Here is a 55130-nt window from a genome sequence, read left to right on the forward strand (position 1 = left end):
TTCAAGGCATACACCATACGTGTCATGACATGGACAACAGCTTGATTGATGCCGCACCTGGCATGGTTGGGTGTGGGCTCCCGTGACATTTGCTCCGCAAATGCACTGACGCCCACCAAAACCATCGCCGCGTCGCGGCAATGGTTTTTACTCGGTTTGGTGGTCATAGCGTGAGCAAAACACCCGGATCCATTCCGAACCCGGCCGTTAAGTGCCACCGCGCCAATGGTACTGCGTCTCAAGACGTGGGAGAGTAGGTCGCCGCCAAACCTAGTAAAAACCAAATCACTCTATGCAAAAAGTCAAAATCGACCATTGGTGCACCAACCAATGTCGCCCAAAATACCGGAAGACAAACCCGGAATTGGCGCGGGGTGGAGCAGCCCGGTAGCTCGTCAGGCTCATAACCTGAAGGTCGTAGGTTCAAATCCTACCCCCGCAACCAAAATACCAAAAAGCCCGCCCATAAGGCGGGCTTTCGGCGTTTCCGGTAACTCACCGACGCGAAACGATAAGATCGCTCCAATTTCCCCGAAAAGTTCAATCTCATGGCCGTTTGGTGCATCCGCGTCGGGGTGCAGAACAATCCTGTCGACAAGCGTCCGCAGGAGTTTCGCTGCCTCCGACCGAGTGTCTGGTGCGTTGAGTGTCGCTGCGAGGTTTGCCACCTTCCGGGCATAAATATCCGAAAGCCCCGGGTGCAGCGCCACAGGTTCTGGCGCCGGAGTGGCAGAAAGCCTAGCCTCCAATTCAGCTCGCTCCGCCTCCAGAGTATCCATCTTCGCCTTCATGCTCTGATGGAACAGTCCTTCGGTGATCGCTGTTACGATCCTGTCGATCTCCTTCACCACCTTTGCAAGGCGACGTTCCTCCTCGGTCCGGGGGGCCAGTGTGGCCAAACATTCCTTCTGTATCTCGTCTTGGAAGGTCCGAATGAACTCGGAAACAAGCTCGGCCTGCATCAGATGATGCTGAAGCCCGTTAAGCACGCGTGCCTCGACGATCGTCCGTGCGATGCTGCGCCGATTATCGCAGGTTCCGCGGTTCCGAGCCGCAGAACATCCGTAACGCGACGCACTGATCATGATGTAGCCTGCACCACAGTGCCCGCAGTTCAACAGCCCTGAAAGCAGGTCACGCGGCCGACGGCCACGTTCTGTCGCCCGTGAACCCGGTTCTTCGGAACGCGCCTCCAGGATCTCGTCCCGGATCGCGCCTTGCCGACGCTTCACCCGAAACCAGAGATCGTCTTCGATGATCCTCATGTTTGGAACATCTTCGATCACCCACACCTCCGGCGGGTTCGGACGGGCCTGTCCCTTGCCGGTGTCAGGGTCCTTCACGAAACGCTGACGGATTCAGACGAGCCGACCGACGTGAACCGTCCCGGATCTACCGGAGAGTAAAGTGCTCGAAGGATACCCGTGATGAGCAAGAGACCCCACACGAGCCTCGACGGGCTCACCCCGTGGGAGTATCATCAACGGTCGGTAGAGGGCCAAACCCTGAACAGAGCGAACTCATAAACGCGGACTCAATGGGGACCGGGTCAGTCATGTCGGCAAGCCAGATCGGCTGGCGTGGATTTCAGGGTAATATAATGAAATTAAATTGAAAAGTGGAGGCGATTTGGCGTGGCGCGTCCCTCTTCACGTTTGCATCTGACGGTTTTGCCCTGACATCGGCCGCCGGGGTCCGAGACCGTGCTAGCGCGGAAATCTTTCAGCGACTTCCTGCTGAAATCCGGCGGTGTCCGAATTTCAATGTGGCACTCGCCTCTCAACGCTTTAGCCAGAGCAAAAACGGGGCGAGGCGACTCGCTACCGAAAAACGAGCAGGAGCAGAGCATCATCGTGTCGTCACGTCACGCCAATGAACGGCCCACGCGCGCGCGGGCAGTCGTCAAACCATTCCAGATCCGCGGCCGTTTCCTGACTGCGCTCGCGCTCCGGCTCGAAGGCGGCCCACCCGATGTCGCGTTTTACGAAGCGCTAGACGAGCAGTTGCAGCAGACGCCGCAGTTCTTTTCCGCGGCGCCGGTGGTGCTCGATTTCGCCAGGGCTCCCGGCATCGCCACACCAGAGAAGATTCGCGACCTTGCGCATGAGCTTCGCGAACGGAACCTTTTGGTCTTCGGCGTTCAGAACGCGGGTCCCATCGATCAATCGGCCCTGCAGTCCATGGGGCTCATCCCACTCGGTCCCGGGCGGGACGAGCCGGGCCCGGATGACGCGGCACGCCGCAAACGCGGCGTCGAAAAACTGTTGCCGCCCGATAACAAGATCGTCACCGCGCCGGTTCGTTCGGGGCAGATCGTGGTTGCAGAACGCGGCGATCTGACCGTGGTCGGCTCTGTGGCGTCGGGCGCAGAAGTGGTCGCCAGTGGCAACATCCATATCTACGGCACCCTGCGAGGCCGGGCCGTGGCAGGCGTACATGGCAACGTGAACGCGCGTATCTTCTGCCGGAAACTTGACGCTGAACTCGTGGCCATCGCCGGACTTTACAAGACCAGTGATACGCTCGACCCCGCGGCACGCGACCGGTGCGCGCAGATCTTCCTCGAAAAAGAAAAACTATGCATGGAGGCGATCGCATGACGACGCAAATGAAAGCAGAACCGCCCCTCGGTCGGGTCATCGTGATCACATCCGGCAAGGGCGGCGTTGGCAAGACCACCTCGGCTGCTGCCATCTCTGCCGGCCTTGCCAAGCTGGGCCATAAGACGGTGGTCATCGATTTCGATGTAGGTCTCCGCAACCTCGACATGACGATGGGCTGCGAGCGGCGCGTGGTGTTCGACTTCATCAATGTCATTCAAGGGGATGCACGGCTCAAACAGGCGCTAATTCGTGACAAGCGGCTGGAGACGCTCTCGATCCTGCCAACGTCGCAGACGCGCGACAAGGATGCTCTGACAAAGGAGGGCGTCGAGGCAGTGTTGGACGAATTGAAGAGGGAGTTCGACTACATCATTTGCGACAGCCCCGCCGGGATCGAGCGCGGTGCGCATCTTGCGATGTATTTCGCTGACGAGGCCGTTGTCGTGACCAATCCCGAGGTCTCTTCCGTGCGCGACAGCGACCGAGTGCTGGGACTGCTCAGCAGCCAGACACAGCGCGCGGAAACCGAGGGTGCCGAACCTGTCAAGGCCCAAGTCCTGCTGACGCGCCACGATCGCGCCCGGGTCGACAGGGGCGAGATGATGACGGTCGAGGACGTGCTGGAAATCCTGGCGGTGCCTTTGCTGGGGATCATTCCGGAAAGCCAGGCGGTGTTGCGGGCATCAAACGTCGGCACGCCGGTTGTGCTGGACGAACCCTCCGCCGCCTCCAGAGCCTATGAGGACGCGGTCGCTCGGCTGACCGGCCAGGAAGTGGAGATGCGGGTTACAGGCGAGCGCCGCCCGGGGCTGTTCCATCGGCTTTTCGGACGGTCGGCATGAGCCTGTTCGGTCTGTCTCTCAGGTCGCGCCGCGCGAAATCGGCGCAGACGGCGAAAGATCGCCTGCAGATCCTGCTGGCGCATGAACGCGGTCGGGGTTCGGGTGCGCCGGACTACCTGCCGGCTCTTCAGCGTGACATCGTGCAGGCGGTTCGGAAATACGTGGATATCGAGATGGACGATGTCGACGTCCGGATGGACCGGAGCAAGGACGTTTCGAGCCTCGAGATCAATGTCGAGATTCCCGCGGCCAAAACGGCTCGATTGCGCTCAAAGGACTGATGGGCGCGATGGTGGTGACGTTCACCAAATTGTACGTCCGGCTGCTGGATCGGACATGCCGCTGTTCTTCGGTCCGAGTGAAGTATCGCTTTTGGGGGACAGGGGCGGGCAGGGCTCGCTTGGGCGTCACCTCAACAGGTGTTTCGCCACAGTCCAGCCGCTGCGCCTGTCGGGCAGGACGAAATCCCACCAGATCGCTCCTACGCTCTCGCAAGGGGACACCATTTTGACGGCGCGCGCGCGGCATCGGGGCTACGCCGAAACTTGGGCCAAAGACGGTATCACTGCTACCTCTCCTCACCCTGAATGGTTGCGGTGGCGGGGCCCGGTCAGGCTCGCCGCCTCTGTCATGAAGGCGCGTCTTTCGGCGTCCAGCCGGTCTGCCTGTTCGGCGGCCTGTCCCGGGTAGGCCTCGGCGCGCACGGCCCCCAGGATGCGCAGTCCGTCAGGCTATGGCCGCAGGTGCAGGGGACATCGGGGGCCAACCCGCCCAGACATCGCGCAACTGGCCGATGTTCAAGACGTTTTCGCCTTGCGACAAAAGAATGCTGAGGTTCGTCGTTCGCGAACGGCCGGAGCCCGAGATCATCAGGCCAATTGCTCTGTCGCGCATCGTCTGCCTCGCTCCGGTCAATGCGGGGATTTAGTGCCACCTGCCTCGATCATTTTGAAGACCATTCAACCCTTTTCAAGCCTACCTGCGTCAGTTGCGCGCCCCCCTCGCGAACAGGTCGAACAGGCTCCGGCGGCCCGCTGCAAGGCGGGCAATCTCTGCCTGCAGGGCCTCGATCCGGTCGGGGTCGGTGACGCAGACGTCCGAAACCCTGCTCAGGCCGCGGATGCGCTGCTCCGCCTCTTCTGGCGATAGGGCGGGCTGGCCGATTTCGGGAAAGCGGACACCGAACGTCTGGTCCAGCCAGTCGAGGTCCTGTGCCCGGGCCTCGATCGCCTCTTTCAGACCGTCGCGCAAACGCGGCCGCGAAAAGCCGGGGCAATTGCCGTCGGCCTCCTGCACAAGCGCCTTCATCCGTTGCGTGCGTTTGGCGTGATAGCGGGTCGGGGCGTCGATCTCGCCGCGCAGGTAGCGCTGCATGATTTCCATCGCCTCGGGGCTGAGGCTCGTGTTGTCCTCGGTGGCCGAGTGTTTTGCGCCGGCAGGATCGATCCCGGCGAAGCGCTGGCAGAAATCCGTCACCACGTCCTGGCTGGCCAGTTCGGACCGGGCAAAGCGCACGCAGGTCAGGGGGCCGGGGCCATGAAGGCGCCAGGGGTCCAGCGTGTCACGGAAATAGCTGCGCGAGGGAATCGCGAAATCGGGACGTTTCTTCAGGTCTTGCTGGGCGGAGGACAGGAAATGCGAAGCCGGGTCGCGCAGGTAGGCACAGACGTCGATGTGGCTGAAAAGGGGGCGCAGTTCTTCGGTCAGACGCTGAAGCGCTGCAGCGGGAAAGGGGCGGAACTGGTTTTCGCAGGACAGGATCACGAGCCGTGGGTTGGTCTTGCGGATGGTGTCGCGGGCATCTTTCCAGAACGCCTCGCCCAGGGCCCGTTTGCGGTTGTCGGCACGGGCGCCACTCAGCCGGGGATCGTGCTGTTTCACGTCGTCGGTGAGATAGGAAAAGATGTCCTGGTGATTGGTGTGCTTGCCGGTCTCGGGGAACAGCACACCCGCGTCGCGCAGCATCTCGGGATTGGCGCGCAGGAAGTTCTGGATAGAGGTCGAGCCGGTCTTTCCCTGGCCGATGTGGATCAGAAGATTGGGCATCTTGGACACGCTTGGCTACAGAGGAAATGCGCAGGATGGGCAGAGTGCCGCCCTCAGCACCTGATACACGCCTGCGTGATCACCTGCAAACCGCGCTTTTGCCGCCTGCGCCCCCGTCCTCGGTGTTTCCTCCCGGGAACTGTCATGTACGCGCGCCGCCTATCCCCACTTGTCCAGCGAGGCCCGCAGCTCTGGATGCTGCTGCGCCTTGTCCTGCAGCGACAGGCCTTCGGCGGCGGCCTCCCAGGCTTGCCGGATCGCCTGAACGCCTGCGGCGGCGCCCATCGGGTGCCCGTGAATGCCGCCACCGCCCAGGTACATCAGGTCCAGTGTCCGGCCCGTGCGGTTGTAGGTCTCGACCGCCTGTCCGCCCCACTGGCCCGAACAGACGACCGGCAGGGGCCTGTCGTCCTCGGAAAAGATGGGGGTCATCACGTCATGGAAGCTTTTGACAAAGCTCTCGTCCGGTTCCCAGTACTTGGCCGCGATGCCATTGATCTGGAACTGGTCGGCGCCCAGCAGGCGCCAGAGCTTTTGGTAGGCGCGGAATTCCATCCCCAGCGCCGGATGGCGGGTCAGGATGTCCCAGCCGTTGCGATGCGCGTGCAGACACAGCTGCGAGCGTTTGCGCAGGAAGCTCATGCCGCCCGGTCCGATCGAGTTGATGTTGATGACCGCCGCGTTGCCGCCGCGTTTCACGACATGGTCGTGCCCGCGCATCATCTGGTCGGGATCGGCCGACGAAATGCCAAAGGCATACATCACCCGCTTGCCGGTCTTCTGCGCATGGGCGTCGATCACCGGCATGATGGCATCGACCCGCGCCTCTAGCGAGGCGTAGCCGGGGTTCATCATCTTTTCGTCGTCCTTGATGAAATCGACCCCGGCGGCGCAAAGCTCGGCCACCACTTCGGCGGTGTCCTCGGGTGTCAGCCCCAGCGAGGGCTTGATGATCGAGGCGATGATCGGCCCTTCTTCGACGCCGGTCAGGCGCCGGGACCCCCTGATGCCGAATTGCGGTCCGGGATGGCAGGACCAGGCATCTGGCAGGTCGAAGTCCATCACCCGCACCCCGGTCAGCCCACGTGCGGCATAGACGCCGCCGACCGTCACCGTCATCAGCGCCGCGATGTCGGTGCCGATCGCTTCCAGCGGATAGGCGATCACTGCGTCGCCACGGTTGTAGGGGCCGGGGGTGTCGGTCGGAAAGCCGGGCCGGTCCACAGGGGGCAGGGCGGTCACGCTTTCCACCCGGGCCGCGCAGCGTTTGCGCACCGCGTCGGTTTCGCCAGGCAATTCCGTGAAGGTCCCGGTGGATTGGTCCGAGGCGATCTTTGCCGCCATCGCCTCGACGCTGCCGGGGCATTCGATGCGATAGGTCACACGGATGAAATCGTCGATCATGAGGTCTCCTGTCAGGGGGGGACTGTAGTACTCATCATACCTGTTGACAATCATGTAATCATATCACAGGTTAACCGTGATCAGGGAGGTAGGACCCGTAACGGGCCGACTGATCTTTGGAGGAATGATTCATGAGCATTACACGTCGTCTCTTTGTATCCGGTCTGGCCATTACGGCGGTTCTGCCGACTGTCCGCGCGGCCCAGGCACAAGGCAAAGGCCTGATCGCGATCATCACCCCGAGCCACGACAACCCCTTCTTCAAGGCCGAAGCCGTGGGCGCCGAGGCGCGGGCACTGGAACTGGGCTATGAGACCCTTGTCCTGGTGCATGACGACGATCCCAACAAGCAGTCCGAGATGTTCGACACGGCCATCGCACGCGGCGCGGTCGCGATCATCTGTGACAATGCCGGGGCCGATGCCTCTGTCGCGCCGGTCCAGCGGGCCAAGGACGCGGGCATCCCGTCCTTCCTGATCGACCGCGAGATCAAGACCAGCGGCATCGCCATCAGCCAGATTGTGTCGAACAACTACCAGGGCGCGCAGCTGGGGGCCGAGGAATTCGTCGCGCTCATGGGCGAAAAGGGCCCCTACGTCGAACTGCTGGGCCGCGAGGCAGATACCAACGCGGGCATCCGCTCGGCCGGGTATCACGACATCATCGACCAGTACCCGGATCTTCAGATGGTCGCGCAGCAGTCCGCCAACTGGTCGCAGACCGAAGGCTACGAGAAGATGGAAACCATCCTGCAGGCCAATCCGGGGATCAAGGGCGTGATCTGCGGCAACGACACGATGGCGATGGGCGCCTGGGCCGCACTCGAGGCGGCGGGCCGCACCGACGTGATCGTGGTGGGCTTTGACGGTTCCAACGACGTGCGGGATTCGATCCTGGCCGGCGGGATCAAGGCGACCGTGCTGCAACCGGCCTATCGCCAGGCACAGCTGGCGGTCGAGCAGGCGGACGAATACCTGCGCACGGGGTCGACCGGTCAGCCGGAGAAACAGCTGATGGACTGCGTGCTGATCACGCCGGACAACGCCGGGCGGCTGGAAACCTTCGCCCTTGCCGACGCAAGCTGATTGACCCCGGCGGCCCGGCTCTGAAGCCGGGCCGCCCCATCCTCGAACAACACCGGAAGTCCCATGCGCCAAGCGATCCTGTCGGGTGCGCTGGTCTGTCTGTTGCTGCCTGCGGCGGCCTGCAAGATCGTGCCCAATCCCGATCCCAACGACCAATCCGAAGCCCTGGCAAGCCGGACCGACGAGGCCCGCATGGCGGCCTATGTCGACGCGAACTGGGAGTCGCAGGTATTGCCGGTCATCGCCGAACATGAGGTGGCGTACGACACCTGGCGTCAGGCGCTGGCACAAGGGCTGGACGCGGCCGGCGAAGCGCACGGCCTGCGCCCGGACGGTGAGGCCAACCCCTGGAATTTCGTCGTCTCGGGCACCGGGACCGTAACAGAGGCCAAGCTCGACAGCCGTGCCGCCAAGATGCAGGTGGACATGGACAGTGACGGCGCCGCCGACGTGGTGCTGCAGCTGGGGCCGATCATTCGCGGCACCGCCATGCGCGACGCCATGCCATTTGTCGTTTTCACCGATTTCCGCGACCAGATCGAATTTGCCAAGCTGGCCCGTGCGATGAACGAACGTGCCAGTGCCGGGCTGACCCGGCCCGAAGGCGACGTGATCGGCCAGACGGTCAGTTTCACCGGTGTCTTCACCCTGCGCGCCGCAGGTGACACGCCGGAAATCGTGCCGGTCGAAATCGAGATGGGGGCCACTCCATGACCCTCGATCCCGACCCCGGCAGCGCCCACCCGATCGGCCTGTCGATCCGTGGCGGCACCAAGGTCTATCCCGGCACCATCGCCCTCAAGGAGGTTGATTTCGACCTGCGCATGGGGGCGGTCAACGTGCTGGTGGGCGAGAACGGTGCAGGAAAATCCACCATGATGAAGGTCATCGCCGGGGTCGAACAGCTGACCTCGGGCACGGTGACAATGAACGGCGAAGAGGTGAATTTCACCTCCACCGACGATGCCGAACGGAATGGCATCGGCATCGTCTTCCAGGAACTCAACCTGTTCCCGAACCTGACCGTGGCCGACAATATCTTCATGGCGCATGAAAAGACCCGCGGCGGCATCGATATCGACATGTCGGCGCAGCGCGAGGCCACGCGCGCCCTGATGCAACGTCTGGAACATGACATCGACCCGGACACGCTGGTCGGTGATCTGAAGGTCGGGCAACAGCAGATCGTCGAGATCGCCAAGAGCCTGTCGCGCGACGCCCGCATTCTGATCCTGGACGAGCCGACCTCGGCCCTGTCGAACGCAGAGGTCGAGATCCTGTTTCGCGTGATCGAGGAACTGAAGGCCGAAGGCGTCGGCATCGTCTACATCTCGCACCGGCTGGAGGAACTGATCCGCGTCGGAGACTACATCACCGTCCTGCGCGACGGGACGATCACCGGGGCGCAGTCGATGGAAGGCGTCGATATTCCCTGGATCGTGCGCAACATGATTGGCGACAGCTCCAAGGATTTCGCCAAGGAGATCGAACATCCCTTTGGCGACGAGGCCCTGCGGGTCGAGAACATGCGCCTGGCGGATACCAGTGGCGGCTTTGCGGTGGACGGCGTGTCCCTGTCGCTGCGCGCGGGTGAGATCCTTGGGATCTACGGGCTGATGGGCGCCGGACGGACCGAACTGCTGGAGACGATCATCGGCCGGCATTCCCATGCCGTAGGCGATGTCTGGGTGCAGGGCGACAAGATGGGCCGGCCCTCGGTCCCCGACCGGATCGCCAAAGGACTGGCCCTGATCCCGGAGGACCGCAAGCATGACGGGCTGGTCCAGATCCTGTCGATCCGCGAGAACATGACGCTGTCCTCTGTCGGCAGCTTCACCCGGGGCGTGCACATGGACCTGGGCAAAGAACGCTCGCGCGTGGCGGATTTCGTGCGCCGCATGGTGATCAAGATCGCCTCGCCGGAACATCCGGTGTCCGCGCTCTCGGGCGGCAACCAGCAGAAGGTGGTGATTTCCAAGGCGCTGATGACCGGGCCCAAGGTGCTGTTGATGGACGAACCCTCGCGCGGGATCGACATCGGCGCCAAGGCCGAGGTCTTTCGCGTCATGCGCCAGCTGGCCGCCGAGGGGCTGGGCATCGTCTTTGTCACATCCGACCTCGAAGAGGTCATGAGCCTGTCGGACCGCATCATCGTGATGTCGGACGGGCGGATCACCGGAGAATTCAGCAGGGAGGAGGTCACGGAAACGGCGCTGGTCAGCGCATCCGCCGTCGGCCACGCGCCCCTGTCAGAACAGGACGCGGAAAGGGAGACCGCACAATGACCGACATGACCGCAAGTGCCGCCGGGGCCTCCAGCCCCAACGCGACGCTGTTATTGATCCTGAAGGCGCGAACCTTCATCGCGCTGATCCTCGTCTTCGTGTTCTTTTCGATCTTCGCGCCGAACTTCCTGTCGGCGGCGAACATGGTCATCATGTCGAAACACGTGGCGCTGAACGCCTTTCTGGCCATCGGGATGACCTTTGTCATCGTCTCGGGCGGGATCGATCTGTCGGTGGGCTCCATCGTCGGGCTTTGCGGGATGGTGGCGGGCTACCTGCTGCTGAACGGGATCGACATCGGGCTTGGCTGGTCGATCCAGTTCAACACGCTGGAAATCTGCCTGATGGTCGCGCTGGTGGGGATCGCCATCGGGGCGCTGAACGGGTTCCTGATCACCAGGCTGAACGTGGCGCCCTTTATCGCCACGCTCGGGACGCTTTACATCGCGCGCGGGGCGGCAATGCTGTCCAGCGACGGCAAGACTTTTCCGAACCTCTCGGGCAACGCGGAGTATGGCTCGCAGAGCTACCGCATGATCGGATCGGGCGATTTCCTGGGCGTGCCGATCTCGATCTGGATGCTGATCGCGGTGGGTGTCCTGGCGGCCTATATCGCGCGCCGCACGCCCCTGGGCCGGTTCATCTATGCCGTCGGCGGCAACGAACGTGCGGCGGGCCTGTCGGGGGTCAAGGTCACCCAGGTCAAGTATTTCGTCTACATGTTCTCGGGCTTCTGCGCCGCGCTGGTGGGGATCATCATCTCTTCGCAGCTGGTTGCGGCCCATCCGGCCACCGGCGACACTTTCGAGCTGAACGCCATCGCGGCGGCGGTTCTGGGCGGGACCTCCATGTCCGGCGGGCGCGGGCGCATCGGCGGGACGATCGTCGGCGCCTTCGTGATCGGTGTGCTGTCGGACGGGTTGGTGATGATGGGGGTGTCAGCCTTCTGGCAGACCGTTATCAAGGGGCTTGTCATCATCGCGGCCGTGGTCATCGACCAGGCGCAGCAAAAGGTCCAGGCCAAGGTCGCGCTGCAGGCCCAGGCCGCGCTGGGCAAGTAAGAGGAGGGATGGCATGAAGGGCGCACTTATCGGCTGCGGTTTCTTTGCCCGCAATCAACTGCACGGCTGGGCGGATGTGACGGGGGCCGAGATCGTCGCGATCTGCGACCGGGACGAGACCCGCCTGGCCGAGGCGGGCGAGGCTTTCGGCATCGACCGCCGCTACGCCGATGCGGCGGAGATGTTTGCGGCAGGCGGGTTCGATTTCGTCGATATCGCGACCACCGTCCCCTCGCATCGCCCGCTGGTCGAAATGGCGGCAGCGGCCGGTGTGCATGTCATCTGCCAAAAACCCTTTGCTCTGAACATGGACGACGCCCGCGCCATGATCGCGGCGGTCGAGGCCACGGGCAAGACGCTGATGGTGCATGAGAACTTTCGCTGGCAATCGGCGGTGCGCGCGGCCATCGAGGCCCTGCGCGGCGGAGCCATCGGAACGCCCTTCTTTGGCCGGGTGAGTTTCCGGTCCGGCTATGACGTCTTTTCCGGGCAGCCCTACCTTGCCGAAGGCGAGCGTTTCATCATCGAGGACCTGGGCATCCATATCCTCGACATTGCCCGTGCCCTGTTCGGGGACGTGGACCGGATCAGCGCCACCACCAGGCGGATCAACCCGAACATCCGTGGCGAGGACGTGGCCACCATGCTGCTGTCCCACGGTGGCGGAGTGACCTCCATGGTGGATTGTTCCTATGCCACGCGGCGGATGCCCGAAACCTTTCCCGAAACCCTTCTGGAAATCGACGGCACCGAGGGCTTCTTGCGGCTGGACGCGGGCTATCGCCTGACGATCCAGCGCGACGGGCAGGAGGAGGTACGCGATGTCTCGCCGCCTGTGCTGCCCTGGGCGGAACGGCCCTGGCACAACATCCAGGAAAGCGTGGCGTTGATCCAGCAGCATTTCGTCGATTGCCTCGCGGCGGGCCGCACGCCCGAGACCTCGGGCGCGGACAACCTGCGGACCTTTGCGCTGGTCGAGGCGGCTTACCTGTCGGCGGCGGAGGGGCGCAACGTCGCGTTGTCAGAGCTATGAGCCTGGCGCTTTATGGCACCGATCAGCCGCCCGCTGTTTCCGAGGAGATCCGGCATGGCGAGGTGACACTGCACCTGCAGGACGGCGCGCTGCGCCACATCCGCTTGGGTGGTGTCGAAATCATCCGCTCCGTCGCTTTCCTGGCACGGGATCGCGACTGGGGCACCATCGCGCCGACCCTTGGGACGCTGACCCGCGACAACCGGGACGGTGCGCTGCACCTCTCCTTGCCGATGTGCTTCGACACCGGGACGGCGCGGCTGGATGTCGACCTGATGATCTCCCTCGGGGCAGGGCGGCTGACGGTCCATGCCCGGGGCAAGGCCTCCGGGGATTTCGAAACAAACCGCGCCGGCTTTACCCTGTTGCATCCGATCGAGGGTGTCGCGGGCTGTCCGGCGCGTGTGACCCATGCGGACGGGCAGGTCGAGGACAGCCACTTTCCCGAGTTGATCGACCCCTGGCAGCCCTTCATGGACATTGCCGCGCTGGAGCATCGGGCCAACGGGTTGCGCGTGCGCTGCGCCTTACTGGGCGATACCTTCGAGATGGAGGATCAGCGCCAGTGGGGCGATGCCTCCTACAAGACCTACAACCGCCCGCTGGCCTTGCCCTGGCCCTATGTCATCCCGGATGGCGGGGCGCTGGAGCAATCCGTCGAGATCACCTGGGAAGCGTGCCAGACGGCGCCTATCGCCACCTGTCCCGCGCCGGAGGAGGCGCGCTTTCCGGAAATGGCGCTGGTGCTGGATGCGACGGACGCAGGACGGCTGGCGGACAATCCCGGCGATCTGGACCCGGTGTGTCCGCAGCGCCTGTTGTGCCACGTGGACGCGGCCAAAGGGCCTGTCGCGCCGCAGATCGCGCCCTTTGCGCGGGCACAGGCGGCACGGCCCGACGTGGCCTATGACCTGGAACTGGTCTGCCGGTTCGACGGCACGCAGACGCCGGAGGCCGAATTGCAGGCCCATGCCGACGCCGTCGCGGCCAGCGGTTTTGCCCCGGCCTCTGTGCTGGTCGTGCCCTCTGTAGATCGGCAATCGACGCCGCCGGGGTCCGAATGGCCTGCCTGTCCGCCGCTGGCAGAGATCCACGCCGCCGCCGCGCGGGCCTTTCCCGGCCTCGTCCGGGGCGGCGGGATGGCAAGCCTGTTCACGGAACTCAACCGCAAACGCCCGCCACTGGCGACGCTGGATTTCGTCAGCCACGGGCTTTGCCCCATCGTCCATGCCGCCGATGACCTGTCGGTGATGGAAACGCTGGAGGCCGTGCCCCATATCGCAAGATCCGCCCGCGCGCTCATCGGGGACCGCGCGTATCGCATCGGACCGGCGACCATCGCCATGCGCCAGAACCCTTATGGCTCTCGCACCATTCCCAACCCGGACGCCGGGCGCGTCTGCATGACCGATGATGATCCGCGCCACCGTGGAGCCTTTGGCGCGGCCTATGCCCTGGGCCTGGCAGCGGCTCTGGCGCCGTTCGACATTGCCGTCTGGACGCCAGCGGCGCTCTATGGTCCGCGCGGAGTGGTGGGCAATCCGGGACCCTTGCCGCAGGTCCTGCGGGCCCTGTCCGGGATCGCGGGGCAACACGTGCAAGAGGCCGCTGTCCGCGACGGGCTGGCGGTGCTGGACGCCGGGACCACGCGGCTGCGCGCCAACCTGACCCCGCAGGACGGACATGGGCTGATGCCCTATGGCTGGTCCGGCGGTATGGATTGAGCCGCGCAGTTGAAACGGCTACTTATCATGTTACCTGACGAGTCCGCGCCGGAGCCCATGAAATGGACAGCCCCATGAAACCTGCCCCCGACAAGATTGTCCGCCGCAAATTGTCGGAACAGGTGCTGGAGCGTCTGCACGAGATGATCCGCACGCGCGAGCTGAAGCCCGGCGACTACATGCCCTCTGAGCGCGCCTTGATGGAACGGTTCGGCGTGGGTCGCCCGGCGGTGCGCGAAGCGCTGCAATCGCTGCACAACAGCGGGTTGATCACCATCAGCCACGGCGAACGGTCTCGGGTGAACGAACTCAATGCGGCCAGCGTGCTGACCCAGTCGGACGAACTGGCACGGCTGGTACTGGATTCAGCGCCCGCCAACCTCGACCATCTCAAACACGCCCGCCAGATGTTCGAACTGGGCATGGTGCGCGTCGCCGCCGAGAATGCGACGCCGGACGACGTGGCGGAACTGCGCGCCCTGATCGACCTGCAGCGCAGCCAGTTGGGCGATGCCAATGCCTTCATCACCACCGACATGGCCTTTCACCGCAAGCTGGCCTCGCTGGCGGGCAACCCGATCATCCAGTCGGTGTCGGATGCCATGCTGGGCTGGTTGTTCGAATATCATGTCAGCCTGTTGCACCGTTCCGGCAGTGAGGACGTGACCCTGGCCGAACATGCCAAGATCGTCGATCACATCGAGGCGCATGACGCCGAGGGCGCGGTCGAGGAGATGCGCCGCCACCTGGAACGCTCACGCGTGTCCTTCGGGCCGCACGGTTAACGCGGCCCGCCGCCGTCGCGGATCCAGCCAAAGTAATCCTCGCTGCCCATCTGGCCGCCCTTGAGCGCGATTTGCAGCCCGTCATGGGCACTGCCGCCAAAGCCCTGGCAAAGCGCCGCGCCGGGGATGGTGGGGGCCAGTGCCTGCAGTGCGTCCAGCCCCAGCGCGCGCATCCCGTGGCCCGAGGTGTCACCGCCCGAGATGACGGCGCGGCGCAAGCCGGTTTGCTGAAGCACGCGGTCCAGGATGCGGCCCAGGGACAGGCCGATCCGGGCATTGGCGGTTTCCGCCGACACGCCGCTGGTGGCCAGGGCGGTGCGGAACGCCGCGACGCGCGGATCGTCGGGACCCTGGGCCGAGGTGACAAGCGGGCTGGCCCCGGTCTGCGCCGCATCGGTCGCGGCACCTGCGCAACGGTCGATCTCACCCGCCAGCGTACCGGGATCGCCCAGCACGGATACGGTATCGAAGGGGATCACCGCAAAGCCATTTGCGGCGGACCAGTCCAGCTGCCGCGCCGTGCTGGGCGAGACGGAGCCGGAGACGGCGGCGATCTGCGCCACCTTGCCGGCGCCCTGCACCGGCGGGCGCGGTGGCAGCTCGCCGGTCTGTTGCCAGTGACGCACCAGCGCATATTCCAGTCCCTGAGAACCGACCGCCACGCGCAGGCGATTGCGGTTCTCCCAGATCAGCTTGCCGACGGCAGTTTCACTGAGCGGCTCCATGCTGTCGCAGGACAGGATGCGTGCACCGTTGTCCAGGGCGTGATCCAGTGCCGCCTGGGCCTCGCCGGACCAGAGCGTTTCCAGGTCCAGCAGGGCAGAGGGCAGGTCGGTCTGCGCCGAGAGGTGGCGCAAGAGGTCGGACTCGGTCATCGGGGTGACCGGGTGGCGGGACATCACCGGGTGGCGGTCCAGCCGAAAGACACCGTCGAAGGTGCCCGCAAACAGGTGCCCGAACGCCTGGTAGCGCCGCATTTGCGGGGCAGCGGTGACCAGCGGCACACCAGCCGAGGCGCGCTGGGCCAGGCACAATTCGATGGCGGTGCCGATGTTGCCGCTGTGCCGTGCGGAATCGAAGGTGGAACAGACCTTGTAATGCAGGATCGGTGCGCCCGTCGCGTCCAGCCAGGCGAGGGGGGCAGGCAGGTTGGCCCGCATGGCGTCGGGGCTGTCGGTGCGCGCGGTGGTGGCGATGCCGACCGCCTCGACATCGGCGAAACGGGCGGCCAGCGCCTCGGACGGAGGGCCGGAAAACAGCACCGTCCGCAGGCCCGCAAAGGCCAGCACCTCCATCACGGCGGCCGATCCGGTGAAATCGTCGCCCAGCCAGGCCAATCTTGGCGTCATGAAATGTGGTCCTTCCCGTGGCAAGAGGCCTGTCGCCTGTTGACATTGTTCGTATGATATTATCTGATCATACCAGTTAAGCAAGCCTTACCGGAGGATTCCATAATGACCAAAGTCGCGCTTTTCGGAGCTGGCGGCAAAATGGGGGTCCGTCTTTCGCTGAACCTCGCGAAGACGGATTTCGACGTCAGCCATATCGAGATCAGCGACCCCGGAAAGGCGCGCCTGAAGACCGAGGTCGGTGTCGAGGCCGTCGATGCCGAAACCGGGTTGCAGGGGGCAGAAGTTGTCATCCTTGCGGTGCCGGACACCGTGATCGGCAAGGTTGCGGCGAACGTCGTGCCGACGCTGGCACCGGGCACGATGGTGGTCATCCTGGATGCGGCCGCGCCCTATGCCGGGCACCTGCCGGAACGGGAGGACATCACCTATTTCGTGACCCATCCCTGCCATCCGCCGATCTTCAACGACGAATCCACCGAGGCCGGTCGCAAGGACCATTTCGGCGGCGTCGCGGCGCAACAGGGCGTGGTCAACTCGCTGATGCAGGGGCCGGAAGAGCATTACGCGCTGGGCGATGCCATCGCCCGCGCGATCTATGCCCCGGTCGCCCGCACCTATCGGGTCACCGTCGAACAGATGGCCCTGCTGGAGCCGGGCCTGTCGGAAACCGTCTGTGCCTCGCTGCTGGTGGTGATGCGCGAGGCGATGGACGAGGTCGTCAAACGCGGTGTCAGCTATGACTGCGCGCGGGATTTCCTGCTGGGGCACATGAACATCCTCGGCGCAGTGATCTTCGACGAGGTCGAGGGCCAGTTCTCGGACGCTTGCAACAAGGCCATCGAGTTCGGCAAGCCCGCCCTCATGCGCGACGACTGGAAAAACGTCTTTGAAATGGACGAGATCGCCGCCAGCATCCGGCGCATCACGTGACTTGAATGGGCCGCCCCTGTTCGGGGCGGCCTACTTGGCTTGACGCGGTCACGCCTGCATCTGGCGCGCCAGTGCAATCAGCGCCCGGTCACTGCCACGCGGACCGACCAGCGACAGACCGACAGGCAGCCCGGCGCGGGTGCGCATCGGCAGGCTGACCTGCGGCAGCCCGGCGTGACCCGCCAAGGACAGCAGCGTCAGTGCGCGGTTGCGGTAGTCTTCCATTTCTTCGCCCTTGACGGACAGCAGCGGGGCAGGACCCGGTACCGTGGGCAGGACGATCACGTTCCGCTCTCCAAGACTGGCGACCAGGTGGTCCTCGATCCGGGCGCGGTCCTTGCGCGCCTGCGCGATCTCTTCGACCGTCAGGGCAAGCGCGCCTTCGAACCGCTGTTGGATGCCGGGGCCGAAGGCCGGCGCGGTCTCTGCGATCCAGTCGCGGAAATTCGCGGCCACCTCTGCTCCCTGGCAGATCCGGAAGGTCGGCAGCAGCAGGGTGCGCAGGCAATCGGAAAACAGCGGGGGACCAAGATCCTGGCCGGGGGGCAGCAGCGCCTCGGCAGTCTCCGGCTCTGCCAAGTGCCAGAGGTCTTCGGGATACAGGAACGCGCCGTCCAGGGGGGCGGCCGCCGGTGCGAACTGCTCCGCCACCAAGGCAAGCGTTTCCGCGTCCCGCGTCAAGAAGCCCGGCACGTCATAGCTCTGCGCCAGCGGCACAAGGCCCTCTGCCGGCAACAGGCCGTGGGTCGGGCGCCAGCCATGGACACCGCAAAAGGCCGAAGGCAGGCGCACGGACCCGCCGGTATCCGTCCCCAGCCCAATTTCGACGGCACCGGAGCCCACCGCCACGGCGGAACCGGACGAGGAACCGCCGGGCATCCGGTCCGGCGTGATCGGGTTCACGGGGGTGCCGTAGCGCGCGTTCTGTCCCATCAGGGAATAGGCCAGTTCGTCCATCTGGGTCTTTCCGATGGCCTCGGCCCCGAGGTCCAGCAGCCGAGCGACAAGGGGGGCGGTCGTTTCGGCCACCTCATGCGTCGCGGCCCATTCGGGGTTGCCACAGCCGGTGACATGCCCGGTGACGTCGAAATTGTCCTTCACGGCAAGGCGCAGACCCGTCAGTGGCCCCTTGCCCGCGGACAGCGGCGGATCGAAGATCGAGACGAAGGGAGGGGCGCTGAAATGCATCACGATCCGTCCTGCATCAGCGAGACATGGGCCGCGACCACGCGCCAGCCGTCTTCGGTGCGAACCCAGGTCTGGCTCTGGCGGCCAATGCGGGTCGAGCCGACGCGCTGGAACTGCAGGTTGCAGATGCCGACATCCGGGCCAAGTGTCGTGATCTCGCGCCGGATGACCTCACGTTGGGGCGATCCGCCGGTGCGGCCCTTGCGGAAGGCGCGGATTTCCTCGATCCCGTAGAGGTTTTCGCCCACGCCGTATCGCAGCGTGTTTGGATTGTCCCAGAACAACCCGTCCAGGACCTCCAGATCATTGTCCATCAGCGCCGTCTCGTAGAGATCGCATGCGGCGGTCAGCTCTGCCAGCGCCTCGGGCTGGTTCAACGTCACGGTCATGCGCCGTCTCCGATCGCTTTCAGGATGTCCTTGCTGTCTCCGACAAAGCCGAAACACTGTCGCACGTTGTAAAGCGTCGCATCCATGCAATATCCGGGCGAGGTCGTGCCCGAGCAGTCCTCGAGCATGATGACGTCGTAGCCGAGGAAATTGGCGTCCTGCAGCGTGCACAGCACGCATTGATCGGCGTTGACGCCCGCGAACAGCACGGTGGTGATGCTGAGGTTGCGCAGGATGCTGTCCAGTTCGGTGTCCTGGAACCCGGACATCCGGTATTTCGACACGGCGATGTCGCCCGGTTCCGGCGCCAACTCATCGACCACGGCGGCGGCCCAGCTGCCTTCCTCCAGCACATGCGACCCGTTCGAGGGCAGCGGCTTGCCGATGCCGGTCGACCGACCGTCGGGATCGTAGACATGCAGCACCGAGGGCGGCAGGTTCATGCGGTCGGGCCGGTTGCCCCAGTTGAGCCAGATGACCGGCACGCCCTGTGCCCTGAGTTCAGGCAGCAGCGCCTGCAGCGGGGCGATCTGCGCCCGCGCGGGGGATACGTCGACGCCAAGGTGAGCCAGCCAGCCGTCGCCGTGGCAAAAGTCGTTCTGCATGTCGATCACGATGATCGCTGTGCGCGACAAGTCGATGGTGACGGTGCGGTCGCGGTCGCGCAGGGTGACGGGACGTACCGGCGGCTGGCTGCGGGTCATGTCGACGCTGGATTTGCTGACATGCCATGCGTTGCGCGGCGTGGCACCAAGGGGCAGGGGGGTGTCGGGGGAAAGATCCGTCATTTCAGGCCTCTGTCAGGACGCGCAGGTCTTCGTCGTCCAGCTCTACCCGCTCTCCCGACCGGATCAGCTCGGAGAAATCCTGGTTCGGGGTCATGACCGTCAGGGTATAGAGCTTGCCCGCGCCGGTGTTCTCGACGACGTGGACGGAACCGGGGTTCAACAGCAGCGCGTCGCCTTTCGCGATGGGCAGGCGGTCGCCATCGGACGAGGCATAGCCCTCGCCCTCGATGACGTAAAAGAACTCATGCGCCTTGGAATGGCTGTTCGGCGGGGTCGCGCCGCCCTTGGTGAAGATCTCGACGACGTAGATGTTGTCGGTGGGCGCATTGGCGGGGTCGAAGAGCATCACGAAATAATTGCTGTCCGAGGGTGCGATCTTCCAGGCTTCGGCCTTGGCGACCTGTTCATGTGAGAAGGATTTGATCATCTGGGGAACCTCTTGTCAGTACGCAGTCTTGCGGGATGGTGATGAGGGGGCGGACGTGCCATGAATGGCATCGAAAACCCGAGTTTCGATGACGGATTGGCAACGGAGAAACGGATGCACGCGAGGGTTCTGACCTATGTGGACGAGGTGGCGCGACAGGGGTCGATCCGGGCGGCGGCGGACAAGCTGAACGTCGCGGCCTCGGCGATCTCGCGGCAGATCAAGTCGCTGGAGGATGACCTGGGCACGCCGATCTTCAACCGGGCGCCCCGGTCGCTGACGCTGACGGCGGCAGGGGAAATCCTGCTGGTCCACATCCGTGAGACCCTGCGCGAGATGGACCGGAACCTGGCCCTGATCGAGGACCTCAAGGGGCTGCGCCGGGGCGAGGTTTCGGTCGTGCTGATGAGCGGGCTTGCCTCGAACATCGTGCCGCGTGTGGTGATGCAGTTCCGCAAGGCCAACCCCAAGGTCGCGGTGCGTCTGCAGCTGATGACCGACCCGGACGAGATGATCGCCGCCGTGGCCGAGGGGCATTCGGACCTTGCCATCGGCTTCGACTTTCCACCGCGTCCCAACGTCCGGCAACTGGCGGTCGCGATGGTCAACCTGGGCGTCGTCGTGCCGCCGGACCATCCCTTTGCGGGCCGTTCCAGCGTCCGGCTGGACGAATGCGCCGACTACACGATGGTGGTCGCGGATACGAGCATGGTGATCCGCCCGCACCTGGAAAAGCTCTTTGCCCGTTCCGGTGGACGACCCAGCGACCTGATCGAGACGAACTCGATCGAGATGATGCGCCACCTGACACGGCTGGGGGGCTGCATCACCTTCCTGACGCCCTTCGACATCGAGACGGAGGTGGCCGCAGGTCAGCTTGCCTTTGTTCCGGTCGAGGAATTCGCCCGCGAGACGCAGCGGCTCATCCTGCTGGGGCCGGACCGGAACCCGTCCGCGCTGGGCAGTGTCCTGGCAGAGCATTTCCGCGCCGCCCTGGGCTGAGAGACGTTCCATCGGCGTCACCTCGAATAGAGCCGGTCGAGGCGCACGAACTTGCCCAGCAGCGCCAGCGCCACCGTGGTGACGACGATCAGCAGGGCAGAGATCGCATGCGCCGTTGGTTCCAGCGCAAAGGTTGCCTCGGAATAGATCCGGACCGGCAGTGTCGTCAGGCGGGCGGTGGTCAGGAAGCTGGTCACCGTGACCTCGCCAAAGCTCATCAGGAAGCCGACCAGCGCCGCCGCGAAGATCCCCGGCGCCATGCCGGGCAGCGTCACCAGCAGGAAACAACGCATCTTGTTCGCACCCAGGCTGGCGGCGGCCTCTTCCAGCGAGCGGTCGAGGGACATGGCAGAGGTGGTGAGCAGGGTGATGATGAAGGGCAGGATCACGACGACGTGGATCGAGACCAACCCGGCAAAGGGCGGGATGATCAGGTAGACCTGCAGCAGCTTCAGCATGCCGACGGCGATGGCTACGCCGGGCAGCGACAGGGGCAGCATCCAGAAGGCCAGCAGAACGGGCCGCATCCGGAAGGGATAGCGCGCCAGGGCAAAGGCCGCCGGCATGGCCAGCGCGACCGCGATGGCCACGGCGACCAGGGCCAGCTTGACCGACACCACGAAGTTGGAGGTGTAGTCCCCCTCGATCAGGACGCGGCGATACCATTCCAGGGTAAAACCCTTGAACCCGGCCGCGGTGGCCAGCGGCACGTCGTTGAAGCTCTGGACCATGACCAGCACCAGCGGCAGTATCAGCAGCCCGATCGAGCAGAACAGCAGCAGGTAGCGCAGCGGCGCCCCGACGGTGTCGACCAGGGTCGCCACCCAGGCGGGGATCGTCCACGGCGAGGACGGCACGCCCTGGCGCCAGCGCATGAAGCGGTTGAGCCAGAGGGTCGCCAGCGCGATGAAGCCCAGACCGACCGTCGTCATGACCAGCGACAGGGCCGAGGCCATCGTTGCGTTGAGGTTGCTGATCGCCTCGTTCAGGACCAGCATCCCCATCGTCCAGACCTTGCCACCGCCCAGCAGCGTGGCAGAGACGTAAGAGGTGGTTGCCATCAGGAAGACCACGATCACACCCGACCGCAACCCGGGCAGCGACATCGGGAAATCGACGGTCAGAAAGCGCATCCCCGGCGAGGCGCCCAGGCTTTCGGCGGCCTCGTGGATGCGTGGAGAGGTGTTCTGCAAGTTGTCATAGAGCGCCAGCACCATGAAGGGCATGAAGACCTGCGCCAGCGCGATGATGACCGCCCCGTGGTTGAACAGCATGGTTTCCACCGGCGGAATGCCGAACCATCCCGTGAAGGTGTTGATCAATCCCTGCGGCGACAGCAGCAACATGATCCCCAGCGACCGGACAACCACGTTGGTCAGCAGGGGAATGAGGATCACCGCGAAGGACAGCGCACGCCATTTCGATGGCATGCGCGCCAGCCAGTAGGCCAGGGGGTATCCGAGAAGAGCCGAAATGGCGGTCACGGCCAGGCCGAGCAGCACCGTTTCGGCAATCACCGAAAGATAGAATGGATCGGTCAGGATCTTGACGAATTGTACCAGGGACGGGCTCTGGATCACCGGGCCGAAAGGACTGGGGTATTCGTGCAGCGACAGCAGCACGACCACGATCATCGGCGCCGCGAAGGCCAGAAGCAGCCATGCGGTTACGGGAAAGGACAGAACCGGACCGATCCAACGTTTCATCCAGCGATCTCCCGGTCGTATTTCGCCTGCCACTCGGAGCGGTGGGCGTTGATGTAATCCCAGTCGAAATCGACAAGGCTGTCGACATTGCCGGCGGTGATGACCTTGCCCTGCAGCTCGGGCGGGATCTCGACGTTGTTGACCGTGGGCGAGTAGTAGATCTCGTTCGCGTAGGCGAGCATGGTCTCGGGGCTGAGGTGGAGGTTCACCCATTCCTCGGCCAGCTTCTGGTTGCGCGTGCCCTCGGTGATGCAGGCCACGTTCATCGTCACGGCCTGGCCCTCGATCGGCTCTGCGATGGCGCAGTTCGGGTTGCGGCTTTCGGCGTACATGCGGGTGAAGGAGGCGAACTCGACCGACAGGTCGGCGACGTTCTGGTCCAGCATGTCGAACAGTTGTGCCTGGCTGCCCTGGATGCCGGCAAAGGGTTTCAGCTCCTTGACCTTCTCGACCACCTTGTCGAACTCGTCGATGCCGTAGCCCCAGGCCTTGGCGGTCATCATCAGGGCCGAGATGCCCTCGGCGCCCAGGCCGTTCGGCCAGGCGATCCGGCCTTTCCATTCCGGGTTCCACATGTCCTTCCACGAGGTGATCGGCGCCGAGGCGGCGGTCTTGTCGTAGACGATGGTGCAGGGGTTGAAGGCCACGCCGTAACCGCCGTTGCGGGCCAGCGGGTAGAGGTATTCGTAGTTCGGCACCGCGGGGCTTGCGGGCTGGGTGACGCCATCGGCAACGGCCTGGCGGCTTTCGTAGATGTTCAGGTACAGCACGTCAAAGCTGGGCCGGCCACGTTCCGCATAGGCGCGCGCGCGGCGTTCGCCGGTGCCGCCAAGGACGTAGGACACCTTGCAGCCGTATTTCTCGACCAGCTTGGGTTCGATGTGCTTCTTGACGATCTTTTCCTGCGCGCCGCCCCAGATGCCGACGACCAGTTCGTCGCCGGGTTTGGGCTGGGCGTAGGCCGGGCGGATGATCGACGCCGGGGCGGCGAGGCCCGCGGCCATCAGGCCGGTAAACTGTCTGCGGTTCATAGCCATGTTAGTCACTCCTGTTGGTTGGTGGTTGGGTCGTTCAGATGAAGGTCACGGCGCCGGGCAGGGCCTCGACAGAGGCGGTCGCGCCCGCGGGCGGGGCGGTCAGGTCCGAGGGAATGGTCAGCCGGACCGGTCCGCTGGCCGAGGCAAGGTCGATCTCGAAGGTCTCGCCCAGGTAGTTGACCGAGGTGACGGTGCCCGACAGGGACAGCGGCCCGGTCGGGGCGTCGCCAAGGCGCAGGCGCGAGGCGCGGAGCACCATCTTGGTCGCGCCGTCCGGCGCGCCTTCGCAGCGCACGCCCTTGGTCTGGAACACGCCGTTGTCGACGCTGCCGTTCAGCACCGTGCGCGCGCCCAGGAACTTGGCCGTGAAGGCCGACGTCGGCGCATCGCACAGCTGTTCCGGGGTGCCCAGTTCCGAGATCAGCCCGCCGTCCATGACGGCGATGCGATCGGACATCGACAGCGCCTCTTGCTGGTCGTGGGTGACGAAGATGGTGGTGATGCCGAGGCGCTGTTGCAGGGCGCGGATCTCGTCGCGCATTTCCGAACGCAGGTTGGCGTCGAGGTTTGACAGCGGTTCGTCCAGCAGCAGGACCTCGGGTTCGATCACCAGCGCGCGGGCCAGGGCGACGCGCTGTTGCTGGCCGCCGGAGAGATTGCCGGGCAGGCGGTCGGCAAAGGCCCCGAGGCCCACGGTGTCCAACGCCGCACGGGCGCGTTCCTGTCGCTGGGCCTTGGGGATGTTGCGCATCCGCAGGCCGAAGCCCACGTTTTCCAGTGCCGAGAGGTGCGGGAACAGAGCATAGGCCTGGAAGACCACGCCGATGTTGCGCTTGTGCGGGGGCAGGCGCGTGATGTCCTGCCCGTTCACCATGATGTGCCCGGAGGAGGGCTGGATGAAACCGGCGATCATGCGCAGCGTCGTGGTCTTGCCGCAGCCCGAGGGGCCAAGCAGGGACAAAAGCTCGCCGCGTGCGATTTCCAGCGTCAGCTGGTCGACCGCGACAGTGTCTCCGTACATGGCGGTAATCGCGTCAAGAATGAGATAGTTGCGGTCACGCATGGGGTGTTTCCTGATCTGCGGTAAAGACGAGTAGCCGGCTGGCGTCGTGGTGGATGGCGATGGTCGTGGCACGCACGCCTGGATCGGCCAGCGTGGTGGCCGGATAGGGCTGGAAGTCGGGCAGGGGGGCGGCCTGCAGGGACAGGCGCAGGGACTGTCCGGGGTGCAGGCTGTGAAAGAGGCCTTCGAACACCAGGCGCAGCGTCCCGCCTTTCAGGCGCACGACGGTCGTGGCCAGTGCCGTGGCGGTGCCTTGCCGGTCGACGACCGCCAGCGTGGCCGCCAGCCCGGGATGGGGGCCATCGACGTCCAGAGCGATCTCGGCCTCGACCCGGTCGCGCAACTGCACGCATGCGGTCATGGGGGCGGTAGTATAGCAGGCCACGTCGGACCGGTCGTGCAGAGGGCCAAGATCGACCGGACCGGTGAAGGCGCCCCCACAGAGCGGCGCCTGCCGGGTGGGGTCGAGGACCAGCATGTCTGTCCCCGGCGTCGCGGGGGCTGTCGTCAGGCGGCCATCCGTCACCATCTGCGCGGCAAGGCCGTCTGACGCAAGGTGATAGACCTTTGCGCCGGACCCTTCGAGCGTGTCGGTGTTATGCCAGCTGTCCTTGCCCGCATCATAGGCGGTGATGGCGGCGGGCCGTGGGCCGTGGTCCTTGAGGTAGTGATCGAAAAAGGCGAGCTGCGCCCGGTCGACAGAGAATTCCGCCCCAGGGGCCAGCCGCGCCGCGCCGGCGGAGCGGTTCCAGCCGATGTGTCCCCAGGGACCAAGGACAAGATGCGTGGTGTCAGGTGAGACCGCGCGAAAGGCCCTGTCGGCGGCCAGCGTGCCCCGAAGGAAGAAATCGGCGGTCCCGGCGGTCTGGATCAGGGGCACGGCGGGGGGCGGGGCCAGGTCGGCAGCGGGGTCTGCCCCCGGCTGGCCCTTGGCCCAGCGGGAAAGATGCGACAGGTCCGGGCGTGACATGAGAAAGTCGAAATGCGCCTGCCAACCCCGCTCCGGCGCCAAGGCCGCCAGCGCGACTGGATCACCCATCCGGCGGGCCTTCAACCGGGCCATCTGCGCCGCCCAGGAGGCCGACATGCGGCAGCGGAACAATCCGCCCTCGGAGAGCCAGTCGGTCAAGGGCGACCACGATGCCATCGAGACGGCCATTGCGTCGGGCCGCGCGCCGTCGGCCAGCATCTGGAACTGCGTGGTGCCCTGGTAGGAGAATCCGTATGTACCGACCTTGCCGTTCGACCCCGGCAGGTCGCGCGCCCAGTCGAGGGTCTCGGCGCCGTCCGCCGCCTCGTTGACCAGGGCATCGAAATCGCCCTCGGAGTCGCCGGTGCCGCGCACGTCCTGGACGGCGACGATATAGCCGCGCGCCGCGTACCATGCGGGATGGGCCAGTGTGACGGTCGAGGCGATGGCGCGGCCATAGGGCTGGCGCATCAGCAGGACCGGCAGGGTGTCCTGCGTGTCCGGTCGCCACGTGTCGGCGACCAGCCGGGTTCCGTCCTTCAGGCGCAGCTCCTGCCGGACAGGGGCCTGCACCGGCAGGAGGGACCGTCGAGGGCTGTCCACCATGTCACGCATCGTTGAACATGGTTTTCTGCGTCACGCGTTCGATTGGGAAATCCCGGACCTCCTTCAACAGCGCGACGAACCGGTCGGCGGCACGGTCCAGCGCGATCCGGCCGCGTTTCGCATCGGCGGCGGCTGCATTGCCGCATGCACCGGAAGGATGCAGGTCCTGCGTCTGCCAGCCGAAACCGATGCGGCCTTCGGGGGTCAGAATACCGCCCGCCTTTTCCATCTCGACGGAGTGCGGTTCGAAATCCTCGGCCAGGTCCATGTCCACCAGCTCGGGGTGAAGTTCCAGCAGCAGCGAGGTTTCGAATTCGCCGCCGTGAATGCCGTGCTTCATCTCTTGTCCGTCGAAGAGGTCCGAGACATCGAGGTCCGCCGAGGCATTGGCGCTGACCGCGAACATGCCCAGCTTGACCCGCAACTCGCGGCAGACGATTTCCATCACCTGGGGTTGGCCGCCGTGCCAGTTAGCAAAGACCAGCTTGCGGCAGCCGGTGCGCGCGACGCTTTCGCCGATCTCGAACCAGACCCGGGCGAGGGTCTCGTAGCTGTGCGTCAGGGTGCCGGGGAATTCCAGGTGTTCGACCGATTTGCCCACCGCCTGCATCGGCAGGATCAGGGCGTGCAGGTCGTCCGGGATGCGCTGGGCGACGCGCTCCATGATGCCGGCATTGATGGCGCTGTCGACGCGGACGGGCAGGTGGGGGCCGTGCTGTTCCACCGCGGCCGTGGGCAAAACGGCGACGACCTTGCTCATGTCCAGTTCGGAAAAATCCTTGGTGGAGAGGTCCCACCACCAGTTCGATTTGAGCTTCATCTGCGCCGTCTCCGTCAGGTGTTCGAGTGATTCACCTGACTGTTGTCGCGGTTTTTGATGCAGTAAAAGCGGCGAAATTAGAGGTTTGCGTTGCCAAAATGGCAACGGTTGGCGGAGGTGGCCCCATGGATGTCGAGGTTAAACGGCGTCCGGGTGACAGTGCCTCGGCAGCCTAGCCGGCCTTGGCCGGGGATGCATCCCGGCTGTCCTGATCGCAATATTCGCATGTTTTGCAAGGGACTGCGGACCTCGGACAGGGGGCGGACCGTCCGTGTCAGGCTGGCCCCTCTCCGGTCGAGGCGCAGGCGTGGATTGCGCCGTTCAGCAACCGGGTGCTGCGGGTTCAGTCCGGTTATCGCGCAGGAGGGGCGCCGCAGGGGGAATGCTGCGGTGCCGAATAGATGGGCGCAAACAGCGGAATTGCATAAAATCAAGGCGCGACCGGGGCGTGTCCCGATGACCGCGGCGGGATGACAAGCGCAGTTTGCAGATAGGGCGCGCGGAGGCGAAACGCGCTCATCGGACTGTGCCGCAGAGTTGGGCGAACCTTGCCACTTTTCGGAAAACCAAAGTCCCCGGCCCGAACCTTTTTGACTCTCCCGTAGGCTGTGCCAAAGTGTCGGCAGTGAACGATCGTCAAAAAAACTGTTCGACAACAAGGGAGAAACTCATGAAACGATTTATCACAACGGCACTTGTGACGTCGACCGCGCTGGCCCCGCTGAGCCTGGCGGCACAGGAATGCACCAACGACACATGGAAAAAGATCATGGAGAGCGGCACGCTCACCGTGGGGGTCAAGGCCGATTACAAGCCCTGGGGCTACCGCGGCACCGACGGGTCCATCATCGGCATGGAGCCGGACATGGCCCAGATGATCGCCGACACGATGGGCGTCGATCTTGAACTGGTGGCCGTTGTCAGCTCGAACCGGATGCAGTTTCTTGAACAGGGGCAGATCGACCTGATGATCGCCACCATGACCGACCGCCCCGACCGGCGCGAACTGGTGGGCATCGTCGGCCCCAACTACTACACCTCGGGCACTAACGTCATGGCGCCCAAGCAACTGGGCTTTACCGAGTGGAGCGACCTGACCGGCAAACCGGTCTGCGGCATCCAGGGCGCCTTCTACAACCAGATCGTCGAGGACCGCTATGACGTCGAGGTCGTGGCCTTCTCCGGCACTGCCGAGGCCAAGCAGGCGCTGCGCGACAAGAAATGCGTGGCCTTCGTCTACGACGACAGCTCGATTGGGTCGGATATCGCCAGCGGAAACTGGGACGATTTCGAAATGCCGCTGCCCTCTGAGGATGACAGCCCCTGGGCGCTGGCCGTGCCCAAGTCCGAGGAAAATTGCGTCTTCGGGGCCTTCATGAAAGGCATGCAATACCAATGGCACCTCGACGGTACTCTGGTCGAGCTGGAAGAAAAGTGGGGTATCAAGCCCACCGCCTTCCTGGCCAAGCAGCAGGAGCTGATCCAGCAGACGACGCCGATGCCGGAATAACATGAACGGATTCGAGGAGTTCTTTCGCGAACTCGCCGCCGAGCATGCGCGGTGGAACTTCATCTGGCTCTATGACGAGAAACAGGCCGGGCGGATTCTGTCCGGCCTGTGGATGACCATTCAGCTAAGCATTGCCTGCGTGCTGCTCTCGGTCATCATTGGCGTTTTCGGCGCCTGGGCGCAGGGCGCCCAGAACCGCGTGCTGCGCGGCGTGGTGCAGGGCTATATCCAGTTCTTCCGCAACACGCCGCCGCTGGTGCAGCTCTTGTTCTTCTACTTTGCGCTGGGCCAGTTCACGCCGTCCTACAGCCCGGACGGCTGGCTGGAGGTGCCGATCATCTCCAATGTCGGCTGGGCGATCATCTCGCTGTCCTTTTTCGCGGGCGCCTTCAACGTGGAAATCTTCCGCGCAGGCATCGAGGCGGTGCCTGACTCCACTGTCGAGGCGGCGGAGAGCCTGGGCATGACGCGCACGCAGACCTACCGCGAGGTGGTCTTTCCGCTGGCACTGAGGGTGTCGATCCCGTCGCTGAACAACAATCTGGTGAACCTGGTCAAGACGACGACGCAGGCCTATGCCATCGCCGTGCCGGAACTGCTGTATGAAAGCGTGTCGGTCTGGAACGATTTCCCCTCGGCGCAGAACCCCACGATGCTGTTGCTATTCGTGACCTATATCCTGCTGGTCGGCATCCTCGTGATGGGCATGAACCGTTGGGAACGCAAGATGAGGATCCCCGGCTATGGACAGTAGGCTGCACGGGCAGACCGACCTGCCGGTCATGAAACCCTATGTCCTGCGTGGACACCAATACGACGAGATGTTCCTGGTGCGCTGGCTGGGCAGTCTGCCGCCGTGGAGCTTTCTTGTCCTGCTGGCGCTCTGGCCTGCGGCGGCCTTTGCGCAATCGGCCAGTTTCGGCACGGCGGATGCCTTTGTCGCGCTCTGGCGCTGGATCCCCTTCCTGACCTTCCAGGGGTTCCTGTTCAACGTGTTGATCTCGCTGTTTGCCATGTTGATCGGCACGACTCTGGGCGCGGCGCTGGGCCTGGCGCAGGTGTCGCGCAACAAGGTGACGCGCGGGATTTCCTGGTCAATCACGCAGCTGTTCCGAAATTCGCCCTGGCTGGTGCTGCTCTTCGTGGTGCTGCTGGCTTTCCCGTTCGAGATCAATGTTTTCGGCCTGACCATCCCGATCCCGGCCTGGGTCAAGGCGGTGATCGGGCTGAGCCTGCCGGTCATGGCCAATATCTCCGAGATCGTGCGCGGTGCGGTCAACTCCGTGCCTTCGGCCCAGTGGGAGGCCGCGGAAAGCCTGTCCTTCACCCGCACGCAGACCCTGTGGCAGATCATCCTGCCGCAGTGTTTCAAGCGGATGATCCCGCCCTGGATGAACTGGTACGCGATCCTGACAATGGCGACGCCGCTTTGTTCGCTCCTGGGCGTGGGCGAGATCATCACCTTTTCCCGCCAGGCGATGGAGGCCGAGAACAACCACCCCGAGCTGCTGATGCCCTTCTATGGTTACGCGCTGGTGCTGTTCTTTGCCTATTGCTACCCGATCGCCCGGCTGACCATCGCGCTGGAACGGCGCTATTCCGTGAAACTCTGAGGCTGCCATGTCCGATCTCCACGCCATCGCCACCCGCGAAGACCTGCGCGCCATTACCGGCGAGGCGGGTGAGCGGCCCGCCGGCAAGGTCATCGACCATATCGACCCGCTCTGCGCGCGGTTCATCGCGGCATCGCCCTTTGTCCTGCTGGCGACCCGGGGGGCGGACGGGCTGCTGGATCTTTCCCCAAAGGGCGATCCGGCGGGATTCGTGGCCGTGCTGGATGACAAGACGCTGGCGCTGCCGGACCGGCTGGGGAACAAGCGTTTCGACAGTTTCGAGAACGTGCTGCACAGCCCCGAGGCCGCGCTGATCTTCCTGATCCCCGGCCACAACGACACGCTTCGGGTTGCGGGCAAGGCGCGGCTGACACGTGACCCCGACCTGTGTGAACGGCTGGCCGTCAACGGGCGCCCGGCGCAATTCGTCCTGCTGCTGACGGTCGAAGAGGCCTATCTGCATTGCGCGAAATGCATGATCCGCTCGCGGATGTGGCAGCCCGATCACTGGCCGGACACCTCGGACGTGCCCAGCCTTGCCGAGGCGATGGTCGCCCACGGCAAGCTGGTCGAGAAAAAGCTGGTCGCGGACGTCGACGAGATGGCGCAGATCATCGCCGACGACGCCAAGAACCGCCTCTACTAGGAGAGACAGGCATGAGCTGGACCCCCGATTTGCCCATCGTGTCCCTCAAGGACGTGCACAAGAGTTTTGGCGACTTCGAGGTGCTGAAGGGCGTCAGCCTGGACGTGATGAAGGGCGAGGTGATCTGCATCATCGGGCCTTCGGGATCGGGCAAATCCACCCTGATCCGCTGCATCAACGCGCTGAACGACATCCAGGGCGGGTCGATCACCGTCGAGGGGCAGGAGGTCAGCGACCCGAAACTGGACAAGCTGGCGCTGCGCAAGAAGGTCGGCATGGTGTTCCAGCAGTACAACCTGTTCCCGCACAAGACGGCGCTGGAAAACGTCATGATGGCGCCGTTGAAGGTGCTCAAGGAAGATCCCAAGACGGTCGAGGACCGGGCGCGCTCGTTGATCAAGAAGGTGCGGCTGGAGGGGAAAGAGGACAATTACCCCGGAGAGCTGTCAGGCGGCCAGCAGCAGCGCGTGGCCATCGCACGCAGCCTTGCGATGCGGCCCGACGTGATGCTGTTCGACGAGGTGACGGCGGCGCTGGACCCCGAGACGGTCAAGGAAGTGCTGGTCACGATCAAGGACCTCGCCGCAGAGGGGATGACCTGCATCCTTGTCACGCATGAAATGGGCTTTGCCCGCGAGGTGGCGGACCACATCTATTTCACCGACCGGGGCGTGATCGTGGAACACGGGCCGCCCGCCACCTTCTTTGCCGAGGCAAAGGACCCGCGCACCAAGGAATTCCTCAGCCAGATCCTGTAGCGGTTCAGCGTCCCTGGATCTGGATCGAGAAGCTGCGCCTTGCGCCGTTGGGCGGCTGCGGGAAGGGGGCCGCGCTGCGCACCACGCCCAGGGCCGCGCGATCCAGCGCCGAAGACCCGGAACTGCGCGCCAGCGAGAGAGAGGCCAGGCCGCCGCCCGAGGAAATCGAAAAGGCGACGACGGCGGTGCCGCGTGCATTCACGCGCGGCCGTCCGGCGCGGGACAGCTTGCGCATGACAAGCCCGGGATAATTGCTGGCCGCCGCGTTGCCGGGCGCGGCCTTGCGACCGTTGTTGCCTGAGTTGCGCGCCTTGGCCGCGTCGTTTCCGGTGGGGTTGCCGGCGCGGGCGTTGCGCGCGGCGCCGCCGCCCTGCGGTGCGGGTTTCGCCCTTGGCTTGGCCACCGGCCTGGGTTTGGGGGCTGGCTTGTTCGCGGCCTCGAATTCCGGCGTGCGCATCTTCGGTCGCAGCGAACGGGAGACTGCCGCGCTCTTCGGTGCTTCGCCGGTCACCCGTGCCGTCGTGGGGGCGCTGTCCGGTGCGACGGGTTTGATCGCGGGCGCGGGGTCTGGCCGTTCCGGTGTGACCCGTTCCGGCGCGGGGGCCAAGGCGGCAAGGTCCTGCGTTTCGGGAGTATCGGGTTTCTGCGACACCAGGCGCGGGCCGGTGTCCTTCTGTGCCGGGTCGACCGCAGCCAGACGGCGGGCCATCGGTTCCGGCGGCGTGGGATCGGGGCGCGCGGTCTCGGCCCTGTCCCTGGGCCGTTCCGGTGCCGCTTTTTCCGGGGCGGGGCGGTCGGCGCTATCCCTCGTCCGGTCAGGTGCGGTTTCGTCCGGTTTTGCCTGCTCCACAGGATCCTTGGCCCGCTCGGGTGTCAGTTGCTCCGGTTCGGCGCCTTCTGCCGGGGTCTTTGCCGGCTCGGGTTGCACCCGGCCAGCGGCCATGTCGGCGAATGACGACCCAAGCCGCACCTCGGCCCCGCCCGAGGCGCCTTCGGTCCGGGGGTCTTCGGGGCTGGCAAGGGTCAGCGCCACGGCGCCGTGGGCCAGCAGCGCCAGCGACACGGCGGAGGATTTGGCAAGTCGGGACGAGACGATCATTCCACGGCCTTCTCGGTGACAATGACAATTTTTTCGGCGCCAGCCCCGCGCAGCGCCCGACCGATCCGGACCAGATCGGCGGCGTTCAGATCCCGGTCGGGAATCACGCGCAGCCGGGCGCGCGCCTCTGCAGGCAGCTGGGTCATGAAGCTGGCGGCACTGTCCTGCGAGGCGCCGCGCCATGTCATGCGTCCGTCCGCGTGGATCACCAGCGCATCGGCGGGCGCGGCGGTGTCCAGATCCGCCGTGCGCACCAGCGTCAGATCCTTGTCCAGCGGGCGGGCCAGTGTCCCCGCCACAAGAAAGAAGATCAGCATCAGGAAGACGATGTTGATCAACGCGATGGTCGGTTCACGTTCGGTTTTCTGGCGGCGCGCTCTCATGAGGCCTCCAGTACCGTGAGTTTGAGGCCGGGCAGGGCGCGGATTGCCACCAGCAGGTCGGTCAGGCGCTGGGCTGTGACCTCGCCCTGCAGGGCGACGATGACGGGCAGGTCGGTTTCCGTGTCGGTTTGATGCTGGCGCAGCGCTTTGGGCAAAGCCGTGAACTCATGCGGGGTGCCGTTGAGGCTCAGCCCGTCCGGCGCCAGCCGCAGGAACACCGGGCGCAGGTTGGAGGCGGCGCCAGTCCCGGCGCCGCCCGCAGCCAGTTCGACCTCGGCAAAGCGCGAAAAGGTCGAGGAAAGCATGAAGAACAGCAGCAGAAGAAAGATCACGTCGATGAGCGAGGTCATCGACAGCTTTCGCCGCCGGTGACGCCTACGCATGGGCCGGCGCTGCGGTCGCTGCAGGGGCAAAGGTCTGGGCCTGGCCGGCGGGGGCCAGGATCGTGCGCAGGGCCTTTTGCGCCAGCACTCGTTCGGCATCCATGCGGCCTTCGAACCAGCTCAGCACCAGCGCGGTGGGCATGGCGACGGCCAGCCCCACGGCGGTGGTCAGCAGAGCGACCCAGATGCCGCCCGCGAGGATCGAGGGATCGACCTGCGCCCCGGCCTCCTGCAGGGCCTGAAAGGCCGAGATCATGCCCAGAACCGTGCCGAAAAGCCCCAGAAGCGGCGCCAGTTGCGCGATGGAATCCAGCAGGCGAAGCCCGGATTCCAGCCGCGCAAATCGCGCTTCCGCCTCGGCTTCCAGCCGGTCGGCATCGCCCTGGCCGTCCAGCGCCATCGCCACCACCGGGCGCAAATAGCTGCGCGACAGGTCCAGGTGGCGGCGCGCGGCCAGACGGTTGCCCATGTCCCAGGCCTCGATTGCCTCGCGCAGGGCGCGGTGGCGCCCGACGCCCGCGGTGGTGAACTGCCAGAACTTGTAAAGCACGACCGCCGAGACGACGATCGACAGCGCACCCAGCAGGATGACGACCGGGCCGCCAAGGTCAAAGATCCGTTGCAGGGCGTCTCGCAAAGTCTCGATCATCCGATGATCTCCACGTCCGTGCGGCTGCGCAGGTCCAGGTCCTGCGTGCAGGCGTCGGCACTGTCGGCCTCGCAGGTCTCGGCGCCGTTGATCAGAAGGCGGCCCAGGTCGGAACAGGCCAGGCCGGAAACAAGGAACTGGCGCACGCGGGGGCGGGCGGCGGGAAGATCCCCGAAATCGAACAGGGTCATACGATCCACGCGGCCCTCGGTGTCGAACAGAACCGCCTCGTAGACGGCCTGCGCGATGTCGTTGGTGTGGCCGTTCTGGATCAGGAAGCTGATGCGACAGGCGCCGTCGACCGGCTCCAGCGCGTTGAGTTCCAGCGAGACATGCGCACCCTGCACGGTTTCTGCCTGCGCGGGTGCCGCAAGGGTGATGGCAAGGGCGCAGAGCGCCGGAATGTCAAAGGACGGAAGGTTCATCAAACCAGCCCCCATCGGTGGGTTTTCGTGTCTGGCTGGGGCTGGACACCCGGGCTGGTTAATCATGTGCCTAGCAGGCGGGGTCCTGTCAGGCAATACCTGACAGAAAGAATTGGCTATTGAGGGCGGCGCGGATCGGGCGCCGGTCCCGTCGCCCGCTGCAGGTCGATCAATTGTTCCAGCGCCAGACCCGTGCTGTCAGACGGATCCGTGCCGGATTGCAGAATCTCGCGCCAGCAGACCGTGCGGAAACGGTCGTCCTGATCCTGGCAGGGGGCGCTCATGCCGCCCGGGCCTCGATGCTCTGGATGGAGGTGAAGCCCTCGAACCGGGGCGCACCTTCGTGCAGCTTGCGGCTCTGGCCGGCGCGGGCGTGGGCGGCACGGAATTCCTCGCTGCCGGTCCAGGCGCGGAAATGCACCTCGGTTTCCCAGACGGTGTGCGAGGCATAGAGGATCCTGCCGTCTTCCTCGGGGCCGCGCAGCATGTCGAAGGCGACAAATCCCGCCATGTCGCGGAGGTGGCTTTCGCGCGACAGCCAGAGATCCTCGAACTCGGCCGCGTTCTCGAGCAGGACGGTAAAACGGTTCATTGCCAGGTACATGGCGGTCTCCCCTCAGTTTGTTTTCAGGCTGGCGCAGGGATCGTCACGCTCTGCCGGGGGGACGATGGTGACCGTGTCGAAGGGCATGTCGGTCGGGCCTTCGACAAAGCCCGTTGCATGGGTCGTCACCTCTGGCGCGGCTCGGGCGATCATGGCGGGAACGCCCCAGTCGGTGCGGGCATGACCATTGCCCGCGATCACCGCGACGGGCGGGCCGTAGCGGTCCAGCGCCTCCAGCGCGGCGCGGGCAAAGACGGCGTCACGGTAGCGCTGGACCTCGACCATGCCCGCCATCATCTCGCGCGGCATGGCCCGGCAATGGGCCTCGAACTGCATCTCTTCGCGTTGGGTCTGCTGTGCCCCGGGCAAGGGGGCATCCAGGCCGAACCTTGGCGCATCGCTGCCAAAGAGCGCGGCGGCGCCATCGCCATAGACCGCACGCACGTTCTCGCGCGGTGCTGCAGCGCCGACGATGCGCGCCGCGCCCAGGGCGTCGAAGATCGGGGCGTACAGCGCGTAGTCCGGCCAGCCAGAATTGCCCCAGATCGCGGGGATCTGGTCGCGGTCCTGATCGGCGCGGCGTGCGTCGTCGGGTGTCAGCATCTCAAAGACCACGGCGGTGGGCTGCAAGGTTTCCAGTGCTCGCGCCTGCCCGATGTGCGCGTCGGGATTGTCGTGGACCTCTCCGAGGATGACGATATCGGGATCGGCGAGCGCGGGCGTGGCAAGGCAGAATATGAGGGCGGCAAGGCGCATGGGTGACCTTTCAGGCGGATGCTGCGTGCGGCAGGATAAAGGGAATGTCCGCCGGCGGCGGGGCAGAGACGCGCAGCGCACAACCGTAGGCGCGCGACAGGGTGTCGTCGGTCAGGACGTCGGCAGGGGGGCCGAAGGCCACGCGCCGCCCCTCGGCGAGGACGGCGATCCGGTCGGCGAATAGCGCGGTCAGGTTCAGGTCATGCATGACGGCCAGGACCCCGCCACCGCCGCGCGCAAAATCCCGCGCGATCTCCATCACCTGCAACTGGTGCGCGATGTCGAGGCTGGAGACCGGTTCGTCCAGCAGGAGCCACCGGGGCGCGCCGTCCTCGACCGGCGCCCAGACCTGTGCCAGCACTCGCGCCAGCATGACGCGCTGTGCCTCTCCGCCCGAGAGATCCTGGAACAGCCGGTCGGCGTAATGCGCCAGCCCGACGCGGGCCAGCGCCTGCATCGGCACCTCTGGCCGGTCGCCCGCCGTGCCCGCCTGCAACCCGATGCGCACGACCTCGATCACCGTAAAGGGAAAGGCCAGGCGAGAGGCTTGCGGCAGGACGGCGCGGGTGGCGGCCAGTTTCCAGGCGGGCTGCCCCGAGACGTCCTGCCCGTTCAGGCGTACGTGGCCCCGGTGCGGCAGGGTGCCGTCGATCGCACCCAGCAGGGTGGATTTGCCCGACCCGTTGGGGCCGACGATGGCCGTGACCTCGCCCGGCTCTGCGGTCAGGCTGACGCCGCGCAGCGCCTCGCGGCGGCCATAGCGGACCCGGATTTCCTGTGCCTCCAGTGTCATGTTTCGACCATCCCCCGTCGTTTCAGCAGGATCCACAGAAAGACCGGCGCGCCCAGAACGGCGGTGACGATCCCGATGGGCAGTTCGGCGGGGGCGATGATGACGCGGGCGATCACATCCGCCAGGATCAGCAGGCTGGCCCCCAGAAGCGCCGAATTCAGCAAGAGCGTGCGGTGATCCGGGCCGGACCGCAGCCGCAGAAGGTGTGGCACCACGATCCCGATGAATCCGATGCCGCCCGAGACGGCGACCGCGGCGCCGGCGGCACCCGCCACGGCAAGGATGGCGATGTTCTTCATGCGCTGGACGTTGATGCCGATATGGGCGGCGGTCGCCTCTCCCAGCGCCAGCGCGTTCAGCCCGCGCCCCAGCATCAGGGCCGCGCCGATGGACAGCAGGATCAAAGGCCCTGCCGCGAACACCTTGGCCCAGCTTGCCCCGGCGAGCGACCCCAGCCCCCAGAATGTCAGGTCGCGCAACTGCCGGTCATCGGCGATATAGACCAGGATGCCCGAGAGCGCCCCGGCCAATGCCCCCAGCGCGATGCCTGCCAGCAGCATTGTCGCGACAGAGGTGCGCCCGTGGCGGGTGGACACGCGATAAAGCAGCAGGGTCGACCCCCAGCCGCCAAGGAAAGCGGCGAAGGGCGTCAGATGGTTGCCGGTCAGCTCCTGCATCCACGCGGGCAGCAAGGCGCCCAAGACGATGGCCAGGATTGCGCCCAGCCCGGCGCCTGCGCCCACGCCGACAATGCCGGGATCGGCCAGAGGGTTGCGGAACAGCCCCTGCATGGCCGCGCCGGACACGGCCAGCGCGGCACCCACAAGGATACCCATCGTCAGGCGTGGCAGGCGGATGTCAAAGAGGACAACCCGTTCCATCTGGCTCAGGGCCTCGCCGCTGACCAGTTTGCCCAGCAGGGCGGTCAGGGTCACATCGGCGGCGCCAACCTGCAGGCTGGCCAGCGCGCAGAGCAGCAGGAATGCGGCCAGCATCCAGTGCAGCGCGCGAGCGCGGGACAGCCGGTCGCGCGGCGGGACAAGAGGGTCCGTGATCGCGGTCATCGGATCAGCCCGGCGTCCCGTAAAGTGCCGCGTTCAGCGCCTCGACCGCCTCTGCCGTGCGCGGGCCGAAACCAAGCATCAACAGCCCGTCCATGCGCACCACGGACCGGGTCTCCGCCGCCGGGGTCAGGCGGATGGCGGGCATGTCGAACAGCTCGTCGTCCGCCGCCGCATGGTCGCCGCTGCGGTCCATCATCAGGATCACGTCGGGGGCCGAGATGCCCACGGCCTCGTCGGTCAGGTGCTTGTAGCCGGTGAAATCGTCGACGGCGTTCACGCCGCCGGCCATGCGGATGATCGCATCCGCCGCCGTGCCGGTGCCCGAGGCGTTGATCTTGCCGCCATCTGTGGACAGGACAAAGAGCACGCGCTTGCGATCCTCAGCGGGGATGTCGGCGCGAGCCTGCGCCGTATCCAGTGCCGCGCCGACCTCTGCGGCCAGTTCCGTGGCCCGGTCCGGCACGCCCAGGGCGCTGCCGATGATCTCGATCTTGGAGAGGATGCCGGCGGCGTCCAATGCGTCGGGCACCTCGACATAGGCCACGTCGGCTGCGCGGATCACCTCCAGGGCCTCGGGCGGTCCGGCGCCTTCCTCTGACAGGATCAGGCTCGGGCCGACCGAGAGCACGCCCTCGGGAGACAGCGCGCGCATGTACCCCACGTCCGGCAGGTTGGTCACTGCCGGGGGGTAGGTCGAGGTGGTGTCGCGGGCCAGCAAGCGGTGCTGCTGACCCAGGGCCACCACGATTTCCGTCACTGCGCCACCGATCGACAGGACATCCGCCTGCGGGTGGGCGGGGGCAGGTTGCTGGGCGGAAACGGTCAGCGCCACAAGCCCGCCGAACATGGCGGTCGCAAGGCTGGTGAATATGGCCAGGCCATTGGAAGATTTGCAGAATCTCATGCCGGAACCTCTTCGCGTGCGGGCAGCGCCGCGACGATCCGGCCCCAGTCGGGCCGCGAGTCACGGCCTTCCTTGCCGACGCCGAAGACCTGGAAGATCAGGGCGCCATCGGCGTCGAAGGCCTCGACAGAGATGGCGGGCCCGCGCTGCGTGGGTTTTTCCACGGCCCAGACCTCGGCCACCTTGTCCAGCCGCAGGTGCAGGTTGAATCCGGGGTCCATGACGTTCTGCCAGGGACCCATCGGGTGAAGGGTCTTGATCGGGCCGGAATGGATCTGGATGCAGCCCCGGTTGCCGACAAAGATCATCACTTCGACCCCGGCGTCGCGCACCGCCTCCAGCATGGCGTTGACCGCCTCTGGCGCCAGCGCGCGCACAAAGGGCGCACCCGCTATCCGGTAGGCGCCAAGACGGTTCATCTTGAGCTTGGAACACAGCAGCAGGAACTGGTGCGTGTCGGTCAGCCGCGCCCATTCCTCGCGCAGGATCTCCAGCTTGTCGGGACGCGATTTCGCCGCCTCGACGGGTGTGCGGGGCGCCACCGCCTGGCCCGGAGCCTGGTCGGGCAGCGCCAATTCGGACACCAGACCGGCCCATGCGTCATGGTTCGAGGTCTCGCGCAGGTGGATCTTGTGGATCGCGTCGCCCGCCGCATCGAAGACCTGCAACGACCGGCGCGGGGCGGCGCCGTCCTGGCCGGGCGTTTCGACCGCGTAGGCATGCACCCAATGCGAGGGGAAGATGCGTAGGTCGATGTCCTCGGCCAGCACCATCGCGGCATGTTCTCCGGGATGATAGTTGGCATAGGTCCCGACCTTTTCGTGCACGCAGCCCTCGACCCGGGTCAGGGCCATGACCTCGCCCAGGCGCTCTGCGCCCGGCATGATCCGGTCGGGGTGGGCGTCGATGCGGGTTGTACCGTCACCGACACGGGCCGCGGCAAGCTGGGCCTCGGCGATGCCCAGCTGCGTGGCAAGATCGCGCGCGCGCATCCTGGGGTTGTCCGCCTTGGCGGCACGGATCTGTTGTGGTGACGGCGTAAGCTGCTCGGTCATGACGTCCTCGGGTCAGGGAAAGTCTGCTGGCTTCGCCGGACTGCTGCCCCGCGTGGCTTACGTTAATTACTTGACTATTTTAGTCTGAATATCCTAAGGCTGCAACCCGTCACGATAAGATTTATCGCCCAGGCAACAATTCGCCCGCGCCAGCCTTCGCAAGCCACGGCACCTAAATGGACACGAAGGAAGGCGCATATGCTCACTCATCTCCTGCGCGGAACCACCGCGCTTGTCTGCATGTCGCTGGCTTTGCCAGCGGCTGCACAGGACGCCCCGGGGTTCCTTGGGACGCTGGTTCTGACCGGCGGCAAACGGGACCTCACCCATGGCACGGCGCTGTCGCGCACCGTCATCGACGAGGAAGAGATCCAGGACCGCCAGGCCAGCACGGTGGCGCAGCTTATTGATTCCGTGCCCGGCGTGACCCTGGTCAACGGGACCACGCCGCAGGGGTCCGGGATCAACATTCGCGGGTTTGGCGCGAATACCACCTATGGCTCGGACCAGAAGATCGCGGTGCTGGTGGATGGCGCCGCCGTCGGGTCAGAGGAACTGTACCGGATCGGAACGCAGCTCTTCACCGATCCGCTGCTATACAAGAACGCCGAGGTCCTGCGCGGCACCATCGGCAGCTTTGCCTACGGGTCGGGGATCGTCGGCGGGGTGGTCAAGCTGGAAAGCAAGGATGCCTCGGATTTCACCGGCGGCGTTCCGGGCTTTGCCGGTGCCCAGACCTTTGAATTCAGCTCGAACGGGGCGGGGAAGGTTAGTTCGACGACCCTGGCCTGGCAGCCTGCCGATCGCGCGGAGTTCCTGCTCAACTACACGCTCCGGGATCAGGACGACCTGACCTCGGGCGACGGGCGGACCATCGGCAACAGCGCCTTCCGCACACCCTCGGGGCTGGCCAAGGCCAAGTTCACCTTTGGCCAGGACGACGCGCATGAGCTGACCTTCAGCTATTCGCAGACCGTGGCCGATGACAAGGACGTGCCCTATGACCAGTTCGCCACCACCGGAGGCACATTCGGCAATGTCGACCGGCTGACCGACACGCGGCAGGCGGTGATCGACTACCGCTTCAACCCGGTCAGCGACCTGGTGGACATGCGGGTGAACCTGTCCTTCGCGGACCAGGTGATCGAATATGACTATGTCCCCGGCTCATCACCGCTGGAGGGGACGCCGACCTTTCCTTTCCTTGTCGGGACGGTCAACGCGGACCAGCGCTATCAGACGACCAAGCTGACCCTGTCGAACCGCGCGCTGTTCGGCTCGGACGCTGTCGGGCATGACCTGCTTGCGGGTGCCGAGTTCATCCACCGGGATCGCAAGGACAACGATGCCGCCGGCGCCCCGGGCGGGTCCGACCGGCGCTTTGCGCTGTTCCTCGTGGACGAGATCTCGATGGGCGCCTTCACGGTCACGCCGGCGCTGCGCTACGAGACCTCGACCGTCGAAAGTGCCACCACTTATGGCAAGTTCACCAATGATGCGCTGATGGGCGGGCTGGCCCTGTCCTATGATATCGGCAACGGAGTCTCGGTCTTCGGCAGTGCCGCCTATACCGAGGGCCTGCCGATCATCGACGACCTGGGCGCCAGCGCCACGGCACTTGCCCGCATGGATACCACCGAAAAATCGCATACCTTCGAGTTCGGGGCGGAATACACCGGCTCGGATGTCTTTGGCACGGGCGATACTTTCACCATTCGCGGCAACCTCTATGCCACGACCATGTGGGACATCACCAGCTACACCGCCGCAGGGTCCACCTCGACCAACCTCGACCGGGTCGAGACACGGGGACTGGAGCTGGAGGCCTCTTACGGGCATGCCAGCGGGGCCTATGTCGATTTCGCGGGCCACGTCGGTTCTGGTGAGGAATTCGCCCCGGGCGCGGGCGGCATCACGTGGCGCAACACCGCCGCCGACCGCGTGCAACTAACGCTGGGCAAGAAATGGGATGACGGGTTGGACCTGAGCTGGGAGGTCGTGCATTCCGCAGACCGCCGCGATGCGCTGGGCGCCGATCTGGACAATGTCACCCTGCACAACCTGCGCGCCACCTGGCGGCCGGACCGGGCGGCCTGGATGACGGGCACCGAGGTGCGGTTCGGGATCGAGAATGTCTTTGACGCCGATTATGTCGGGCACCTGTCCTCGCCCACGCGCAAGGCGCCTGGCCGGACCTTCAAGGTCAGCCTGACCAAGACGTTCTGAGCCATTCCCTCTGGCCAGGCACGGGCGGGCGGGTCCGGGGCTTCCCCGGGTCCGCCCGATTTCCGTTGGGTTCATTTCACGCGGGTGCCGTCGATGATGCGGACGCGGGTGGCGGCGCCTGCAAGCGGCCCCGCATCGCGCAGGATCGCCAGCATCGCCAGCCGGTCGGCGGGGGCAAGCCGTGCGCCGTCCAGTCCCCGCAGCGCCTGCATCAGGCCGGGCGGCAACGCGGGGTACAACAGGCACCCCAGCAGCGTCTCCGCCGGTGGCCCCATCGCGGGCCAGTAGACATGGTTCCCGCCGGGCAGCGGTGGCAGGTCGTCGGGCAGGGTGAGCCTCTGACCCGCATTGACCCGCACATCAGGCGCATAATCGGCGGGCAGGACGATGTAGAACTGCCCGTGTTCATCCAGCGACAGGCAGACCAGCGCCCCGGCACGGTCGGCCCCCAGTGTCAGCCGCATCAGGCTGTCGGCGCAATCACTGGGCACGCGGGCCGCGTCCGTGGCGCGGCAAACGGGGTAGATCCCGGCCCGCCCGCCGGAGGGTGTCAGGGTCAATTGCCCCTTGCCCATCGCCGCCAGCGCGCCCGCGATCCCGTCCAGCCCGGTGCTCTGCGCCATGTTGGCCGGATCCAGCAGCGCCCGCAGATGCGCAGGCATCCGCAGCGAGGACAGGTCCAGCGTGCGCGAGGCCCGCAGGGCACCGTCCTGCGACAGGCGCAGCACCAGTTGAAAGCGGTTGCGGTCGATCAGGCGGACACTTCCGCCCAGGTAATAACCGCTCGCGGGGGGCGGGCCGCGCCGCACACGCGCCGGGGGCGCATCACGCAAGAGCGCCGTGACGGAATTGGCCGCATCCAGCCAGGCCTCGACCGCCATGTCCGCCAGCGCCAGACCGACGGGCGTTTCCAGCCCCGAGGTCTCGTTCACGAAGGCGCCGATTGTGATCTCGGCCCGCGCCTCGGGCAGCATGTCCAGGAATTGGCGGATGGCGGCGCCGATGGCGGCACGCGGATCGCCCCCGGCCTGCCCTGTCAGCCCGGTCAGTGGCCTGTCCGAGGTCTTGACGATCACGCGCCCGTCGCTGAGATCGACCAGCGTCAGCCGCAGGGTTACGTCGCCGGCCGCGATGCCGGTTTCCCCGACCAGCACGAAATCCGCCTCTTGCCGGAGGGTGGATTGCACGGTCTCCTGCCAGGCGGCGGTGCCCTGCCGGTTCAGCACCAGGGCCAGCGAGGCGCGCAATTCGGCACTTCCGGCCAGGATCCGCGGCTTGGCGGGCCAATCTGCGCACATTTCCTGGGCGGCGCGGCTCATGATCGCCTCGACCTGGGCCACCGGCAGCGGCGTTTCCGCCGCAAGCGGTGCCGCCAGGGCGATGGTGCTGCCCGCCGGTATCTGCCCCTCTGCCATGCGGCAGAGTTCCGCGCCCAGCACGGTTTCGGCCTGCGCCAGGGCGGGCCGGGGCAGGGCAAGCGCCAGCGAGACAAGGGCAGACAAGAGGGCAAAGCGCAACATGGGTCAGTCTTCCGTGACGTATTCCGCCAGCACGTTGTCCTCGCTGCCGGGCAACAGGCTGGGCGACTGGCGCAGGTCCTGCTGCGCCAATCTTTCGTCGATGTGATCACGCAATTCCGACAGGCGGATGCGCCCGTCGCCATCGGCATCCGCCGCACCGCGCAACCCCTCCAAAGTGTAATAGCTGAAGGCGCCCTGTTCCTTGTCGTCCAGCCAATGCGCGAATTGAGGCGTGCGGAAATCGGTGGCCGTCAGGACGGACACCCGGGCCTTTTCCTGCGGCGGGGCCACCGCGACGCCGAAGGCGCCCGAGACGCCGGGCACCAGACTGCCCTGCGTCGACAGGCCGGAAAAACAGGCGTCCAGCAGGACGGTGACGGATTTCACCGGCAGGGTTTCCAGCTGGCGGATCAGCATGTCCAGCGGGTAAGCGCCAAAGCCGGGCTCGGCGGCGGGCACGTCCACGGGCAGAAGGTAGCCGCTGGGCAGGCCCTCTTCGTGAAAGACCGGGACACCGTGGCCGGAGTAGATCACCACGATCTCGTCGACAAAGCGCGCCCGGCGGGCCAGCCGCCCGTCCGGCACCTCGTCGGTGCCGAACCAGCGCGCCATGCCGATCGAGTTCAGGTCCTTTTCGACGATGATGTTTTCCTGAGGGACCTGCAGGGTCTCGCGGAAATAACGGGCAAAGGCCTCGGCATCGTTGTGGGCATAGGCGACGGGCGGCGCCTCGGCATAGCTGCGGTTGCCGATGATCAGGACCAGCGTTTCGGGCCGGGCGACGGCCACGGTGACAGGCGCCTTGAAGGCGGGCTGAGGTGCCGCGATCACCGGTTGGCGTTCGGGCAGATCGGGCCAGAGCATCTCTGGCAGCGACCACAGCCGAACCGTGCCGTCCCAGCTGGCGGTCAGCAGGCTGCGCCCGTCGGGCGCGAAATCCACCGCGTCGATCGAAGCGCCGTGACCGTCGAAGACCTGCAGTTCCTCGCCCGTTTCGACGTTCCAGAGATAGGCCTTGCGGTTCCATTCGCCCGTCAGCGCCAGCGCGCCGTCCGGGCTGAGATCGACGGCGCGGATCGCGGCCTCATGGCCGGGAAAGCGGCGCAGGACCTTGCCGGTCTCCACTTCCCAGAGGATCGCGCTTTTATCCCAGCTGCCGGTGATCGCTTGCTTGCCTTCGGGGCCAAAGGCCACAGAGAGGATCAGCGCCTCGTGACCGTCGAGGCGGCGGATCTCCTCGCCGCTTGCCATGTCCCAGAGCCGGGCGGTGCGGTCGGTGCTGCCGGTCAAGAGGCGGGTGCCGTCCGGGCTGATGGCAAGCGAGGTGATGGTTTCCGCGTGGCTGGCAAAGCTGCGCAGCTCGGCGCCACTGCGCAGGTCCCAGAGCCGGGCGATGCCGTCATTGCCGCCGGTGACGGCCTGCCGCCCGTTGGGGCTGTAGGCGGCAGAGGTAAAGCGCCCGCCGTCCTGCGCCAGCTTGAGGACTTCCTTGCCGGTGGACAGGTCCCAGACCCGCGCGGTGCCATCGGCACTGGCGGTCAGGGCGCGGGTGCCGTCGGGGCTGAAGGCGACACCGCTGACGCGATGTTCGTGGCCTTCGAGGATGGCCAGCCCGCGCTGGGTCGAGACCTCCCAGAGTTCGGCGGTGAAATCGGCGCTGCCCGTCAGGACATGCCGCCCGTCGGGGCTGAATGTAGCGGCGTCGATGGCGCCCTGGTGGCCGGTCAGCACGGTCGAGGCCGGCTCTTCGGCCCAGAACGGGCCGGTTGGGCAAAGCACGGCCAGGGCAATCGCGAGGGCGAACCGGGGCAGGGGCGGGTTGCGTCGCATGGTGGAGGCCATCCTGTATGTCTTACCAGGTGATGGTGATGTTGCCGTCCTTGTCCTTTTGCAGCGTGCCGGGCAGGGGCTGTTCGGGCGGGGCAACCGGCTCGACGCTTTCGACGGGCGGCGGAGCCGTCGGTGCGGCTGCTGGGGCGTTCGCCTCTGGCCTTGCGGGCAGCAGCAGCGTGACCTCGACCCGGCGGTTGATTGCGGCGGTCGGATTGCCGGGCGTCTTGAGACGCGTCTCGCCAAAGCCCACGGCCACCAGGCGTTGCGGGTCGATCGGGAAGTTCTCAACCAGAAAGCGCGCGACGCTTTCGGCGCGGCGTTCCGACAGCCAGAGATTGTAGGCATCATCGCCCGATGTGTCCGTGTGGCCCGCGATCAGGTAACGGTGCGGGCGCAAAGCCGAGGAGGCCAGCGCATGACCCAGCGCGGCCAGGTCCTCACGCGCGCGCCAGGTCAGTTCGTAACTGTCGAGCGCAAAGAAGACCTGCAGGTCGATGCTGTGCTGCGGCACCACCCAGACCGTGCGCCCGCCGATCTGCACACCGCGTGCGGCTTCTTGCGCTGGGGCGGTGCTTTCCTGCTGGACCGGGGCCAGCGAGGTGATGATCTTCTGGATGTCTTCGGCCTGGTCGGCCTGCACGGGCAGGGCAGCGGCAAGGGCAAGGCTCAGTCCGGTGAGCCACTTGGGGGCGGTGATTGTCATGTCTCTTCTCCCTTGGGTACGGCGGCGCGGGGTCAGTTTCCGCGCAGCAGGTCGGTGACGCCGCCAGAGCTCAGGCCGGCCCCCGAGGGCGCGCGGCGGCTTTCCAGCGGCACGTCGGTTGCGGGGGCCGTGGGCGGCGTGGCGGGTGTTGCCGAAGCGGCGGCGCCGGTGATTTCGCGCAGCAGGCCGGAGTCTTGCAGGATCGCGCTCAACCGGGTGCTCTTGTTGAAGCTGCGGTCGTCGTTGGGGGTCATGCCGCCGGAATGGTGCAGCGCCACGGGGCGCAGTTCGCGGTCAAAGAGGATCGAGCCGGAACTGCCGGGTTGGGTGTCGCAGCGGTGGCGCAGGATCGGCCCGCCGTCCTGCTCGCGCAGGGCGAAACAGCGGAACCGCGTCATGACCTGCGGGCGGCCCAGCGGATGATGGATCACCATCAGCGGATCGCCCGGGTCGACGGCGACATCCTCGATCAGCAGCGGCAGGACATCCTGCGGAATGTCGGTCATGCGCACGAGGCTGAAATCCAGTACCGAATGCCAGTCGGCAGGATCAATGGACAGCGTGTAGCGTCGTGTGTCCTTGTCGCCCTGCACCAGGTAGCCGGTCAGGATCGAGCCGGCGAGCAACCTTTGCGAAGCGTTCTCGGGAATGCAGTGGTGGTTGGTCAGGACCCAGCCACCGGGCAGGATCGCGCCGGTACAGGTCACCAGGTCACGCCCGCCCCGGTCGTTCTGTTCCAGCAGGTCTACCCGACCGATGGCCGCGGCAAGGCGGCGGATGGGATCGTCGGCGGGCAGTTCGCGGATCGGCTCGAACGCACCGTCCTGGGCCGCGATGTAGGCGCTGGCATTGCCGGAGCTTTCCAGGAAGACGAGGTCGGTCTTGCCATAGTCATCGGCAGAGAAGGTCGCGACCTGGGCCAGTGCCGGAGCCGTGGCCAGCGACAGGGTGAGGGCGAAGGCGAGACGGAGCATCCTGTGGGTCTTTCGATCTGCGGGGGCCTTGGGATGCGCCGAGGCACGGCGCATCCCGGTCTTCGATTGGGTTCAACGGTTGCCCATCAACCCGATCTTCTGGATCTCGAAGCGGTTCCCCGCCATTGCGATCCGGGCCTGGACGCCCATCGACTCGACCATCAGGCGCAGGTTGCGGTTCAGCCGCGCCACGTCCGAACAGGTCTCGTACCAGTAATCGGCGCTGGTCATGGTCACGCGGACAGGGCGGTGGTGGTCATAGCCCTTGAAGCCCGCCAGGTAACCTTCGATCAGGGTCATTTCCTGGGGCTGGAACCCGGTGAAGGCCAGCGTGTAGGCGGTGGTCAGGCCGGTGCAGCCCGCGGGTGCCGGGACGACCGGCTGCTGGGCGACGGGGGGTGTCACGACAACCGGCTGTTGCGGCATGGGTTGGGGGCTGGCAGGCGAGAGCACGTCGAGTTTCGTGGCCAGGACGCGACCGACTTCGGCGCCGATGGTCTTGGCCTCGTTGCCGACATGTTCCAGCACGCAGTCGCGGTTGCAGACACGCGGCAGCGAGGCGACGGGGATCTCGCCTGCGCCGGGGCCGAAGGCGACCTCGAAATTGCCGAGGCTCTGCATGGTCTGTGCGTGCAGCATGCGGCCCGTCACCCGGATGCGCAGGTCCAGCACGTCGGGGATATAGGGGTTCTGGTTGGCCGAGGCGTAGATCTGGATCGGCAGGATCACGTCGATCGGCACGTTGGGCACGCGCTGGGCCAAGGCGATCAACTCTGCATCCGACCGGCGCACGCGGTTGGGATCGGTAAAGCTCATGATGACGCCGGTCTGGTCGTAGACGCGAAAGCCCATCGTCTGCATCTCGGTAATGACGGCGCGCAGCACGCGTTCGAACACGCGCGAGTTGCCGGGCACCGTGTCGAGGTCTGCGTCCTCGGGCACCGGCAGGATGTTGGGCTGGTCGCCTGCGTAGCCTGGTGCCGGGGCAAGCGAGAGGGCCAGCACGAGCGCCAGGCTCGCGAAGGCGCCCATCAGGGTCTTGGTCAGGGTTTTCATGTGGGACTCCTCCAATGTGGTCCGGATTTCCGCGCAGCGCCCGGGCGGGCGCGGCGCCAATGGCTTAGTGAAGAACGATGATGCGGCCGTCGGGCTGGACGATCACCCGGCCCGAGGCCGGTAGGGCCGGGTCGCAGTCGATGCCCGGCTCGGGCGAGAAATCGTCGAGGTCCAGCGCCTTGCCGTCCGGGCTGACGACACCGGCGGGGCAGGGCGGCAGCGGCGGAACGTACTGCGCGCCGGTCTGCGGCGGCAGCATGGGTTGCGGCGCCGGCTGCTTGTCGAGGTCGCTGGTCTGCGGCGCCGGTTGCGGCACGGGCAGGGGCTGTGGGACCACCGGCTGTACCGTGTCGATCAGCGTGATCTCGACCCGCCGGTTCTCGGCAGCATAGGGATCGGCGGGGTTGCGCGGATAGCGCTCGCCCCAGCCGACCACTTCCAGCCGCCACGAGGGGATCGAGTGATAGCGCATCAGGTAGCGCTTGACCGCCCAGGCCCGGCGATAGGACAGGTCGACGTTGTAGTCCTCGGGACTGCGCGCATCGGTGTGTCCGGCAATCAGGTAGCGGTTGTTCATCAACTGCGCCGACCGCAGGGCCTGGCCGATCAGGTCCAGGTCCCGACGGGCGGGCGGCGTCAGAAAGGCGCTGTCATGGGCGAAATACACCGTCACGTCCAGGCTGTAGCCATAGTTCAGGACGATGGGCCGCCGGTCGATGATGATGGTCGTGGGCCGCCCCAGGATCACCGGCGGCAGGAACACATCCGGCAGGGGGTGCGTGACCACGGGCGGCGATCCGGTCGGCGGCGTGGCGGGCTGACCGGCCATCGGCGCCAGCGACTTGATGATCGCGGTGACGCTGTCCGCCCGCGAGCTGTCCAGTTGCAGGGTTTCGGTATTGGTTTGCGCATGGGCCGGAGAAAGGGCTCCGACCGCGACGGCAAACAGGATGGAAAGTCGTTTTCGGGTCTTGTGCATGTCGTCTCCCCCACGGCGATGCGTTGGACACCCGTCAAGGAAACCGTCTGATACTGATACTGCACTGGTATTCGGGTGCCTGTGTTTTCAGCCTCCTCCAATCGGGGACAGGCCACCTTGAGGCAGATCAAGAAATATGCGTATTTTGGAATACCATTTCGAGACAAATGGTTGCGGCGGGTTCTTGACCTTCTGAACCCGTTCGGTCGTCCGGATACGCCCTGCCGGACGATGGGACAGCTGCGCGGCCGAATCCCGCGGCCCGGCGTCAGTCAGAGCCGATCTGCGGCTCCAGCAACGCCTTGAACCCGGCGCGTGTCTTCGGCGCGTCGAAAGCGGCAAAGGTCTGCATGATCCGGGCGCGTTCGGCATCCTGGCGCTGATGCAGAACGGTGGTGAGCGCCCCGATGCTGCGGGCGATTTCCAGCTGCCCGTCATGATCGGTGTCCGTCAGCCTGCCGGTGACAGAGGACAGGGCCACTTGCTGGACGACGCTGTCATTGAAATCGCCCAGGTTGTCCTGGAGCTTTTTCAGCGCCTTGATGAGGCGTTTCATCTCTGCCTTGCCAAAGAGCGGGGCAAAGAACTCCATCAGGTAGCGCAGTTTCTTGCACTGGATGCGCAGCTGGTGGATCTCCGCGTCCGCCGTGTCCGCGTCGATGGCGCGGGCGATCTTGTGGACCTTGCGATAGCGTTTCCGGATCAGCTGCCGGGCGTAGTCGCGGGCCGGGTGATCGGCCTCTTCCCCCCTACACAGGCGCTCTTGGGGATTTGCAAAAAGATCCTGCAGGGCCGTGATCTCGGCGGCGTAGGTCTCGCTCTGCAGGTGGCGGCAGAGCGCGTCATGGGCGCCGTGCCGTTCCCTGGCGAAATGGTCGAACAGAAGGCCGACGCCGGGGCGCAGGCTGTCGGGAACCATCTGAACGTAGCGAGGGCGTTCGATCAGGTAGACGTCGAGGTCACGCAGGAGGCCCGTGACGGACATGAGCGCCGACAACCGCGCCTTGAGGTCTGCGACCTGTTCGGGGTTGTAGACCCCCTTGAACAGGGACAGGACAGAGCGGATCTTGCGCAGGGCGACACGGTAGTCGTGCAGGAACTCGCTGTCGTGATCGGCGATGATGCCCGGTTCGTTGGCGCGCGCGACGGGCAGGTGCGCGGCGATGATTGCCGAGGCCGCGTCAAAGGCCGGCATGTCCGGCAAAAGCGGTACATCCGGCTTGGGCTGGTAGGCGGTCACGCCGGGGGCAAGCGCCTCCAGCGCCTGGCGCGGGGGGCAGAGGGAAGGGTCGGACCGCAGGTGTTTCACCAGCCGCTTGAAATCACCTTTCCGGCCGGACAAGGGGCGCAGCCCGAGCAGGCTGACCTGATGCCCGTCTTTCGTCGTCAGGAGGCGAAGGTGGCCGTGGCACAAGAGCCTGTCCTTGGCGTCGCGGAGGGCAACGTCCTGTGCACACATCTCTGCTGCCACCAGATCAAGGAGCCGTCGCAGCGGCGACAGGCGTTTTGCAAGGATGTCGGTCACGGGGCCTTCCGGCATCTCGTCGATGAACCCGGCCCGGGCGCTGTCCTGCCGGGTTTCCGCTCCGCTAGCGTCCAGCAGTGTCAGGGTTTCCTCCGCCGCGACAATAAGCATCCCGGCATGAGCCAGTTCCGTGTCGAACGTGTCGACCAGCTTGGCTTGCGTGCGTGTTTCATGGCCAAGGGGCGAAACGCGGTGGTCCCCGGCCAGCGTCGCGCGCAGATCGCTGTGGAACAGCAGGGTTGTCGGTTCGGTCTTGCTCATTTTTCTCCGTGGGGTTGGCTGGGCTTTGTCGGTTCCTCTCTCTAGGGCCAGACTGTCACAGTTGCGTGCAATGGTGAACGGGCGGGGGATGGACGCCGTGTCAGGGTTCAGAAGTGCCGTCGATGTGGTCCGGTCGGCGCAGCGGGACAGTTCGGGGGCTTTATCGGATTGCCCTTGCCTGCGGGCTCTGCAAACCTCTGCCGCGGGGCGGTCGGCGATGCGCCGGGCAAGCGCCCCGGCTTTGGGCTGTCGGAGCGGGTCGCGGCGGCCGAGGGAAAGGAACCTGGCGGATGATGATCTCACCCGATTATTGCCTGGTCATGGCGCGCTACAACGCCTGGCAGAACCGGCAGATGAAACATGCCTTCGAAGCCCTGGACGAGGCGCAGCTGGGAAAGGACCGCAAGGCCTTTTTCGGGTCGATCCTGGGGACAGCAAACCACCTGCTCTGGGGCGACATGATCTGGATGTCGCGCTTTGCCGGCACCGCACGCCCCGAGGGCGGGATCACGGAAAGCCCGACGCTGACCGCGTCGCGCGGAGAATGGGAAATCGCGCGCTTCCGCACGGATGCCGAGATCCTGCTTTGGGCGGAAAGGCTGCGGGCTGTGGATCTTGCGGGGGAATTGTCATGGTATTCGGGGGCGGTGGGGCGCAACGTGTCGAAGCCGATGGCTCTATGTGTGACGCACATGTTCAACCACCAGACCCACCATCGCGGCCAGGTTCATGCCATGCTGACCGCCGCCGGTGTCGCGGCCCCGGTCAGCGACCTGGCCTTCATGCCGGAAGAGGGCCCCTGGCTGTGACGGGCGGGCCGGACGGACGCTGTTTCGCCTGATAGCGAAAGACGCCCCGCCCGCCGCCCCGCAGGGGCCGTGTGAAACGAACAACAGGGAAGGGAGTGACCCATGTTCAAGGCACTGGTTGTCGACAAGGACGAAGAGAGCGGCAAGACCTTTGCTGCGGTACGGGAGATCGGTCCGGATGACCTGCCCCACGCCGAGGTGACGGTGGCGGTGGAATATTCGACCGTCAACTACAAGGACGGGTTGTGCATCGGGCCGGGGGGCGGGCTGGTTCGTAAGTACCCGCATGTGCCGGGTATCGACTTTGCCGGAACGGTCGAGGAGTCCTCGGACGACCGATACAAACCCGGTGACAAGGTCGTGCTGACCGGCTGGCGCGTCGGAGAGGCGCATTGGGGCGGCTATGCGCAAAAGGCGCGGGTCAAGGCCGACTGGCTGGTGCCGCTGCCCGAGGGGCTGGACACGCGCGCGGCGATGGCCGTGGGCACTGCCGGGCTGACCGCCATGCTGGCGGTCATGGCGCTGGAAGATCACGGGCTGCAACCCGGTCACGGGCCGGTCCTGGTGACGGGGGCGGCGGGCGGCGTCGGCTCGGTCGCCACGGCGATCCTGGCCCGGCTGGGTCACGAGGTGGCCGCTGTCACCGGGCGGCCCGAACAGGAAGACTATCTGCGCGCGCTGGGCGCGACGCAGATCGTCCCGCGCGAGGAGTTTGCCGAAGTCACCCGCAAGCCGCTGGAAAGCGAGCTGTGGGCCGGCTGTGTCGACGCGGTGGCGGGGGCCATGTTGGGTCGGGTGCTGAAACAGATGAAATACGGCACATCCGTCGCGGCCATCGGCCTGGCCGGCGGCGCCGCGATCGAAGGCGCGCTGATCACGCCCTTCATCCTGCGCGGCGTCAACCTTTTGGGGATCGACAGCGTGATGCAGCCCTATGACAACCGCGTAAGGGCCTGGCAGCGGATCGCGCGCGATCTGCCGATGGACAAGCTGGAAACGATGGTCCAGCCCGCGACGCTGTCCGACTTGCCGCAACTTGGCAAGGATATCCTCAAGGGCCAGGTCAAGGGCCGCGTGGTGGTGGACGTGAACGCATGAGCTATGACGATCAGAACATCTTTGCCAAGATCCTGCGGGACGAGATCCCCTCGACCCGGGTGTACGAGGACGCGGACACGCTGTGCTTCATGGACATCTTCCCGCGGGCCGACGGTCATTGCCTGGTGATCCCCAAGACACCCTGCCGCAACCTGCTGGACGCCTCGGCCGACCAGCTGGCCAGCGTCATGGCGACCACGCAGAAGGTGGCCAATGCCGCGATGGCGGCGCTGGGCGCGGACGGGGTCACCGTGCAGCAGTTCAACGAGGCGCCGGGCGGGCAGGAGGTTTTTCACCTGCATTTCCACGTCCTGCCGCGTTGGGAAGGTGTCTCGCTGCGTCCGCCAGGGAAGCCGGGGGACATGGCGCAGATCGCCGAAATCGCCGGGAAACTGCGCAAGGTTCTGGACTGAACCGCGTGCCTTAGGCCGCGCCCGCCAGGGCGCGCGGTGCCAATGACAGCCCCGCTGCCGGTTTTCGGCTGCGGGGCTATTTTGTTGTTTTGGCAACATTTTCGCGACCTGGGATGTCGCTTTTGGTTGATCGAGTGTCTTGATGATTTGTCCTCACCCTCGTTTCCGGGTTAGGCTTTGAAGGTCGCGACGCCGAGCAGGACGTCACGGACATGCAAGTGCCGGATGGCCGTTCCGCCCAGGACGCGCGCTTCCGGCAAAAAAATCAAAGGGAGTGGGACGTGTTCAAACGGATCATGGTGCCGGTCGACCTCAAGCACATAGATCGCCTTGAAAAGGCGCTCGGATGTGCGGCCGATCTGGCACGACACTACGAGGCCACGGTGGTCTACGTGGGCGTCGCGGCGGCGACGCCCAGTTCGATCGCCCATACGCCGGCGGAATTCGCCGAGAAACTCAAGGAATTCGCCGAGGCGCAGGCCGGGGCGCACGGGGTGTCGACCGAACCCCACGCGGTCACCAGTCACGACCCGTCGATCGACCTGGACCCGACGCTGTTGAAGGCGGTGGACGAGACCGGCGCGGACCTGGTCATCATGGCCAGCCATATTCCCAACATCACCGATTACATCTGGCCCTCGAACGGGGGCACGGTGGCGGGCCATGCCAAGGTCTCGGTCATGGTGGTGCGCTGACGGCGAACAATTGGCGCACAGACGCCGATCATCCAAGGAAACGCAAGTACAGGGAGGCCAAACATGGCTGACACCTCAGACGATCAGGGCATACCGGAGCCGGAAGGCGTCTCGGACCTGATCGACACCGATTACGAAATCGGGCAGGACAACATCGAAACACAGATCGGTCCCTTCGGTCTGGACATTCACAATCCGGTTTTCCTGATTTCCGGTTTGTCGATCATCGCTTTTGTCTTTTACACGCTCGCTCTGCCGGAACAGGCGGGCGAGATCTTCAGCTGGCTCTTTGGTGCCGTGACCAAGGGCTTTGACTGGTTCTTCCTCGGTGCGGCGAACATCTTCGTTCTGTTCTGCTTGCTGCTGATCGTCCTGCCGGTCGGCAGCGTGCGGCTGGGCGGTCAAGATGCGACGCCGGATTACGGCTATGTCGGCTGGTTCGCGATGTTGTTTGCCGCCGGTATGGGCATCGGCCTGATGTTCTACGGCGTGTCGGAACCGATGAGCCACTTCTCGTCGTCCTCCGGTGGGGCCTATCACAACGTGAGCTTCTCCGGCGAAGTGCCGGAGGAAGGGGCGCCAGCCGGGTTCGAAAGCCGCGAGGCCTTTGACGCGGCGGTCGGACTGACCAACCCTGATCCGGCGGCGCTGGCCGCTGCGCTGGATGACGCGGTTCCCGCCGATCAGCGCGATGCCTTCACCGTGTCGCCGAACCGTGCGGACTGGGCACCGCTGGGCGGCGCCGCAGCGGACGAGCAGGAGGCCGTGCGGCTTGCCTTTGCCGCGACGATCTTCCACTGGGGACTGCACCCCTGGGCGATCTACGCCATCGTGGCCCTGGCGCTTGCGCTCTTCTCCTACAACAAGGGGCTGCCGCTGACGCTGCGCTCTGCCTTCTACCCGCTGCTCGGGGATCGCGTCTGGGGCTGGTGGGGTCACATCATCGACACGCTGGCGGTCTTTGCCACGCTGTTCGGTCTGGCCACCTCGCTGGGCTTTGGTGCGACGCAGGCCAACGCGGGTCTGAACGAGCTATTCGGCATCCCCGTCGGGTCGGCCACGGAAGTGGTCCTGATTACCGCGATCACCGCCGTTGCGCTGGTTTCGGTGGTGCGTGGCCTCGACGGCGGGGTCAAGGTCCTGTCCGAGATCAACATGGGCCTCGCCTTCCTGCTGCTGGTCTTCGTTCTGCTGACCGGGCCGACGATCCTGCTGCTTACGGGCTTCGTCGACTACCTGGTTGCCTACAT

General features: G+C 65.6%; 55 protein-coding genes, 1 tRNA gene and 1 rRNA gene (1 of these 57 running past the window's edge). 25 read left to right on the forward strand and 32 right to left on the reverse strand.

Annotated elements, in window-relative coordinates; genetic code table 11:
- The first annotated feature begins 155 nt into the window (after nt 1-155).
- Nucleotides 156-270, forward strand: a 5S ribosomal RNA gene (gene rrf / locus BLQ71_RS00005).
- A 98-nt stretch (nt 271-368) separates the two neighbouring features.
- Nucleotides 369-445, forward strand: a tRNA-Met gene (locus BLQ71_RS00010).
- Here the strand turns inward: BLQ71_RS00010 and BLQ71_RS27020 are convergent.
- Nucleotides 402-1265, reverse strand: a complete 864-nt coding sequence (locus BLQ71_RS27020) for a recombinase zinc ribbon domain-containing protein (RefSeq protein WP_083342128.1) — start codon at nt 1263-1265, stop codon at nt 402-404. The genes BLQ71_RS00010 and BLQ71_RS27020 overlap by 44 nt on opposite strands.
- Before the next feature lie 438 nt (nt 1266-1703).
- Between BLQ71_RS27020 and minC the strand changes: the two genes are divergently transcribed.
- The 3 genes from minC to minE are packed head-to-tail and all read left to right on the forward strand — an operon-like array spanning nt 1704 to nt 3726.
- Complete coding sequence (minC, locus tag BLQ71_RS00020) at nt 1704-2600, forward strand: septum site-determining protein MinC (RefSeq protein ID WP_308421223.1); 897 nt, start codon at nt 1704-1706, stop codon at nt 2598-2600.
- Nucleotides 2597-3445, forward strand: a complete 849-nt coding sequence (minD, locus tag BLQ71_RS00025) for a septum site-determining protein MinD (protein ID WP_043140129.1) — start codon at nt 2597-2599, stop codon at nt 3443-3445. The genes minC and minD overlap by 4 nt, the downstream gene beginning before the upstream one ends.
- The gene (gene minE / locus BLQ71_RS00030; RefSeq protein ID WP_074620272.1) at nt 3442-3726 is read left to right on the forward strand and encodes a cell division topological specificity factor MinE; all 285 of its coding nucleotides are present in this window, start codon (nt 3442-3444) and stop codon (nt 3724-3726) included. Before minD ends, minE begins: the two co-directional genes overlap by 4 nt.
- A 703-nt stretch (nt 3727-4429) precedes the next feature.
- Here minE and BLQ71_RS00040 read toward each other — a convergent pair.
- Both BLQ71_RS00040 and oiaX read right to left on the reverse strand, forming a co-directional pair.
- On the reverse strand, nt 4430-5491 hold the full coding sequence (locus tag BLQ71_RS00040) for a hypothetical protein (protein WP_074620274.1): 1062 nt from the start codon (nt 5489-5491) through the stop codon (nt 4430-4432).
- Nucleotides 5492-5650: 159 nt separating this feature from the next.
- Nucleotides 5651-6895: a 3-oxo-isoapionate-4-phosphate decarboxylase OiaX gene (gene oiaX, locus BLQ71_RS00045; RefSeq protein ID WP_074620275.1), complete on the reverse strand. Its 1245-nt coding sequence runs from the start codon at nt 6893-6895 to the stop codon at nt 5651-5653.
- A 131-nt stretch (nt 6896-7026) separates the two neighbouring features.
- On the opposite strand from oiaX, the gene BLQ71_RS00050 reads away from it, so the two are divergent.
- The 7 genes from BLQ71_RS00050 (at nt 7027) to nanR (ending at nt 14868) form a co-directional block, all read left to right on the forward strand.
- The gene (locus tag BLQ71_RS00050) at nt 7027-7980 is read left to right on the forward strand and encodes a D-ribose ABC transporter substrate-binding protein (RefSeq protein WP_074620276.1); all 954 of its coding nucleotides are present in this window, start codon (nt 7027-7029) and stop codon (nt 7978-7980) included.
- Between the two features lie 63 nt (nt 7981-8043).
- On the forward strand, nt 8044-8694 hold the full coding sequence (locus BLQ71_RS00055; RefSeq protein WP_074620277.1) for a DUF2291 family protein: 651 nt from the start codon (nt 8044-8046) through the stop codon (nt 8692-8694).
- Nucleotides 8691-10265 carry a sugar ABC transporter ATP-binding protein gene (locus BLQ71_RS00060; protein WP_074620278.1) on the forward strand — a complete coding sequence of 525 codons (1575 nt, stop codon included), beginning with the start codon at nt 8691-8693 and terminating at the stop codon, nt 10263-10265. The genes BLQ71_RS00055 and BLQ71_RS00060 overlap by 4 nt, the downstream gene beginning before the upstream one ends.
- Nucleotides 10262-11326, forward strand: a complete 1065-nt coding sequence (locus tag BLQ71_RS00065) for an ABC transporter permease (protein ID WP_074620279.1) — start codon at nt 10262-10264, stop codon at nt 11324-11326. Before BLQ71_RS00060 ends, BLQ71_RS00065 begins: the two co-directional genes overlap by 4 nt.
- Nucleotides 11327-11339: 13 nt before the next feature.
- Complete coding sequence (locus tag BLQ71_RS00070; RefSeq protein ID WP_074620280.1) at nt 11340-12359, forward strand: Gfo/Idh/MocA family protein; 1020 nt, start codon at nt 11340-11342, stop codon at nt 12357-12359.
- Nucleotides 12356-14083 (forward strand): D-apionate lactonase family protein, encoded by a 1728-nt coding sequence (locus BLQ71_RS00075; RefSeq protein WP_074620281.1) that lies wholly within the window; start codon nt 12356-12358, stop codon nt 14081-14083. Before BLQ71_RS00070 ends, BLQ71_RS00075 begins: the two co-directional genes overlap by 4 nt.
- 74 nt (nt 14084-14157) lie before the next feature.
- On the forward strand, nt 14158-14868 hold the full coding sequence (gene nanR, locus BLQ71_RS00080; protein WP_074620657.1) for a transcriptional regulator NanR: 711 nt from the start codon (nt 14158-14160) through the stop codon (nt 14866-14868).
- On the opposite strand, the gene BLQ71_RS00085 is transcribed toward nanR, so the two are convergent.
- Complete coding sequence (locus BLQ71_RS00085) at nt 14865-16217, reverse strand: four-carbon acid sugar kinase family protein (RefSeq protein ID WP_074620282.1); 1353 nt, start codon at nt 16215-16217, stop codon at nt 14865-14867. The two genes, nanR and BLQ71_RS00085, sit on opposite strands and share 4 nt — an antisense overlap.
- A gap of 105 nt (nt 16218-16322) precedes the next feature.
- Between BLQ71_RS00085 and BLQ71_RS00090 the strand changes: the two genes are divergently transcribed.
- Nucleotides 16323-17150 (forward strand): phosphogluconate dehydrogenase C-terminal domain-containing protein, encoded by an 828-nt coding sequence (locus BLQ71_RS00090; RefSeq protein ID WP_074620283.1) that lies wholly within the window; start codon nt 16323-16325, stop codon nt 17148-17150.
- Nucleotides 17151-17198: 48 nt separating this feature from the next.
- Here the strand turns inward: BLQ71_RS00090 and BLQ71_RS00095 are convergent, their stop codons facing one another.
- Genes BLQ71_RS00095 through BLQ71_RS00110 form a run of 4 tightly spaced genes read right to left on the reverse strand, consistent with a single transcriptional unit; the run spans nt 17199 to nt 19942 of the window.
- Nucleotides 17199-18338 (reverse strand): amidase, encoded by a 1140-nt coding sequence (locus BLQ71_RS00095; RefSeq protein ID WP_074620284.1) that lies wholly within the window; start codon nt 18336-18338, stop codon nt 17199-17201.
- The gene (hpxZ, locus tag BLQ71_RS00100; protein WP_175459213.1) at nt 18338-18727 is read right to left on the reverse strand and encodes an oxalurate catabolism protein HpxZ; all 390 of its coding nucleotides are present in this window, start codon (nt 18725-18727) and stop codon (nt 18338-18340) included. Before hpxZ ends, BLQ71_RS00095 begins: the two co-directional genes overlap by 1 nt.
- Entirely contained in the window at nt 18724-19515 is a 792-nt protein-coding gene (locus tag BLQ71_RS00105) for a cysteine hydrolase family protein (RefSeq protein WP_074620285.1), read from the reverse strand. Before BLQ71_RS00105 ends, hpxZ begins: the two co-directional genes overlap by 4 nt.
- 1 nt (nt 19516) lies before the next feature.
- On the reverse strand, nt 19517-19942 hold the full coding sequence (locus BLQ71_RS00110; protein WP_043139959.1) for a cupin domain-containing protein: 426 nt from the start codon (nt 19940-19942) through the stop codon (nt 19517-19519).
- A gap of 60 nt (nt 19943-20002) precedes the next feature.
- Between BLQ71_RS00110 and BLQ71_RS00115 the strand changes: the two genes are divergently transcribed.
- A complete protein-coding gene (locus tag BLQ71_RS00115) occupies nt 20003-20944 on the forward strand; it encodes a LysR family transcriptional regulator (RefSeq protein WP_198543994.1) in 942 nt (313 codons plus the stop codon).
- A 17-nt stretch (nt 20945-20961) separates the two neighbouring features.
- Here BLQ71_RS00115 and BLQ71_RS00120 read toward each other — a convergent pair whose 3' ends face one another.
- From BLQ71_RS00120 to BLQ71_RS00140, 5 genes are read right to left on the reverse strand one after another with little or no spacing between them, the layout of a single operon-like run.
- On the reverse strand, nt 20962-22650 hold the full coding sequence (locus tag BLQ71_RS00120; protein WP_074620286.1) for an ABC transporter permease subunit: 1689 nt from the start codon (nt 22648-22650) through the stop codon (nt 20962-20964).
- Complete coding sequence (locus BLQ71_RS00125; protein ID WP_074620287.1) at nt 22647-23687, reverse strand: ABC transporter substrate-binding protein; 1041 nt, start codon at nt 23685-23687, stop codon at nt 22647-22649. Before BLQ71_RS00125 ends, BLQ71_RS00120 begins: the two co-directional genes overlap by 4 nt.
- Before the next feature lie 34 nt (nt 23688-23721).
- Nucleotides 23722-24750, reverse strand: a complete 1029-nt coding sequence (locus BLQ71_RS00130; RefSeq protein WP_074620288.1) for an ABC transporter ATP-binding protein — start codon at nt 24748-24750, stop codon at nt 23722-23724.
- Complete coding sequence (locus tag BLQ71_RS00135; RefSeq protein WP_074620289.1) at nt 24743-26326, reverse strand: CocE/NonD family hydrolase; 1584 nt, start codon at nt 26324-26326, stop codon at nt 24743-24745. The genes BLQ71_RS00130 and BLQ71_RS00135 overlap by 8 nt, the downstream gene beginning before the upstream one ends.
- A gap of 1 nt (nt 26327) precedes the next feature.
- A complete protein-coding gene (locus BLQ71_RS00140; RefSeq protein ID WP_074620290.1) occupies nt 26328-27146 on the reverse strand; it encodes a creatininase family protein in 819 nt (272 codons plus the stop codon).
- A gap of 670 nt (nt 27147-27816) precedes the next feature.
- On the opposite strand from BLQ71_RS00140, the gene BLQ71_RS00145 reads away from it, so the two are divergent.
- Genes BLQ71_RS00145 through BLQ71_RS00165 form a run of 5 tightly spaced genes read left to right on the forward strand, consistent with a single transcriptional unit; the run spans nt 27817 to nt 31673 of the window.
- Nucleotides 27817-28656 (forward strand): transporter substrate-binding domain-containing protein, encoded by an 840-nt coding sequence (locus BLQ71_RS00145; protein WP_074620291.1) that lies wholly within the window; start codon nt 27817-27819, stop codon nt 28654-28656.
- A 1-nt stretch (nt 28657) separates the two neighbouring features.
- Nucleotides 28658-29410 (forward strand): amino acid ABC transporter permease, encoded by a 753-nt coding sequence (locus tag BLQ71_RS00150; RefSeq protein ID WP_074620292.1) that lies wholly within the window; start codon nt 28658-28660, stop codon nt 29408-29410.
- Entirely contained in the window at nt 29400-30269 is an 870-nt protein-coding gene (locus BLQ71_RS00155) for an amino acid ABC transporter permease (RefSeq protein ID WP_229754817.1), read from the forward strand. Before BLQ71_RS00150 ends, BLQ71_RS00155 begins: the two co-directional genes overlap by 11 nt.
- A gap of 7 nt (nt 30270-30276) precedes the next feature.
- Nucleotides 30277-30915 carry a pyridoxamine 5'-phosphate oxidase family protein gene (locus BLQ71_RS00160; protein ID WP_074620293.1) on the forward strand — a complete coding sequence of 213 codons (639 nt, stop codon included), beginning with the start codon at nt 30277-30279 and terminating at the stop codon, nt 30913-30915.
- Nucleotides 30916-30926: 11 nt separating this feature from the next.
- Nucleotides 30927-31673 (forward strand): amino acid ABC transporter ATP-binding protein, encoded by a 747-nt coding sequence (locus BLQ71_RS00165; RefSeq protein ID WP_043139939.1) that lies wholly within the window; start codon nt 30927-30929, stop codon nt 31671-31673.
- A 4-nt stretch (nt 31674-31677) separates the two neighbouring features.
- Here BLQ71_RS00165 and BLQ71_RS00170 read toward each other — a convergent pair whose 3' ends face one another.
- The 12 genes from BLQ71_RS00170 to BLQ71_RS00220 all read right to left on the reverse strand — a co-directional run bounded on the left by BLQ71_RS00170 (nt 31678) and on the right by BLQ71_RS00220 (nt 39788).
- On the reverse strand, nt 31678-32772 hold the full coding sequence (locus tag BLQ71_RS00170; protein WP_074620294.1) for a TonB family protein: 1095 nt from the start codon (nt 32770-32772) through the stop codon (nt 31678-31680).
- Entirely contained in the window at nt 32769-33155 is a 387-nt protein-coding gene (locus BLQ71_RS00175; protein ID WP_074620295.1) for an ExbD/TolR family protein, read from the reverse strand. Before BLQ71_RS00175 ends, BLQ71_RS00170 begins: the two co-directional genes overlap by 4 nt.
- Nucleotides 33152-33538 (reverse strand): biopolymer transporter ExbD, encoded by a 387-nt coding sequence (locus BLQ71_RS00180; protein ID WP_074620296.1) that lies wholly within the window; start codon nt 33536-33538, stop codon nt 33152-33154. The genes BLQ71_RS00175 and BLQ71_RS00180 overlap by 4 nt, the downstream gene beginning before the upstream one ends.
- Nucleotides 33531-34187: a MotA/TolQ/ExbB proton channel family protein gene (locus tag BLQ71_RS00185; RefSeq protein WP_074620297.1), complete on the reverse strand. Its 657-nt coding sequence runs from the start codon at nt 34185-34187 to the stop codon at nt 33531-33533. The genes BLQ71_RS00180 and BLQ71_RS00185 overlap by 8 nt, the downstream gene beginning before the upstream one ends.
- Nucleotides 34184-34612, reverse strand: a complete 429-nt coding sequence (locus tag BLQ71_RS00190; RefSeq protein WP_074620298.1) for a hypothetical protein — start codon at nt 34610-34612, stop codon at nt 34184-34186. The genes BLQ71_RS00185 and BLQ71_RS00190 overlap by 4 nt, the downstream gene beginning before the upstream one ends.
- Nucleotides 34613-34728: 116 nt before the next feature.
- A complete protein-coding gene (locus tag BLQ71_RS26235) occupies nt 34729-34896 on the reverse strand; it encodes a hypothetical protein (protein WP_157923272.1) in 168 nt (55 codons plus the stop codon).
- On the reverse strand, nt 34893-35216 hold the full coding sequence (gene hmuQ, locus BLQ71_RS00195; protein WP_074620299.1) for a heme-degrading protein HmuQ: 324 nt from the start codon (nt 35214-35216) through the stop codon (nt 34893-34895). Before hmuQ ends, BLQ71_RS26235 begins: the two co-directional genes overlap by 4 nt.
- 12 nt (nt 35217-35228) lie before the next feature.
- Nucleotides 35229-35972 carry a ChaN family lipoprotein gene (locus BLQ71_RS00200; protein ID WP_074620300.1) on the reverse strand — a complete coding sequence of 248 codons (744 nt, stop codon included), beginning with the start codon at nt 35970-35972 and terminating at the stop codon, nt 35229-35231.
- A gap of 10 nt (nt 35973-35982) precedes the next feature.
- Nucleotides 35983-36765 carry a heme ABC transporter ATP-binding protein gene (locus BLQ71_RS00205; RefSeq protein ID WP_074620301.1) on the reverse strand — a complete coding sequence of 261 codons (783 nt, stop codon included), beginning with the start codon at nt 36763-36765 and terminating at the stop codon, nt 35983-35985.
- Nucleotides 36762-37829: a FecCD family ABC transporter permease gene (locus BLQ71_RS00210; RefSeq protein ID WP_074620302.1), complete on the reverse strand. Its 1068-nt coding sequence runs from the start codon at nt 37827-37829 to the stop codon at nt 36762-36764. Before BLQ71_RS00210 ends, BLQ71_RS00205 begins: the two co-directional genes overlap by 4 nt.
- A 4-nt stretch (nt 37830-37833) precedes the next feature.
- Nucleotides 37834-38733: a heme/hemin ABC transporter substrate-binding protein gene (locus BLQ71_RS00215; RefSeq protein ID WP_074620303.1), complete on the reverse strand. Its 900-nt coding sequence runs from the start codon at nt 38731-38733 to the stop codon at nt 37834-37836.
- A complete protein-coding gene (locus BLQ71_RS00220) occupies nt 38730-39788 on the reverse strand; it encodes a hemin-degrading factor (protein ID WP_074620304.1) in 1059 nt (352 codons plus the stop codon). The genes BLQ71_RS00215 and BLQ71_RS00220 overlap by 4 nt, the downstream gene beginning before the upstream one ends.
- A 198-nt stretch (nt 39789-39986) precedes the next feature.
- Between BLQ71_RS00220 and BLQ71_RS00225 the strand changes: the two genes are divergently transcribed.
- On the forward strand, nt 39987-42014 hold the full coding sequence (locus BLQ71_RS00225) for a TonB-dependent receptor domain-containing protein (protein ID WP_175459214.1): 2028 nt from the start codon (nt 39987-39989) through the stop codon (nt 42012-42014).
- Between the two features lie 71 nt (nt 42015-42085).
- Here the strand turns inward: BLQ71_RS00225 and BLQ71_RS00230 are convergent, their stop codons facing one another.
- The 7 genes from BLQ71_RS00230 to BLQ71_RS00260 all read right to left on the reverse strand — a co-directional run bounded on the left by BLQ71_RS00230 (nt 42086) and on the right by BLQ71_RS00260 (nt 50865).
- Nucleotides 42086-43534, reverse strand: coding sequence for a hypothetical protein (locus BLQ71_RS00230; RefSeq protein WP_074620305.1), 1449 nt, complete (start codon nt 43532-43534; stop codon nt 42086-42088).
- A 3-nt stretch (nt 43535-43537) separates the two neighbouring features.
- On the reverse strand, nt 43538-45376 hold the full coding sequence (locus BLQ71_RS00235; RefSeq protein ID WP_083342097.1) for a caspase family protein: 1839 nt from the start codon (nt 45374-45376) through the stop codon (nt 43538-43540).
- Between the two features lie 10 nt (nt 45377-45386).
- Nucleotides 45387-46070 (reverse strand): OmpA family protein, encoded by a 684-nt coding sequence (locus tag BLQ71_RS00240; RefSeq protein ID WP_074620307.1) that lies wholly within the window; start codon nt 46068-46070, stop codon nt 45387-45389.
- 32 nt (nt 46071-46102) lie between these two features.
- Entirely contained in the window at nt 46103-47044 is a 942-nt protein-coding gene (locus BLQ71_RS00245) for a trypsin-like serine peptidase (RefSeq protein ID WP_074620308.1), read from the reverse strand.
- 72 nt (nt 47045-47116) lie between these two features.
- Nucleotides 47117-48100: a hypothetical protein gene (locus BLQ71_RS00250; RefSeq protein ID WP_052244393.1), complete on the reverse strand. Its 984-nt coding sequence runs from the start codon at nt 48098-48100 to the stop codon at nt 47117-47119.
- Nucleotides 48101-48164: 64 nt separating this feature from the next.
- On the reverse strand, nt 48165-49079 hold the full coding sequence (locus tag BLQ71_RS00255) for an OmpA family protein (protein WP_074620309.1): 915 nt from the start codon (nt 49077-49079) through the stop codon (nt 48165-48167).
- Between the two features lie 268 nt (nt 49080-49347).
- Nucleotides 49348-50865: a CHAD domain-containing protein gene (locus BLQ71_RS00260; RefSeq protein WP_069209813.1), complete on the reverse strand. Its 1518-nt coding sequence runs from the start codon at nt 50863-50865 to the stop codon at nt 49348-49350.
- A gap of 290 nt (nt 50866-51155) precedes the next feature.
- Here BLQ71_RS00260 and BLQ71_RS00265 point away from each other — a divergent pair, with 290 nt between their 5' ends.
- The 5 genes from BLQ71_RS00265 to BLQ71_RS00285 form a co-directional block, all read left to right on the forward strand.
- Nucleotides 51156-51674, forward strand: a complete 519-nt coding sequence (locus BLQ71_RS00265) for a DinB family protein (protein ID WP_043139909.1) — start codon at nt 51156-51158, stop codon at nt 51672-51674.
- Between the two features lie 102 nt (nt 51675-51776).
- A complete protein-coding gene (gene acuI / locus BLQ71_RS00270) occupies nt 51777-52772 on the forward strand; it encodes an acryloyl-CoA reductase (protein ID WP_074620310.1) in 996 nt (331 codons plus the stop codon).
- Nucleotides 52769-53185 carry an HIT family protein gene (locus tag BLQ71_RS00275; RefSeq protein WP_074620311.1) on the forward strand — a complete coding sequence of 139 codons (417 nt, stop codon included), beginning with the start codon at nt 52769-52771 and terminating at the stop codon, nt 53183-53185. The genes acuI and BLQ71_RS00275 overlap by 4 nt, the downstream gene beginning before the upstream one ends.
- Nucleotides 53186-53466: 281 nt before the next feature.
- Nucleotides 53467-53880 (forward strand): universal stress protein, encoded by a 414-nt coding sequence (locus tag BLQ71_RS00280; protein ID WP_043140094.1) that lies wholly within the window; start codon nt 53467-53469, stop codon nt 53878-53880.
- Nucleotides 53881-53943: 63 nt separating this feature from the next.
- On the forward strand, nt 53944-55130 hold the 5' portion of the coding sequence (locus tag BLQ71_RS00285; protein WP_043139902.1) for a BCCT family transporter. 643 nt of this gene lie beyond the right edge of the window; 1187 of the gene's 1830 nt are visible here — the first part of the coding sequence; its start codon is at nt 53944-53946; its stop codon lies off the right edge, out of view.

It is taken from the genome of Antarctobacter albus, from assembly GCF_900101505.1.
GTDB classification, from domain to species: domain Bacteria; phylum Pseudomonadota; class Alphaproteobacteria; order Rhodobacterales; family Rhodobacteraceae; genus Antarctobacter; species Antarctobacter albus.

Bases quoted from the DNA above. Each gene is read 5' to 3' on its own strand.
- BLQ71_RS00160 (WP_074620293.1), top strand. From the start codon at position 30,277: ATGTCCGATCTCCACGCCATCGCCACCCGCGAAGACCTGCGCGCCATT.
- hpxZ (WP_175459213.1), bottom strand. From the start codon at position 18,727: ATGACCGTGACGTTGAACCAGCCCGAGGCGCTGGCAGAGCTGACCGCC.
- BLQ71_RS26235 (WP_157923272.1), bottom strand. From the start codon at position 34,896: ATGAGCGCCCCCTGCCAGGATCAGGACGACCGTTTCCGCACGGTCTGC.
- BLQ71_RS00190 (WP_074620298.1), bottom strand. From the start codon at position 34,612: ATGAACCTTCCGTCCTTTGACATTCCGGCGCTCTGCGCCCTTGCCATC.
- hmuQ (WP_074620299.1), bottom strand. From the start codon at position 35,216: ATGTACCTGGCAATGAACCGTTTTACCGTCCTGCTCGAGAACGCGGCC.
- BLQ71_RS00105 (WP_074620285.1), bottom strand. From the start codon at position 19,515: ATGACGGATCTTTCCCCCGACACCCCCCTGCCCCTTGGTGCCACGCCG.
- BLQ71_RS00235 (WP_083342097.1), bottom strand. From the start codon at position 45,376: ATGGCCTCCACCATGCGACGCAACCCGCCCCTGCCCCGGTTCGCCCTC.
- BLQ71_RS00110 (WP_043139959.1), bottom strand. From the start codon at position 19,942: ATGATCAAATCCTTCTCACATGAACAGGTCGCCAAGGCCGAAGCCTGG.
- BLQ71_RS00120 (WP_074620286.1), bottom strand. From the start codon at position 22,650: ATGAAACGTTGGATCGGTCCGGTTCTGTCCTTTCCCGTAACCGCATGG.
- BLQ71_RS00220 (WP_074620304.1), bottom strand. From the start codon at position 39,788: ATGACCGAGCAGCTTACGCCGTCACCACAACAGATCCGTGCCGCCAAG.
- BLQ71_RS00125 (WP_074620287.1), bottom strand. From the start codon at position 23,687: ATGGCTATGAACCGCAGACAGTTTACCGGCCTGATGGCCGCGGGCCTC.
- BLQ71_RS00230 (WP_074620305.1), bottom strand. From the start codon at position 43,534: ATGTTGCGCTTTGCCCTCTTGTCTGCCCTTGTCTCGCTGGCGCTTGCC.
- BLQ71_RS00135 (WP_074620289.1), bottom strand. From the start codon at position 26,326: ATGGTGGACAGCCCTCGACGGTCCCTCCTGCCGGTGCAGGCCCCTGTC.
- BLQ71_RS00145 (WP_074620291.1), top strand. From the start codon at position 27,817: ATGAAACGATTTATCACAACGGCACTTGTGACGTCGACCGCGCTGGCC.
- BLQ71_RS00055 (WP_074620277.1), top strand. From the start codon at position 8,044: ATGCGCCAAGCGATCCTGTCGGGTGCGCTGGTCTGTCTGTTGCTGCCT.
- BLQ71_RS00155 (WP_229754817.1), top strand. From the start codon at position 29,400: ATGGACAGTAGGCTGCACGGGCAGACCGACCTGCCGGTCATGAAACCC.
- BLQ71_RS00200 (WP_074620300.1), bottom strand. From the start codon at position 35,972: ATGCGCCTTGCCGCCCTCATATTCTGCCTTGCCACGCCCGCGCTCGCC.
- BLQ71_RS00255 (WP_074620309.1), bottom strand. From the start codon at position 49,079: ATGCACAAGACCCGAAAACGACTTTCCATCCTGTTTGCCGTCGCGGTC.
- minE (WP_074620272.1), top strand. From the start codon at position 3,442: ATGAGCCTGTTCGGTCTGTCTCTCAGGTCGCGCCGCGCGAAATCGGCG.
- oiaX (WP_074620275.1), bottom strand. From the start codon at position 6,895: ATGATCGACGATTTCATCCGTGTGACCTATCGCATCGAATGCCCCGGC.
- BLQ71_RS00060 (WP_074620278.1), top strand. From the start codon at position 8,691: ATGACCCTCGATCCCGACCCCGGCAGCGCCCACCCGATCGGCCTGTCG.
- BLQ71_RS00265 (WP_043139909.1), top strand. From the start codon at position 51,156: ATGATGATCTCACCCGATTATTGCCTGGTCATGGCGCGCTACAACGCC.
- BLQ71_RS00165 (WP_043139939.1), top strand. From the start codon at position 30,927: ATGAGCTGGACCCCCGATTTGCCCATCGTGTCCCTCAAGGACGTGCAC.
- BLQ71_RS00275 (WP_074620311.1), top strand. From the start codon at position 52,769: ATGAGCTATGACGATCAGAACATCTTTGCCAAGATCCTGCGGGACGAG.
- nanR (WP_074620657.1), top strand. From the start codon at position 14,158: ATGAAACCTGCCCCCGACAAGATTGTCCGCCGCAAATTGTCGGAACAG.
- BLQ71_RS00090 (WP_074620283.1), top strand. From the start codon at position 16,323: ATGACCAAAGTCGCGCTTTTCGGAGCTGGCGGCAAAATGGGGGTCCGT.
- BLQ71_RS00260 (WP_069209813.1), bottom strand. From the start codon at position 50,865: ATGAGCAAGACCGAACCGACAACCCTGCTGTTCCACAGCGATCTGCGC.
- BLQ71_RS00115 (WP_198543994.1), top strand. From the start codon at position 20,003: ATGAATGGCATCGAAAACCCGAGTTTCGATGACGGATTGGCAACGGAG.
- BLQ71_RS00065 (WP_074620279.1), top strand. From the start codon at position 10,262: ATGACCGACATGACCGCAAGTGCCGCCGGGGCCTCCAGCCCCAACGCG.
- minD (WP_043140129.1), top strand. From the start codon at position 2,597: ATGACGACGCAAATGAAAGCAGAACCGCCCCTCGGTCGGGTCATCGTG.
- BLQ71_RS00185 (WP_074620297.1), bottom strand. From the start codon at position 34,187: ATGATCGAGACTTTGCGAGACGCCCTGCAACGGATCTTTGACCTTGGC.
- BLQ71_RS00130 (WP_074620288.1), bottom strand. From the start codon at position 24,750: ATGCGTGACCGCAACTATCTCATTCTTGACGCGATTACCGCCATGTAC.
- BLQ71_RS00205 (WP_074620301.1), bottom strand. From the start codon at position 36,765: ATGACACTGGAGGCACAGGAAATCCGGGTCCGCTATGGCCGCCGCGAG.
- BLQ71_RS00175 (WP_074620295.1), bottom strand. From the start codon at position 33,155: ATGAGAGCGCGCCGCCAGAAAACCGAACGTGAACCGACCATCGCGTTG.
- BLQ71_RS00040 (WP_074620274.1), bottom strand. From the start codon at position 5,491: ATGCCCAATCTTCTGATCCACATCGGCCAGGGAAAGACCGGCTCGACC.
- BLQ71_RS00180 (WP_074620296.1), bottom strand. From the start codon at position 33,538: ATGCGTAGGCGTCACCGGCGGCGAAAGCTGTCGATGACCTCGCTCATC.
- BLQ71_RS00240 (WP_074620307.1), bottom strand. From the start codon at position 46,070: ATGACAATCACCGCCCCCAAGTGGCTCACCGGACTGAGCCTTGCCCTT.
- BLQ71_RS00170 (WP_074620294.1), bottom strand. From the start codon at position 32,772: ATGATCGTCTCGTCCCGACTTGCCAAATCCTCCGCCGTGTCGCTGGCG.
- BLQ71_RS00070 (WP_074620280.1), top strand. From the start codon at position 11,340: ATGAAGGGCGCACTTATCGGCTGCGGTTTCTTTGCCCGCAATCAACTG.
- BLQ71_RS00050 (WP_074620276.1), top strand. From the start codon at position 7,027: ATGAGCATTACACGTCGTCTCTTTGTATCCGGTCTGGCCATTACGGCG.
- BLQ71_RS00250 (WP_052244393.1), bottom strand. From the start codon at position 48,100: ATGAAAACCCTGACCAAGACCCTGATGGGCGCCTTCGCGAGCCTGGCG.
- BLQ71_RS00140 (WP_074620290.1), bottom strand. From the start codon at position 27,146: ATGAAGCTCAAATCGAACTGGTGGTGGGACCTCTCCACCAAGGATTTT.
- BLQ71_RS27020 (WP_083342128.1), bottom strand. From the start codon at position 1,265: ATGAGGATCATCGAAGACGATCTCTGGTTTCGGGTGAAGCGTCGGCAA.
- BLQ71_RS00225 (WP_175459214.1), top strand. From the start codon at position 39,987: ATGCTCACTCATCTCCTGCGCGGAACCACCGCGCTTGTCTGCATGTCG.
- BLQ71_RS00075 (WP_074620281.1), top strand. From the start codon at position 12,356: ATGAGCCTGGCGCTTTATGGCACCGATCAGCCGCCCGCTGTTTCCGAG.
- BLQ71_RS00095 (WP_074620284.1), bottom strand. From the start codon at position 18,338: ATGCATTTCAGCGCCCCTCCCTTCGTCTCGATCTTCGATCCGCCGCTG.
- BLQ71_RS00245 (WP_074620308.1), bottom strand. From the start codon at position 47,044: ATGCTCCGTCTCGCCTTCGCCCTCACCCTGTCGCTGGCCACGGCTCCG.
- BLQ71_RS00210 (WP_074620302.1), bottom strand. From the start codon at position 37,829: ATGACCGCGATCACGGACCCTCTTGTCCCGCCGCGCGACCGGCTGTCC.
- acuI (WP_074620310.1), top strand. From the start codon at position 51,777: ATGTTCAAGGCACTGGTTGTCGACAAGGACGAAGAGAGCGGCAAGACC.
- BLQ71_RS00150 (WP_074620292.1), top strand. From the start codon at position 28,658: ATGAACGGATTCGAGGAGTTCTTTCGCGAACTCGCCGCCGAGCATGCG.
- BLQ71_RS00085 (WP_074620282.1), bottom strand. From the start codon at position 16,217: ATGACGCCAAGATTGGCCTGGCTGGGCGACGATTTCACCGGATCGGCC.
- BLQ71_RS00215 (WP_074620303.1), bottom strand. From the start codon at position 38,733: ATGAGATTCTGCAAATCTTCCAATGGCCTGGCCATATTCACCAGCCTT.